59 protein-coding genes (2 of these 59 only partly in view) are annotated in these 56,853 nt (G+C 50.9%); 20 read left to right on the forward strand and 39 right to left on the reverse strand.

Annotated elements, in window-relative coordinates:
* From F3J40_RS15605 to pagP, 4 genes are all read right to left on the reverse strand, one after another.
* Positions 1–226: the start of a deaminated glutathione amidase gene (locus F3J40_RS15605; RefSeq protein WP_167016012.1), read on the reverse strand. The gene continues 566 nt to the left of window position 1, outside the view; only the first 226 of its 792 coding nucleotides appear in the window; the start codon lies at positions 224–226; the stop codon falls past the left edge of the window.
* Positions 223–672 carry a GNAT family N-acetyltransferase gene (locus tag F3J40_RS15610; RefSeq protein ID WP_167016014.1) on the reverse strand — a complete coding sequence of 150 codons (450 nt, stop codon included), beginning with the start codon at positions 670–672 and terminating at the stop codon, positions 223–225. Before F3J40_RS15610 ends, F3J40_RS15605 begins: the two co-directional genes overlap by 4 nt.
* Before the next feature lie 181 nt (positions 673–853).
* Positions 854–1,063: a transcription antiterminator/RNA stability regulator CspE gene (gene cspE, locus F3J40_RS15615; protein ID WP_006118399.1), complete on the reverse strand. Its 210-nt coding sequence runs from the start codon at positions 1,061–1,063 to the stop codon at positions 854–856.
* A gap of 150 nt (positions 1,064–1,213) precedes the next feature.
* Positions 1,214–1,705 carry a lipid IV(A) palmitoyltransferase PagP gene (gene pagP, locus F3J40_RS15620; protein ID WP_370659866.1) on the reverse strand — a complete coding sequence of 164 codons (492 nt, stop codon included), beginning with the start codon at positions 1,703–1,705 and terminating at the stop codon, positions 1,214–1,216.
* Between the two features lie 359 nt (positions 1,706–2,064).
* Between pagP and F3J40_RS15625 the strand changes: the two genes are divergently transcribed.
* Positions 2,065–2,256 (forward strand): ECs_2282 family putative zinc-binding protein, encoded by a 192-nt coding sequence (locus F3J40_RS15625; RefSeq protein ID WP_205297381.1) that lies wholly within the window; start codon positions 2,065–2,067, stop codon positions 2,254–2,256.
* A 93-nt stretch (positions 2,257–2,349) separates the two neighbouring features.
* Here the strand turns inward: F3J40_RS15625 and F3J40_RS25350 are convergent, their stop codons facing one another.
* A complete protein-coding gene (locus tag F3J40_RS25350; protein WP_444505524.1) occupies positions 2,350–2,448 on the reverse strand; it encodes a small membrane protein YohP in 99 nt (32 codons plus the stop codon).
* Positions 2,449–2,670: 222 nt separating this feature from the next.
* Here F3J40_RS25350 and F3J40_RS15630 point away from each other — a divergent pair, with 222 nt between their 5' ends.
* Together F3J40_RS15630 and F3J40_RS15635 are read left to right on the forward strand one after the other, a co-directional pair.
* Positions 2,671–2,916 (forward strand): hypothetical protein, encoded by a 246-nt coding sequence (locus tag F3J40_RS15630; protein ID WP_167016018.1) that lies wholly within the window; start codon positions 2,671–2,673, stop codon positions 2,914–2,916.
* 187 nt (positions 2,917–3,103) lie between these two features.
* Entirely contained in the window at positions 3,104–4,246 is a 1,143-nt protein-coding gene (locus F3J40_RS15635) for an iron-containing alcohol dehydrogenase (RefSeq protein ID WP_167016020.1), read from the forward strand.
* Positions 4,247–4,286: 40 nt separating this feature from the next.
* Here the strand turns inward: F3J40_RS15635 and F3J40_RS15640 are convergent, their stop codons facing one another.
* From F3J40_RS15640 to F3J40_RS15740, 21 genes are all read right to left on the reverse strand, one after another.
* On the reverse strand, positions 4,287–4,757 hold the full coding sequence (locus F3J40_RS15640; protein WP_167016022.1) for an RcnB family protein: 471 nt from the start codon (positions 4,755–4,757) through the stop codon (positions 4,287–4,289).
* A gap of 348 nt (positions 4,758–5,105) precedes the next feature.
* Positions 5,106–6,572: an undecaprenyl-phosphate galactose phosphotransferase WbaP gene (wbaP, locus tag F3J40_RS15645; RefSeq protein WP_167016025.1), complete on the reverse strand. Its 1,467-nt coding sequence runs from the start codon at positions 6,570–6,572 to the stop codon at positions 5,106–5,108.
* A gap of 312 nt (positions 6,573–6,884) precedes the next feature.
* Positions 6,885–8,282: an undecaprenyl-phosphate glucose phosphotransferase gene (wcaJ, locus tag F3J40_RS15650; protein WP_167016027.1), complete on the reverse strand. Its 1,398-nt coding sequence runs from the start codon at positions 8,280–8,282 to the stop codon at positions 6,885–6,887.
* 98 nt (positions 8,283–8,380) lie between these two features.
* Positions 8,381–9,097, reverse strand: coding sequence for an EAL domain-containing protein (locus tag F3J40_RS15655; RefSeq protein ID WP_167016029.1), 717 nt, complete (start codon positions 9,095–9,097; stop codon positions 8,381–8,383).
* Positions 9,098–9,147: 50 nt separating this feature from the next.
* A complete protein-coding gene (locus F3J40_RS15660; RefSeq protein ID WP_017346841.1) occupies positions 9,148–9,582 on the reverse strand; it encodes an arsenate reductase/protein-tyrosine-phosphatase family protein in 435 nt (144 codons plus the stop codon).
* Between the two features lie 28 nt (positions 9,583–9,610).
* Positions 9,611–10,960 carry an oligosaccharide flippase family protein gene (locus F3J40_RS15665; RefSeq protein WP_167016031.1) on the reverse strand — a complete coding sequence of 450 codons (1,350 nt, stop codon included), beginning with the start codon at positions 10,958–10,960 and terminating at the stop codon, positions 9,611–9,613.
* A 77-nt stretch (positions 10,961–11,037) separates the two neighbouring features.
* Positions 11,038–13,236, reverse strand: a complete 2,199-nt coding sequence (locus tag F3J40_RS15670; RefSeq protein ID WP_167016038.1) for a polysaccharide biosynthesis tyrosine autokinase — start codon at positions 13,234–13,236, stop codon at positions 11,038–11,040.
* A 250-nt stretch (positions 13,237–13,486) separates the two neighbouring features.
* Positions 13,487–15,226 (reverse strand): hypothetical protein, encoded by a 1,740-nt coding sequence (locus tag F3J40_RS15675; protein WP_167016040.1) that lies wholly within the window; start codon positions 15,224–15,226, stop codon positions 13,487–13,489.
* 75 nt (positions 15,227–15,301) lie between these two features.
* On the reverse strand, positions 15,302–15,946 hold the full coding sequence (locus F3J40_RS15680) for a response regulator transcription factor (protein ID WP_026042486.1): 645 nt from the start codon (positions 15,944–15,946) through the stop codon (positions 15,302–15,304).
* Positions 15,947–16,091: 145 nt separating this feature from the next.
* Positions 16,092–17,195 (reverse strand): DegT/DnrJ/EryC1/StrS family aminotransferase, encoded by a 1,104-nt coding sequence (locus F3J40_RS15685; RefSeq protein ID WP_167016042.1) that lies wholly within the window; start codon positions 17,193–17,195, stop codon positions 16,092–16,094.
* On the reverse strand, positions 17,196–17,753 hold the full coding sequence (locus tag F3J40_RS15690) for a GNAT family N-acetyltransferase (RefSeq protein WP_167016044.1): 558 nt from the start codon (positions 17,751–17,753) through the stop codon (positions 17,196–17,198).
* Positions 17,743–18,198, reverse strand: coding sequence for a sugar 3,4-ketoisomerase (locus tag F3J40_RS15695; protein WP_083482075.1), 456 nt, complete (start codon positions 18,196–18,198; stop codon positions 17,743–17,745). The genes F3J40_RS15690 and F3J40_RS15695 overlap by 11 nt, the downstream gene beginning before the upstream one ends.
* A gap of 184 nt (positions 18,199–18,382) precedes the next feature.
* A complete protein-coding gene (locus tag F3J40_RS15700) occupies positions 18,383–19,783 on the reverse strand; it encodes a group 1 glycosyl transferase (protein ID WP_167016047.1) in 1,401 nt (466 codons plus the stop codon).
* Positions 19,783–21,024, reverse strand: a complete 1,242-nt coding sequence (locus tag F3J40_RS15705) for an O-antigen ligase family protein (protein ID WP_167016049.1) — start codon at positions 21,022–21,024, stop codon at positions 19,783–19,785. Before F3J40_RS15705 ends, F3J40_RS15700 begins: the two co-directional genes overlap by 1 nt.
* Positions 21,025–21,090: 66 nt before the next feature.
* A complete protein-coding gene (locus tag F3J40_RS15710) occupies positions 21,091–22,035 on the reverse strand; it encodes a glycosyltransferase family 2 protein (protein ID WP_167016051.1) in 945 nt (314 codons plus the stop codon).
* A gap of 66 nt (positions 22,036–22,101) precedes the next feature.
* Positions 22,102–22,956 (reverse strand): dTDP-4-dehydrorhamnose reductase, encoded by an 855-nt coding sequence (rfbD, locus tag F3J40_RS15715; RefSeq protein ID WP_167016053.1) that lies wholly within the window; start codon positions 22,954–22,956, stop codon positions 22,102–22,104.
* Positions 22,953–23,489, reverse strand: a complete 537-nt coding sequence (rfbC, locus tag F3J40_RS15720) for a dTDP-4-dehydrorhamnose 3,5-epimerase (RefSeq protein WP_167016055.1) — start codon at positions 23,487–23,489, stop codon at positions 22,953–22,955. Before rfbC ends, rfbD begins: the two co-directional genes overlap by 4 nt.
* A gap of 1 nt (position 23,490) precedes the next feature.
* Positions 23,491–24,366, reverse strand: a complete 876-nt coding sequence (rfbA, locus tag F3J40_RS15725; RefSeq protein ID WP_167016057.1) for a glucose-1-phosphate thymidylyltransferase RfbA — start codon at positions 24,364–24,366, stop codon at positions 23,491–23,493.
* An 18-nt stretch (positions 24,367–24,384) separates the two neighbouring features.
* Complete coding sequence (gene rfbB / locus F3J40_RS15730; protein ID WP_167016059.1) at positions 24,385–25,449, reverse strand: dTDP-glucose 4,6-dehydratase; 1,065 nt, start codon at positions 25,447–25,449, stop codon at positions 24,385–24,387.
* Between the two features lie 36 nt (positions 25,450–25,485).
* A complete protein-coding gene (locus F3J40_RS15735) occupies positions 25,486–26,397 on the reverse strand; it encodes a glycosyltransferase family 2 protein (protein WP_167016061.1) in 912 nt (303 codons plus the stop codon).
* Positions 26,398–26,507: 110 nt separating this feature from the next.
* Complete coding sequence (locus F3J40_RS15740) at positions 26,508–27,641, reverse strand: polysaccharide export protein (RefSeq protein WP_167016063.1); 1,134 nt, start codon at positions 27,639–27,641, stop codon at positions 26,508–26,510.
* Between the two features lie 1,798 nt (positions 27,642–29,439).
* Between F3J40_RS15740 and F3J40_RS15745 the strand changes: the two genes are divergently transcribed.
* Complete coding sequence (locus F3J40_RS15745; protein ID WP_167016065.1) at positions 29,440–31,713, forward strand: TonB-dependent siderophore receptor; 2,274 nt, start codon at positions 29,440–29,442, stop codon at positions 31,711–31,713.
* A 178-nt stretch (positions 31,714–31,891) separates the two neighbouring features.
* Here F3J40_RS15745 and kdpE read toward each other — a convergent pair whose 3' ends face one another.
* Complete coding sequence (kdpE, locus tag F3J40_RS15750; RefSeq protein ID WP_167016067.1) at positions 31,892–32,560, reverse strand: two-component system response regulator KdpE; 669 nt, start codon at positions 32,558–32,560, stop codon at positions 31,892–31,894.
* 89 nt (positions 32,561–32,649) lie between these two features.
* Positions 32,650–34,155 carry an MFS transporter gene (locus F3J40_RS15755; protein WP_167016186.1) on the reverse strand — a complete coding sequence of 502 codons (1,506 nt, stop codon included), beginning with the start codon at positions 34,153–34,155 and terminating at the stop codon, positions 32,650–32,652.
* A 106-nt stretch (positions 34,156–34,261) separates the two neighbouring features.
* Between F3J40_RS15755 and F3J40_RS15760 the strand changes: the two genes are divergently transcribed.
* Complete coding sequence (locus F3J40_RS15760) at positions 34,262–35,146, forward strand: LysR family transcriptional regulator (RefSeq protein WP_167016069.1); 885 nt, start codon at positions 34,262–34,264, stop codon at positions 35,144–35,146.
* Here the strand turns inward: F3J40_RS15760 and F3J40_RS15765 are convergent.
* Together F3J40_RS15765 and F3J40_RS15770 are read right to left on the reverse strand one after the other, a co-directional pair.
* Positions 35,143–35,442, reverse strand: a complete 300-nt coding sequence (locus F3J40_RS15765) for a putative quinol monooxygenase (RefSeq protein ID WP_017346819.1) — start codon at positions 35,440–35,442, stop codon at positions 35,143–35,145. The two genes, F3J40_RS15760 and F3J40_RS15765, sit on opposite strands and share 4 nt — an antisense overlap.
* Positions 35,443–35,519: 77 nt before the next feature.
* Positions 35,520–36,179 carry an epoxyqueuosine reductase QueH gene (locus F3J40_RS15770; protein ID WP_017346818.1) on the reverse strand — a complete coding sequence of 220 codons (660 nt, stop codon included), beginning with the start codon at positions 36,177–36,179 and terminating at the stop codon, positions 35,520–35,522.
* A gap of 166 nt (positions 36,180–36,345) precedes the next feature.
* Between F3J40_RS15770 and F3J40_RS15775 the strand changes: the two genes are divergently transcribed.
* The 6 genes from F3J40_RS15775 to F3J40_RS15800 all read left to right on the forward strand — a co-directional run bounded on the left by F3J40_RS15775 (position 36,346) and on the right by F3J40_RS15800 (position 42,157).
* Positions 36,346–37,935 carry an ABC transporter substrate-binding protein gene (locus F3J40_RS15775; protein WP_167016071.1) on the forward strand — a complete coding sequence of 530 codons (1,590 nt, stop codon included), beginning with the start codon at positions 36,346–36,348 and terminating at the stop codon, positions 37,933–37,935.
* Between the two features lies 1 nt (position 37,936).
* On the forward strand, positions 37,937–38,878 hold the full coding sequence (locus tag F3J40_RS15780; RefSeq protein WP_167016073.1) for an ABC transporter permease: 942 nt from the start codon (positions 37,937–37,939) through the stop codon (positions 38,876–38,878).
* Entirely contained in the window at positions 38,868–39,722 is an 855-nt protein-coding gene (locus tag F3J40_RS15785; protein WP_167016075.1) for an ABC transporter permease, read from the forward strand. The genes F3J40_RS15780 and F3J40_RS15785 overlap by 11 nt, the downstream gene beginning before the upstream one ends.
* Before the next feature lie 4 nt (positions 39,723–39,726).
* The gene (locus F3J40_RS15790; protein WP_167016077.1) at positions 39,727–41,349 is read left to right on the forward strand and encodes an ATP-binding cassette domain-containing protein; all 1,623 of its coding nucleotides are present in this window, start codon (positions 39,727–39,729) and stop codon (positions 41,347–41,349) included.
* A gap of 173 nt (positions 41,350–41,522) precedes the next feature.
* Entirely contained in the window at positions 41,523–41,948 is a 426-nt protein-coding gene (locus F3J40_RS15795; protein WP_167016079.1) for a hypothetical protein, read from the forward strand.
* 56 nt (positions 41,949–42,004) lie between these two features.
* Positions 42,005–42,157: a hypothetical protein gene (locus F3J40_RS15800; protein ID WP_167016081.1), complete on the forward strand. Its 153-nt coding sequence runs from the start codon at positions 42,005–42,007 to the stop codon at positions 42,155–42,157.
* A 154-nt stretch (positions 42,158–42,311) separates the two neighbouring features.
* Here F3J40_RS15800 and ymcF read toward each other — a convergent pair whose 3' ends face one another.
* Positions 42,312–42,449, reverse strand: a complete 138-nt coding sequence (ymcF, locus tag F3J40_RS24920; RefSeq protein ID WP_237760999.1) for a cold shock small protein YmcF — start codon at positions 42,447–42,449, stop codon at positions 42,312–42,314.
* Positions 42,450–42,459: 10 nt separating this feature from the next.
* Complete coding sequence (gene cspE, locus F3J40_RS15805) at positions 42,460–42,672, reverse strand: transcription antiterminator/RNA stability regulator CspE (RefSeq protein ID WP_167016083.1); 213 nt, start codon at positions 42,670–42,672, stop codon at positions 42,460–42,462.
* 431 nt (positions 42,673–43,103) lie between these two features.
* On the opposite strand from cspE (F3J40_RS15805), the gene F3J40_RS15810 reads away from it, so the two are divergent.
* The 3 genes from F3J40_RS15810 to F3J40_RS15820 all read left to right on the forward strand — a co-directional run bounded on the left by F3J40_RS15810 (position 43,104) and on the right by F3J40_RS15820 (position 45,347).
* A complete protein-coding gene (locus F3J40_RS15810) occupies positions 43,104–43,796 on the forward strand; it encodes an SDR family NAD(P)-dependent oxidoreductase (RefSeq protein ID WP_167016085.1) in 693 nt (230 codons plus the stop codon).
* Between the two features lie 40 nt (positions 43,797–43,836).
* On the forward strand, positions 43,837–44,565 hold the full coding sequence (locus tag F3J40_RS15815) for an alpha/beta fold hydrolase (protein WP_240155483.1): 729 nt from the start codon (positions 43,837–43,839) through the stop codon (positions 44,563–44,565).
* A gap of 101 nt (positions 44,566–44,666) precedes the next feature.
* Positions 44,667–45,347, forward strand: coding sequence for an HAD family hydrolase (locus F3J40_RS15820; RefSeq protein ID WP_167016089.1), 681 nt, complete (start codon positions 44,667–44,669; stop codon positions 45,345–45,347).
* Positions 45,348–45,366: 19 nt separating this feature from the next.
* Here the strand turns inward: F3J40_RS15820 and F3J40_RS15825 are convergent, their stop codons facing one another.
* The 7 genes from F3J40_RS15825 to F3J40_RS15855 form a co-directional block, all read right to left on the reverse strand.
* Positions 45,367–46,611, reverse strand: coding sequence for a vWA domain-containing protein (locus F3J40_RS15825; RefSeq protein ID WP_167016090.1), 1,245 nt, complete (start codon positions 46,609–46,611; stop codon positions 45,367–45,369).
* Positions 46,612–46,727: 116 nt separating this feature from the next.
* Positions 46,728–47,303 carry a TerD family protein gene (locus F3J40_RS15830; protein ID WP_167016092.1) on the reverse strand — a complete coding sequence of 192 codons (576 nt, stop codon included), beginning with the start codon at positions 47,301–47,303 and terminating at the stop codon, positions 46,728–46,730.
* Positions 47,304–47,367: 64 nt separating this feature from the next.
* Complete coding sequence (locus tag F3J40_RS15835; RefSeq protein WP_167016094.1) at positions 47,368–47,946, reverse strand: TerD family protein; 579 nt, start codon at positions 47,944–47,946, stop codon at positions 47,368–47,370.
* A 50-nt stretch (positions 47,947–47,996) separates the two neighbouring features.
* A complete protein-coding gene (locus tag F3J40_RS15840; protein ID WP_167016104.1) occupies positions 47,997–49,034 on the reverse strand; it encodes a TerC/Alx family metal homeostasis membrane protein in 1,038 nt (345 codons plus the stop codon).
* Between the two features lie 20 nt (positions 49,035–49,054).
* Positions 49,055–49,510 carry a tellurite resistance TerB family protein gene (locus F3J40_RS15845; RefSeq protein ID WP_017346803.1) on the reverse strand — a complete coding sequence of 152 codons (456 nt, stop codon included), beginning with the start codon at positions 49,508–49,510 and terminating at the stop codon, positions 49,055–49,057.
* Between the two features lie 19 nt (positions 49,511–49,529).
* Complete coding sequence (locus tag F3J40_RS15850) at positions 49,530–50,675, reverse strand: TerD family protein (protein ID WP_167016106.1); 1,146 nt, start codon at positions 50,673–50,675, stop codon at positions 49,530–49,532.
* Positions 50,675–51,259, reverse strand: a complete 585-nt coding sequence (locus F3J40_RS15855; protein WP_167016108.1) for a TerD family protein — start codon at positions 51,257–51,259, stop codon at positions 50,675–50,677. Before F3J40_RS15855 ends, F3J40_RS15850 begins: the two co-directional genes overlap by 1 nt.
* A gap of 321 nt (positions 51,260–51,580) precedes the next feature.
* Between F3J40_RS15855 and F3J40_RS15860 the strand changes: the two genes are divergently transcribed.
* The 6 genes from F3J40_RS15860 to F3J40_RS15885 form a co-directional block, all read left to right on the forward strand.
* Entirely contained in the window at positions 51,581–52,636 is a 1,056-nt protein-coding gene (locus F3J40_RS15860; RefSeq protein WP_167016110.1) for an ATP-grasp domain-containing protein, read from the forward strand.
* An 8-nt stretch (positions 52,637–52,644) separates the two neighbouring features.
* Positions 52,645–53,772 carry a phosphoribosyltransferase domain-containing protein gene (locus tag F3J40_RS15865; RefSeq protein ID WP_167016112.1) on the forward strand — a complete coding sequence of 376 codons (1,128 nt, stop codon included), beginning with the start codon at positions 52,645–52,647 and terminating at the stop codon, positions 53,770–53,772.
* Positions 53,765–54,547 (forward strand): HAD family hydrolase, encoded by a 783-nt coding sequence (locus F3J40_RS15870; RefSeq protein WP_167016114.1) that lies wholly within the window; start codon positions 53,765–53,767, stop codon positions 54,545–54,547. The genes F3J40_RS15865 and F3J40_RS15870 overlap by 8 nt, the downstream gene beginning before the upstream one ends.
* Entirely contained in the window at positions 54,540–55,619 is a 1,080-nt protein-coding gene (locus tag F3J40_RS15875; protein WP_167016116.1) for a cysteine protease StiP family protein, read from the forward strand. The genes F3J40_RS15870 and F3J40_RS15875 overlap by 8 nt, the downstream gene beginning before the upstream one ends.
* Positions 55,619–56,572 carry an HpcH/HpaI aldolase/citrate lyase family protein gene (locus F3J40_RS15880; RefSeq protein ID WP_167016118.1) on the forward strand — a complete coding sequence of 318 codons (954 nt, stop codon included), beginning with the start codon at positions 55,619–55,621 and terminating at the stop codon, positions 56,570–56,572. The genes F3J40_RS15875 and F3J40_RS15880 overlap by 1 nt, the downstream gene beginning before the upstream one ends.
* An 88-nt stretch (positions 56,573–56,660) precedes the next feature.
* Positions 56,661–56,853, forward strand: partial view of a hypothetical protein gene (locus tag F3J40_RS15885; protein ID WP_026042483.1) — the 5' end (the start) only. Its footprint extends 269 nt past the window's final position; 193 of the gene's 462 nt are visible here — the first part of the coding sequence; it begins with the start codon at positions 56,661–56,663; its stop codon lies off the right edge, out of view.

The following is a 56,853-nucleotide window of genomic DNA, read 5'->3' on the forward strand; positions in this document are numbered from 1 at the left end:
TCGTTCCCTGGCTGGCTCGAAGCAACTGCGTCACAAACGGGCCATCAAGTGGCTGAGCGCAGTGTAGCCCCCAACCGGGGTCACTGTTGTCCCGTGCCAGTACCGCTTCAGGCAGTACCAGCAAATGCGCATGCTGCTCTGCTGCGCGCTGCATCAAATCCACACAGGTTTGCACGTTGTTCTGCCAGTCACGGTCAACGGCAAACTGCCCTAAAGCCACTTTCATGACAGGCGTCCTTTCATCGGGAGGGTCAGATCTTTAACATGGTAGCAGGGTGATTCTGTATACCCTTCACGTTGATAAAACTGGTTCGCTTTGAGGCGTGAGCTATGGCAGTGCACTTCCATGCGGTCACAGCCGCGCTGGGTAGCCAGTTTTTCGGCATAATTCAGCAACTGCTGGCCGCTTCCTTTACTGCGCTCCCCTTCCGCCACACAAAAATAGCTGATACGGGCAAAATCACCGACCAGTGCCAACTGTGGAATAAAATGAAGTGAGAGAAACCCCATCACCTGGGTGCCATGTTCAGCAACCAGCAAAATTTCATTGGGATCGCGAATCAACTCAGCCAGACGTTTGTCAATAAACGCCTCTGTTCCCCCATAGCCCAACTCTGCGAGCAGCGCGGCTAATGCGAAGCTGTCTTTCGCCTGTGCCTGACGTATATTCATGCTTACTCCTCAGTGGCGCTGTGCATCCTCTTTTATATAGCGTTGGCATGAAAAAATCTGCAAGAGCAGCAGGTTATTAATGTGTTACAGGTGGTTTTGTGATCGCCGCAGCAATCAGGCTGGATTTCAGGCAAAAAAAAAACCCGCCATCAGGCGGGTTTTTAAAATTCAGTCTGTTAAATTACAGGCTGATAACGTTAGCAGCTGATGGGCCTTTAGCGCCGTCAGTGATTTCGAACTCTACACGCTGACCTTCAGCCAGAGTTTTGAAACCGTTGCTCTGGATAGCTGAGAAGTGTACGAACACATCTTTGCTTCCATCTTCAGGAGTAATGAAACCGAATCCTTTAGATTCATTAAACCACTTAACGTTACCTTTGATCTTAGACATCTATATTACCTTTACATGAAAAATGGACACTAAACTGTGTCGCCGTCTAGTACAGCAATTGCCGTGACATTTGTCCAGTCCGATTTGATGGAAAAGTGATAAATATCGATTTTTTTTCACATGCTGACAATTTTCAACGCTGAAACCGGCTCAGAAATGCCATCTTGCCCAGGCAAATAATACATTCCCACTGTTATAACCCCCTGGAATATAAGTCATTTGTGCGCTAAGAGGGCCATAGCTGATAGAGGCTAGCGGTAAAACCAAGGGTAGCGGGATATAATTGTAATTATCCCGCGCGGTAATCCCCGCCGTAAAGCCCGCTCCCACACTCAATGGTGTGTTATCAAGCAGTGACCAACGTGCCTCCCAGCCGTAACCCACGATGGGCTCCCAGCGACTAAATGAGTCACGAAAGATCATCCCGTACCAGCCTTCCCAGTTCCCTTTGGGGTTAATCCGTGAGACGCCTACCCCTGCACCACCCGGCCGTTCGTTGTAGCTCACAATGTGGGCACGATCCCACGTCAGGCGGTTGTGCCAGATCGTAACCGGAATGTAGATATCAGGTCGCCATTGGCTGGTAATCTCTGCGGGAAAGTCTGGATTTTCCGTACTTGCCCACAGCGGCAAACTACTCATAAGCAAACAAGTTGCAAAACACAGTGCCTTCACTGGAGCACTCCCCATGAAAAATCAGGGGGTTGAGTCTAAATAACAGGCGAAAAAAAACGCCAGGACCGTGCTGTAATTGATCAAAAGTCAGGGCTACTCCCCCCAGGTACAGCACAATCCAGCCAGTTCTTGATTCCGGTCAATTTTTGAAACTTAACCGGAATTTATACTTCCAGCCATGAATTATCAGCACCGTCAATTATCCAGTCACACCCCTGTGGCGATGAAAAAATTGCGCCACAAATGATTAGATATATTTAACTATTGTGGGCGATTTGCTAAAGTCTGAGGTGGTATCTATCGCGGGAGGCGAAACAGCTGTGGTCATGAAAATCCGATGCCGTGAATGCGGCAGTAAGAAATTTACGTTTACTTCACTTGAGGGAAAAGGGATTCACGATCACGGCGCTAAATGCGCGCGCTGTGGTAAAGCCCTGAATGCTCAGGATCTGTTACCGCAGACCGATCGTCATCCGCTGAAGGAAAGCTTGTGGCAGCAGTGGGATCTGGAACGATGAGAGGCGTTACAGTGACAACAAACCCCATAAAACGACAAAGATGACTTATGGGGCTGAAACCTGTAGCAGATACCCTTTGCATATTTGCCAGGATCAGAAAATAAGCTTAAACACGCCCGTGATGGTCAAAAGTCCCACGATAAAAATGATCGCAATGATCCAGAGAATAATTTTCATAACACGCTCCTGCATCAATAAAAAGAGTCACTAATCATCAGTATAGGACAGATGAACAACTCTGCTTTTCCCGACAGTGGGTTTACGTAGCCGAATTTTATTCTGCGAGGAAGGTCGCAAGAAATGGATTTACTCGGCGATAGCGTTACGTTTTGCCGTTCAGAGCTGTCTAAACTTTAAGCGCCGAAAGTTGAGCGTCACTTGAAGCTAATTCATTGTGCCTAATAAGGAGGTCATATGAGTACAATCAATACCAGTATGGGCCGCTATTGCCTGAAGGCGAAGAATAAAGGTGATCGGATTAAAGGTTCAATCGCGATCAACGACGAAGGCGGTACCCAACTGACCATGCAGGATTTTGAAGAACACTACCTTGATGACGTTATCAACAACGTGATCTTCCCTGTCACTGGGGGCAATCGCCATATCACGCTGGAACTGCGCGAACAGATGGTTAAAGCCGGTTTCGAACAGCCCCATTGATCATTTTCCTGTTGGGCCACGCGATGTGGCCCTTTTCCTGCCTGTAATCATCACTTGCCGTCACCGCGGTTTCCCCTCAGGATGCGAGACATCTTTCGCCGTTAAGCCGCGCGTTCTGCCTGTTTTCATCGTAACGTCTGCGACAACGCTTAGCGCTATCTCTCCACCCAACCCGAGGAACAGGATCGTGAATAACCCGGTCAGTGAGCTGTATAACAATCAACGCACCCTGTTTGGCCGTGGCAGTTTGCAAAAACTGCTACCGCTGTTGGCGGCTGAACCACAGCCTACCCTGTTATTTTGCGGCCATTCCTTTCTACGCAGCGCACACTACGCAGAGATGAAAGAGACGCTCAGCACCCACATTCTGGCGTATGAGATTGTCAGCCACGAGGCCTCCCCTGCCGATATTGACGGCTGGGTGGCACGCTGGCGCGGTCAGGTTAAGCGAGTGGTGGCGATTGGCGGTGGCAGCGTTATTGATGCTGCAAAGGCGTTCAGTGCGATGATGCAACACCCACTGCCAGTGGCGCGCTATCTGGAAAAAGTGGGGGATACTGCCGTTGAGGCGCTTACGCTGCCATTGATTGCGGTCCCCACGACGGCAGGCACCGGAAGCGAAGTTACACAGAATGCCGTCGTCACCGATCAGCAAGAGATTCAGGTCAAAGCGTCACTACGGCACCCGCTGTTCGTTCCCAGCGTAGCCATTCTTGACCCCGATCTTCTCCGAGGCACACCCGATACGGTGCTAGCCAGTTGTGCTATTGATGCCTTCACCCATCTTTTCGAAGCTTACCTGTCGAAGAAAGGTAACTTTTTCACTCGCCAGCTTGCCATCAGCGGCATGCAGCAGTTTATCCGGGCATGGCCCGCACTCAATCGCATGGATGACGCGGGTGACGCCGCAAGAGAGGCAATGATGATGGCTTCATGGTTGGGCGGTGTCAGCCTCAGCAGCGCAGGATTAGGCGTTATTCATGGTATTGCCGGTGAGCTGGGCGCGATTAAGCCTTTTCACCACGGAGAGGTCTGCGGCCGCTTACTGTTCCCCTTCCTGCAACAACTCGCTCAGAGTGAACACCCGGAGCAGCAGCAACTGATGCAGGAACTCTACTCGCAGCTTTTTGGTCGTTCGGCGCTGAATCCTGCACTGGCACTGCACGACTGGCTCCAGCAGCAGGCGATCGTGGCTTTCTGGCAAGGGGGTCCACATTTGAGTGAAGAGGAGAAAGAGTGGGTACTACAGCGCGCCAACAGTAAAAATTCACTGCGCGAATATGGCTATGAAGAGATGAAACAGATGTTAGTCACCGGATGGCCTGACTGAAAGGAATCACAGCGGGTGGGTTTACCACCCGCTAGCAGCATTAGTTAAAAGCACCGTTGAGGATCAGGGAGGTGATCACACCGGTTGCCGCCGCAATCAAGACGTAGTTACCGTCGATGTAGCTCCACTGCTCTCCACGCGGTGGTTCTGGCAAATGATGCTCACGCCAGTCTACGCGGTAACGCGGGCCACGGAAGTCAGGTGGAACTTCATGACCGCGACGGAAGTCGTGACCGCGCCAGGCGAAATGATCGCGATCCGGGCCGCCACGGTTAGCTTGTGGACCAGGGCCGCCACGATGGAACTCTTGCTGTCCACCACCATGACCACGATCGCCGCCGCCTGGGCCACGCCCGCCTTGATCACCATGACCGCGATCCTGATGCTGCTCGCCGCCGCCATGTTGCCATTGTTGGTCGCCGCCTCCAGGGCCATCTGCCCAGGAAACTGCTGAAAAGAGTGTGCTGCATGCAATAAGTGAAGCCAACAGGCTTGAAGTCATTTTTTTCATGGTGTGTACCTCTCAATAGATCGACATTACCGCGTCGACGTCATCACTATTGATTATATATGGCCTGAATAGCACTTCCAAAACTCCTAAAATGTGTGGAATTACGCACAATTACGCTATTCGATCGGATTCCTGACAAATGAAAATAATATGAAATACTTTGGCCCTAAAAAAGAAAAACCCGACCAGAGGTCGGGTGACAAAATCGCCATACCAGTTATACGGTAAACCCTGACAAAACAGAGGGTAACTGAAGCACGCAACGCCACATCACTAGCATTGCGCAGCAACAATATCATTTTCACCACCGGTTTACCGTTAAAAGATAGCTGAGCAGACCTGTTGAGATCAGTAAGCGCCGTTGCGGCGAGTCACTACGCCAATCGTCTTAAACAGAATGGCGATATCAGTCCACAGTGCCCAGTTTTTCACGTACCAGGAGTCGAAATAGACGCGAGTATCGTAGTCGATATCATTACGGCCACTCACCTGCCATAAACCGGTCATCCCTGGCTTAGCCATTAAGTAGTAGTCCACATCACCGGCGTAACGTTCCAGTTCCGCTTCAACCACGGGGCGTGGTCCCACCAGGCTCATTTCACCACAAATCACATTCCATAGCTGAGGCAACTCATCAAGGCTGGTTTTGCGTAAGAAGCCGCCAATGGCGGTGATGCGTGGATCATTTTTGAGTTTAAAATCACGATCCCACTCGGCACGGGCTTCCGGGTTCATGGCCAGTAACCGCGCCAGGACTTCTTGCGAGTTCGTCACCATTGAGCGTAACTTCAGGCACTTAAATTTCTTGCCATTCAAACCTATACGCTCATGACCGTAAATGGCAGTGCCGCCGTCACGCTTAACCATGTAACAGAGCAGGGCAAACACCGGGGCCAGCAGTACCAACAGCATAGAAGCCACCACAATATCGAAAGTGCGCTTCATGAAACGAGAAGAGATCTTGGCCAGGTTATTCTGCACCCGCAAAATCATCACTTCATGGCTGAAAATAAACGACATATCAGTACCGTACAGTGGAACACCACGCAGCGTAGGGATCACCGAAACCGAACGGCATTTCATTTTGGCCAGGGATTTCAAGCAGTTATCACGTGCGGCGTGCTGTTCAAATTCCAGTGCCACTACAAACTGGGTATTATCCCGGTCTATTGTATTCCAGTTAATGTCTTTCCAACACACCACCGGAATGTTGCCCACACTCTCTTCGATAAGCGTATCATCAACCGAAATAAACGCCCGCACTTCATAACCGAGCACCTCTTCGCTTTGCAGTGCGGCCCAGGCTTCCCTGGCATTTTTTCCCGAGCCGATGATATAGGTATCTTTTTTCCAGTGACCACTCTTATTAATAAGATGTTTCACACCAGCCCGCATTAATGGCAGCAGCAGTAATGCATAGGTCCATGTGAATATCCAGACCGTACGGGAGAAGTTCCATTTCGAAAATGCGATCAGCGCGAGATCTAACAGCGAGAACACCACCAGTGTTTTCACCACTTCTTTCAGCTCAAACCAGAACGGCTTGCGATAGGTATAGTGGCGCATTCTGATCCAGAACCAGGCGGTACAAATCACTGAAAGAATAAACTGAGCGGAATAGCGATAACCAATTTGATAGGGAGGAATAAAACTATCAATATTACCCCAAAACATTTTGATAGTTGTGGCAGACAAGAATAGTGCCAGGTTAAGAGCAATCAGATCTGAGAAACCCAGTGCAACCTTTACTAAAAGATACTTTCGCAACCCGCGCCAGGAGCGGCTTACAGTATTTATCACCATAGAGCTAGCCATAAACCTGTTCTCATATTTAAGTGAGGAGAAAGTACTCTCCAGAATCATTATGCTTCATCCTTAAAGCAATGAAGCCTTTATGTGGTTTTTAGGCGATTTTAAATTTCATCAAACCCAGGTCATTAAAATGAATAGTGCTACCAAAGTATCCAAATTTTAAGATATGACAAATATATACAATTTGATAAAACAACACGGCCTTAGATAGTTAACGCAGAGCACCCTAAAAAGAATGCATTGCGTTATGCAGGATTAGTTATGGGTTAATTATCTTTTACCACTCAGTGGGGGATCCCCCACTGTAGCAGGCTATCAATAAGCTGATTTATGAACAAAGCCTTTAAAGATAGTCAAAAATATAATGTGCAGATCAACCCATACACTCCAGATACGAATATATTCCAGGTCGAATTCAATGCGCTTCTGCATTTTTTCCAGTGTATCGGTCTCACCGCGCCAGCCATTAATCTGGGCCAGGCCAGTGATACCCGGTTTCACTTTATGGCGCAACATATAGCCTTCAATCAGGAAGCGATATTGCTCATTATGCGAAACGGCATGAGGACGTGGCCCCACCACTGACATCTGACCAAACAGGACATTAAAGAACTGCGGCAACTCATCCAGAGATGTGCGGCGTAAAAATTTTCCAATTCGCGTCACCCGGGTATCATTTTTGGTCGCCTGAGTAACAACATCTGCGTTTTCCATCACGGTCATCGAACGGAACTTCCATACCGTGATCGGCTTACCATCCATACCATAACGCGTTTGACGGAAGATCACTGGCCCCGGAGAGGTGATCTTAATGGCACAGGCAATGACTAACAGCACCGGAGAAATCAGGGTCAATACGCACAAGGAAACAATAATATCTTCCAGTCGCTTAAATATGCCATTAATGCCGTTAAAAGGTGTATCAACTAAAGGAACAACCGGAACGCCATTAATTTCTTCGGTACGTGATTGAAGGATATTAAAGGTAAAGATATCGGGAACAAGCAAAACTGAGCAGGTTGTATCGGTTAACTGCTTAACGAGCTCACTTATGATTGCTTCATCCTTCATGTTCATCGCTATATAGATTCTGTCTAACTTCCCTTCTCTGGCATCATTCACCAGCTCTTCCAGTGACCCGGCATAGTTGATTCCATTTGCTTCAGTGGGCACGTTGTCATCATAAATACCCTTAACGACAAAGCCGAGCCAGGGTGACTGTTGGAAGCTATGCAACAATGAAATTCCCGCAGGCATATTCCCCGCGACACACACGTTGCGTGTGTTATAACCGTAGCGGCGTAAAATACCCGATGCGACGCGAATACCCATGCGTGATACGATAAACAAGCCAGCAGCCGCAAGATACCAGTGAATAATCACCTGGAAAGAGAGATGCAGCAGCGGGAAAGCAAACGTCACCCCCCACGTAATCGCCAGGCTAATGGTCCAGTTTCTCAGCAACGAGAACAGCTCGTCGGTAATTTTCATCCCTCGCCAGGATCGGTAGAGATCCGCTATCCCGCCTACAGTCTGAAAAATCAGCAGGCTGAGCATAAAGATCACCATCACGGCGTTACTGAAGTTGGTATCATTCAATACACAGCCGAGATAAAATCCAACGATCATGATCAGGATATCAGATATCCTTTGTACTATGGCAATAACGGGAATGTTATGCTTTAGGTTTGCTGAATATTGTAATATGGTCATTGAAAGTTCACCTCAATGATTCTGAATAATTATTACCCAGAATAAAAACCGATGGATGAGCAAAGCCCATGATATTCCCTTGATGAACAAAAAATAGATTAATGGCAGGATTTAGCATTGGTAACATAAGATTTAATGTCTTCAACGGCGATAGAATTAAAATGATATCCCTGCATGCCATAAACAGAAACTGATGACAGTGATTTCATATCCTCATCATTTTCGACACCTTCAATAATGAGGTTCTCGCAAAGTTTTTTTATATTCTTTATTATGACCGGAAACATCAGCTTATTTTTTTGCTGCCAGAAAAAGTTTTTATCTATTTTAGCTGCATCAAAAATACCTGTATGCAGCGCATCAAGATTTGCAAAACCATTGCCAAGATCGTCGAGAAAGAATGAAACGCCCTTCTCTTTTAAGTCACGCATATGAGAGAGCGTGGTTAAATTTTGAGTAAGATCGATTTCTTCAGAAACTTCCAGTCTGATAACTTTAGACATGGTAAACATCCAGTTCAGCTGAAGATCTGAATGGAGAATTTTAATCATTTCATCATCAACATTAATGCTAACGAAAAGATTATTTTCTTCCAGAACATCAATAATGCTCGAGACTGTCTTTAATTGCTCATAAAGCAATTGTCTCTTGCCTTCCGAGGAAAGATTTCTCACCATCATTATCGTGTTATAAGGTTTGGCTTCTTGATTATAAAATCGGGATAAAAGCTCAAACCCAATCACTTTTAGCTGCTGAGACACTATAGGCTCAAGAATAAACTTCCTTCCCATATTGTCGGCAAGAAAACTTCCCATGTCCCACCCCAACATTTGAATAAGCAAGCAGTAATAATGCGAATTTTAAATTAACGATTAATCTGTGCTACCCATTTCTGACAAGCGAGATTAATGAGATCGTAACTACGCGCAAAAGCATCATCACCCCGGCGGAAGGGGTCCATGACTTCCCGTTGATCCAGCCAATAGCCAAGCAACATACTCTTACCGCTCACTTCGGGAGCCATACGACTGATGTGCTGTAAATGCTGCTTTTCCATGGCCAGAATCAGTTCATAGCGCAGCCCCAGATGCGGTGTGAACTGTCTGGCACGGTGACCTTCAAGGGAAAGGCCATGCTGACTGGCAATCGCAATGGCTCCTTCATCGGCGGGCTTATTCACCAGCGCCATAATCCCAGCGGAGTCAATTTTTTTATCCGGAAATTCACGACGCAAAATACGCTCTGCCAGCGGTGAACGGCAGATATTTGCGGTACAAATAACAAGTATTGAATTAAACATAGCATCCATCACTAAAAAATTAAGCAAATCAACTGGCTAAGGAAAGTGTCTCACTACGTGACAGTTCACGCCGGTACAGAGAGAGGCGAATGGTATGCAGTACCACCAGGCTCAATGCCATGCGAATATTCCATGCCACTGCCGCCCCGAAAATACCGTAGTGATGGGTCATCCAGGGCAGGTAAATCACATACAACACCAAATCGACAATCTGACAAGCGACGTTAATCCAGGGTTTCCCACAGGCCTGAATCCAGATAAATGCCGGCTGTACCAGACCATGAACCAAATAACCAAACAGGAACAGGGAGAAAATCACCCACGCATGATCGGCAAAGTTTGGGTTGATCCAGATGGAGAGGAACCAGTGGGAAATAAATGCCCCGATAATCGTCGGACCGATAAGCACGAGGAAAATACCCAGCATCGCTTTATTAAAATGACTGTTAGCCGCCCGCACATCACGGTGAATTTTCGAGACCAATACCGGGAACAACACGCCACATACGCTAACTGTGACAATCGCCACGCGAGAAACTACTTCATAAGGCGTGGTGTAATAGGCAAAGACCCCCGCACCGACAATGGTTGCCACAAAGAAACGGTCAATATAGAGCATGATCGGTGCCATGATGTTGCTGATGGAGATCCAACCACCGTACTTCACCAGCTCTCCGGCAATCGACTTCGTCACCGGCACCGAGAATAATGATACGCGAGTGATTTTATTCACCTCGGAGCGCATCATGATAAAGAACACCACGGCCATCACCGTGCGCAGTAAGCACAGGGACAGGGTAATCAAGAACAGGCTCGAGCTATAGAACGAGATTCCCATCGGAATCAGATACATCAAAATAGAAAATGGTGCTTTACCAATACTGATTTTCTTGAAAGCGCCAAAGGCTTCCATGACCCCAACAAAGGTCGTCTGGGCGATAACAAAGGGCAGGCACAAACCAATAACGGCCATACTTCCCGCCACTTCATTACGAATCTCTTGATTTGAAACATTAAAGAAGTGCCAGGAGATCCAGTCACGACTAAAGTAAAACAACGCGGAGATGACTAAAATTGCTGCCGTAATAATGACCCAACCGGTTTTTATTACCGTCAGCATTTCAATATATTGGCCATCTTCCTTGTATTTAGTCACAAAATGGGTAATTGAGCGCGTTACGCCAAAATCAAACAGCGTTAACGAGCCGATTAAGACAATGATCAGGGTCAGGACACCAAAACGTTCCAGGCCGATGTGTTTCATCACCACTGGAATCATCACCATCGCAACGACTACGGGCAAAAAGAAGCCGAGAAAGTTCCATGAAATGTTGCGAAAAAAGCCGTTGCTAAATAACCGATCGATATATTTTCTCATTGTCCTACCTGAAGTCAGTGCATTCCGACGCCGCGTAATGCTGGCGTCGGAACGATTAAGGGAAAAAACACCCCTGCTTAGTCCTGATTCAATTCCATTTTGTACTCGTAGGTATTGAGAGCATCATAATTATAGTTATAGCTGTAGTAACTGGCAGCACGACGTACGATTGCGTTGAGGATACAGCCTTTCACGTTCACACCGGTTTGCTCCAGACGCTGAATACTCAGCGCCACTTCCTTCACGGTGTTCAGTTCGAAGCGTGCAACCACCAGTGAAGAACCGGCAATCTGGCCAATAATACAAGCATCAGTAACGGAGAGGACTGGCGGGGTATCGACAATCACCAGATCGTAGTTTTCACTCGCCCAGGCCAGCATATTGTTGAAGGTTTTCCCGGTCAGCATCTCCGCAGGGTTAGGAATTGCCTGACCACGTGTAATGACATGCAGGCTTGGGATCTGGGTCACCTGAATCACTTCCTGAATGGTTTTCTTACCACCCAGCACGTTGGAAAGACCCACTCGTGAGCTAAAGCCAAAGGTTTCATGCAGTGAACCACGACGCATATCACCGTCAATCAGCAGGATGCGCTGGCCAGTCAAACCAATGACCGAAGCAAGGTTAGCACTGATAAAGCTCTTACCGACCATCGGTACAGCACCGGTAATCATCAGGATGTTGTTTTTCGCTTCCAGCATCGCAAAGTGCAAGCTGGTACGTAAACTACGCAGTGATTCTACCGTCAGGCTGTCTGGGCTGGTCAACGCCAGCACTTCACGTCGCCGCGACAACTTCTCTTTCTTGTCTGCGATACGGAAGCGGGAGAGCACAGGCAAGCGTGGGGCTTCCATCGCCAGAGGTACGTTGGCGTAAACGGTAATGCCCTGCTCTTCCAGCTCACGTGAACCGGCAATACCACGACGAATCAGGGTTTTCATGACGATGTAAGCAATGGCTGCTGCAGCGCCGAAAATACCTGCTAACGTCACCACCAGGCCCAGTTTAGGGAAGGTTGGTGCCACTTCAGAAGTCGCGTAGTCAATTACACGAACATCACCCACGGTACTGGCTTTATCAACACCCAGCTCCTGCTGTTTACGCAGCAACTGCATGAAGATTTCCTGCTCAGAGTCAACGTTACGCGTCAGACCAACAATCTGTTGCTGAGTCTGTGGCAGCTCGCTAATACGCTTCAGCAGGTTCTGTTTTTCCGTCTCCAGTACTTTACGTTTTTCCAGCAACGCACGGTAAGTCGGGTGCTCTGGGGTATACAGTTTAGAGATTTCGGCTTCTTTGAAGGTCAGCTCGTTCAGCGAGTTATCGAGGTTAACCATGGTTTCCAACACGGAGTGAATTTCCATGTTGAGGTCAACCGAGTCACTCTTCTGACGATACTGGTTCAGCTTATCTTCTGACGTGTCCAACTGGTTACGGATCATCGGCAGCTGCTGCTTGAGGAATTCAAGGCTATTGGCAGCTTCCTGAGATTTGCGCTCAACGTTCTGTAACACGTAGTTGCTGGCAATGCTGTCGAGGATATCGCGGTCTTTAGCCGGATCTTCACCTTTCAGCTTCATCTCCAGCATCCCGGTGTCCATACCTGCATCAGATACGTCCAGGCGGTTAACCAGGCGGTCATAAGCATCACGAATCGGCAGTTTACGTACGGTATATTCCGTACCCGGTGCCGCATGCATGGAATACACGGTGATGGTGGTGCCGTTCATGGTGACCGGTTTACCCACCACGCCACTGACCAACTCTTTGCCGTCGTAGCTCAAGGTGAAGCTGTTAGCACTGACCGCTTTGAATTGCAGCCAGGTGCCTAACAGCTTGTCCGGTACCTGGAGGTTAGTAATATCAATCGTGTTGGCTGGCTTGTTCGTGAGGCGCGCCCAACCCTTACCAAACACCGGGAAGAAAGATTCCTGATGTTCGATATCAAGGTTAAGTTCGTTAATCGTTTTAAATAACACCAGTTTTGACTGGAGCAGCTTCATCTCACCATCAGATTTTGGTTGTACTGTTGGAATATATTCCGACAGATTGTTCAGCAGAGACTGCCCCGCATTTTTCTCCACCGCAACCATAGCATCGGAGCTATAGATAGGCGTCGCAAAAAGGGTATAGACAGTACCTACCATCATCATTATCACCACACTGATAATGACAATCCATCGATCGTCAAGAATCGCACCATACAGTTTCCCCAGATCGAGGTTATTGGCGTTATTCTCCGCGCTAGCTAAAATTGCATCGTGTTTATCTGACATTCTTAATCCCGCATCAACTGATGATGTTATTTAACTCGATTATTAATTAATTAAATGTTGAAGATAATTAATTAAAAACCAACAGAACCCTTCCCTAAAATCAGGATATATAGCCGAAATTAATCACGCTGCGGCAGGAGGGTTATAGTCCTGCAACAACCTGAAAAGAGACGGACAGAAAAATAAACGCTGGTAGGTCTGGTTTAACTGGCAGGCCTGGCAACGAGGACCAGGCCTGCCGATCTAGGCGTTAAACGCGTAGAATATTGGCAACGAACTGAATGGAATCAGCGGCTTCCTGCCGTACCTGGAAATTACTGCCACTCACTCTCCATACAAACACCCCATCGTTAGAGATGACGGCATGGGCTTGCAAGGCATCCGAGGTATTATCGCTGACGCTGATCAGGTACTCACCGCACACACCGGGATAGTTAGTCTTTATGTACACTTTATAAAGATTTTGCTCACCCAGATAACGATCGGTTGCGGTGGGTTGTAGTGTAAATAAGGTTGTATAAGTACTTGTCGAACGTGTCACGGTTTGTGCCACGCCGGTTCCTTCATACAAGCGGTTCTGCATATATAACTTGCTTTGGAAATTAACAAAGCTGGACGTTATATTGGCAAACGGTGTATCGCTGACCGCCCGGTTATATAAAGAGAGTGCCGTTCCTGAGTTTGCTACGCCTAAGCCACGCAGGTTATCGGTAATCCCCTGGAAGCTATTCTGCATCAGGATCATGGAAGTAAATTGCAGTGAACCAATGATGCCGCTGCAATACCCCATGGTTGCCTGTAGTTTGGCAAACGGTTCACCTTCAAAATCGTGTAGCACGTCAAAGTAGTTGGTGGCTGAAGCATTGTCACCGCCTGTTTGCACGGCGGTGATGGTACGTTGCCGGATGGTGGTGGTCGGGCTGGTCAACTTATCGTTGACGCTGTAACTGCTCTTACCGCCATTCCCCGCCGAGACATCCTTGGTCTCCATCACAGCCAGCCAGTACTGCCCTTGCGCCTGCCAGGCGACTAACACTTCCGCCTGCGTGGTGCCGTTGGTGATTTTCATGCCACGCGTGATGCCATCCAGTGCATCAATCTGTAGCAGCGACAGATAGCGCCCGTTGTAATCATGGTCGCCACGTATCTGGGTATATTGCGATCCGCCACGCGCCAGAATGCCGCCGTAACGGTTGTTCGCAATAAACTTCACGTTGATTTTCCAGCCTTCACTGATGGGGCTGGAACCTTTGGTGCCACGCGAGAGGTAAATGCCCAGCCAGTTGGCGGTCCAGAAATCGCCGCTCACCTGTACCGATGCATTTGGCCACTGTTGATTACCATTCGAGATGACACGCACACAGTTACGGGCATCACCGATGTGAATCGATGAGAGCGCAAAACCGTATTGTGTCGCCTGAATCCCATCTGCAACACCCGCACCGTCCAGCATGTTAATGGTTAAATTCAACCCGGTGATGTTCGCCACGGTGTCACCAATTAACAACATCGGTGTGGCATCCCAGAGCGTGGTGTTTTTTGGCCAGGTACTGCTGGCAACAAGTCGACCTATAGAGATATTCAGGCCGTTATTGCTGAGCCCCTCCACCACGATGGTACTGCTGATGGTGTAACTGTTAGCGCCGTAAACGTTACGAATGCCGTTGACTCTGGCATAGTCGATGGCGTTTTTGATCGCTACAGCCCAGTTGCCGTTGGCTGAGTTGGTATCGGCAAAATCTTCGATTGTTACGAAGCGATTAAGCTTGGCTCCCACCGTCCCACTACTGTACGTGGTGCCGAGACTGTAAGTCGCCGCGGCGGTGGAAGTATCGGCTGCCAGTTGAAAGTGCGGCTCGCCATCGCGATACACGGCATTTTGCAAAGCCGGCTGAACCGGTTGCGCTGCCTGTACCTGACCTCGAACCAGCCACCCCAACGTTGCAGAGGGCACAATCCAACGGAACAGTTTTCTACGAGATAACGTCATAGTAAAGCTTCCTTATGGTTTGAAATGAAAGCATTACCCTGGGCCAACCGCAGATGTCGGTTCACGATGTGGACATCAAAACCCTACCGTTCGGTAAGGTGCATGGCGGTTGTAATTGGTGAACGACGTTAAAATCTTCGCCAGTTGCAGCGAGTTACGTGCCCCCACCTTGCGCGCGATATTGGATTTGTGGAACAGCACTGTCTTGTAATGAAGGTTCAGCGTCTCACAAATCTGGTTCGGCGTCTGGTTGTCTATCAACAAGTAAAGCACACGAAGCTCAGTACTGGTAAGGTGATTTTTCCAGTTAAGCTCTTTAGACTTGCTCATAAAGGGGCTGAGGTAAGGTTTTTTGCTTTCGCGTTTGCACAAAGCAAACAGCAATTCAGAAAGCGACTCACGTTTGGATATCAGATTCACGTTTTTGAATTTACTGATCTCATTGACGATGAAATAGCAGTCAATGTCGGTAAACACGATAAGCTTCAGCTCTTCTAACAGCGGGCGATGCTGCTTGATAAAATCCAGGCCATTGATCGGGTAACTATTACCGTCAAACAGGTCCATGATCACCACATCCACGGCTTCCGTTTCCAGCACTGCTTTAAGTTCGGACAAGTTACTAATATGCGTCACATCGGTAAAGCGGTTATTTTCCAGCAATTCGGTGATCGCCAGGCTAACAATCGGATTCGTGTCCATTACAACAACTTTCTGCATGCTGCGTACCCTCGAATAATTCCATTTAGCAATGTTGGATGTAATATTTTTGAACGGCTTACACCGGATTCCACACATTGAATGATTCGGTAAAAAATTGAAAATTTAAAAAAAACATCACCCCGGGTGCTGAAAACGTAACGCATTATGCCGAGAAGCTGTTGCAAACCTCTATCACAGTTTCAACGTCTTCGTCAGTCATTGAAGGGTCAATCGGGATACTCAAAACTTCACGGTGGAGTTGTTCATTGAGCGCGAAACTCAGATGATTCATCTTCTCATAGGCCTGTTGCTTATACGGCGGTTTAGGGTAATGGATAATACTTTCCACACCGTGGTTCGCAAGGTGTGCCTGAAGCGCTTCGCGCTGGCTACAACGTACCACAAACAGATGCCAGGTGTGCTGCTCACGCACTTCCCACTGCGGCAACTTAATAGCCGGATTGGTTATTCCAGCAAGATAACGTGCAGCGACTTCACGACGACATTCCACTTCGGACCAGAAGTGATTGAGTTTTACACTTAAGATAGCGGCCTGCATTTCACCCAGGCGGCTATTCACACCCTGATAAAGATTATTGTAACGTTCAAACGAACCGTAATTGCGCAGTGCGCGCAATGCTTTATCCAGCTCGTCATCATTGGTTACGGCTGCCCCGGCATCCGCTAATGCACCCAGATTTTTACTTGGGTAGAAGCTGAAGCCGGTGGCATCGCCCCAGCTGCCGGCCGGTTTACCTTGCAAAGTTGCACCGTGCGACTGGGAAGCGTCTTCTAATACCAGCAAATTCGCTTCAGCGGCAATCGCCATAATCTCTGGCATCTCACACAGGCGACCATAGAGGTGCACTGGCATGATGACACGGGTTTTTTCCGTGATCGCGGTGCGTATTTTGGCCGGATCAAGGTTGAAATTATTCGCGTCCGGTTCAACAAAAACCGGCACCAGGTTGTTCTCAGTAATAGCCAGCACGCAGGCAATATAGGCATTGGCCTGAATGATGACCTCATCACCGTCTTTGATCTTGCCCTGAAGTTTCCAGGCGCGCAGGATCAATGTCAGGGCATCCAGCCCATTACCTAATCCGATACAGTGCTTAGCCTGGCTAAAACTGGCAAAGGCCTGTTCAAAGCGTTGCAGCTCAGGTCCGAGGATGAAGTATCCCGAATCGATGACCCGGGCACATGCCGCTTTTAACTCGTCAGCATATTTAGCATTAATTTTTTTCAGGCTTAAGAACTGGATCATTCAAATTTCCCCATCCACAAGTTCAGGCGAAACATAATGTTGGTTTGGTTGATAGAAGCTTTCAGCAAACTTTTCCACATCAATTTCATAGAAGAAGTTCGTTTCATCTTCGCCATAATAACGATGAGAAATCTTCCTGATAAAACGCAACGCTGAGACATGCTCTTTTCGGGCATCCACAATAAGGTACTTAAAGTGATGCTCGCGCATGAAATCCCACGTCAGCAATATACTTTCCACTGCTGAAGTCAGCGTTTTATTATCATTCAAAATCCAACTACCACAACGGATCGACATCCTCTCCGGATCAACATCATAGGCACGCATCGTACCTACCATTTCCTGATTGTCCAGGCGCTCAATAATGAAGTAGAACTCTTCACCATTTTGTTCGCGCTGTTTATACTTTTGCAGCCAAGCTTTTTGTAACTCAGGATTATCATCAACGGCCGAGAGAAATTTATTTTTCTCCGGCGCAACACGTAAAGAGTGAATAAATGCATAATCACTCACTTCGACCATGCGAAGTTTAATTGTTTTACCCGTTTTACTCTTCATTTGACCTCACGCCCTCTAGGAAAGCGTCATAATCACGAATATAGTCTTTCTCATTGTAATGCTCACTTGACAGCACTACGAGAGAACAATCGGGGCTGAACTCATACATCTCTAACCACACCATGCTTTTCACCAGCAAGCCTTTGGAAGGGTGATCCAACCAGTACTCATTGGTAAACTTGCCATCGTATAAGCGCACCAGCACTTTTCCTGCCATGCAGATTAAAAACTGCTGGTCGGAGCGATGGGCATGGAAGCCGCGATTTTCACCATCCGTATTATGAAAAATATAAAAAATACGCTTAATATCAAACGGAACTTGCTTCATCGCTTCGAGACTCACCAGACTGCCGCGATTGTCAATCACAGGGACCAGATCGATGAATGAATGTCGTTGCTGCAGTGAAGCAAGATCCACATTTACAGGAGGAGTTGATAGTTTCATGTTTGTCTCAGTTCTTGAGATTATGATTTAGTATTCTCTGTCTTTAAAAGACAGGTTGTATAAAAACACCCAAAAAATGAGTAGTCAAAAACTGCCAAAAGAATGCATTTACTTGATTGATGTGTATAGCCATAGGGGTGTTTTCCATTATCCTCAACGGATATATTTACCTGAATTATCCCTGTTAATCCTTTATCCACACCTTAATTAAATGTGCTTTATTTAAAATAGAGAGTCGCATAAATACTTTCAATGCGATCTTCTTATTATATGAAAACAGTGTTTTCATTGCCGTCATATTCAACGGTGTAAAAATAACATTTCTGACACGCAGAAATGTCGTATCTCCTTGCCAGGCTACCCGCTCTTCCATATTAAACGGGTCAGCTTTATTGGAAAACAAACAAGCAAGGTAGCGTTCTTTCACAGCCTGGTAGCCATTGACGGCGATAATTTCCTCAATGATACCCGCATCCTGATAATCGTGTATGGTGTCCAGAACCTCAGCCACCGAAGCCCGCTTCAGCTTATCTGCCGGTGAATAACCCTGCACTTTTGCTATCAGCCCGATGCCGCGTCGACCAGCCAGGATCTGCTCAGCAAAGGCGGTACCACCAGGAAACGGATGACTATCAATGAAGAAATCCGTTTGTTGCATAAAGGCCATGTACTGCTCATAGGGAATATATCTACGCAACTGCAGTCGTTGGCCAAAACGCAGTTTCAGCCCCCACCACCAGAAATTATTGCGCGGGTTAGCCCCTATCAGGGTAAATGTCGCCTTCGGCCACTGCTGCAAAATCTGCCGAATCAGAGGACGAATATCTTCACCGCGAAAAGGCCGGAATTTAATTGCCGAACCTGAAGCGACAAAGCGCAGTGCTTCAGTGAGCGGCGTTCGTTCTGGTGCGGTATCCACGGCACTGTCATTGACCGGGATACCCAGAAATGAGGTTTGCCCGGCAATCTGTTTTTGCTTATCCAACCGCGCGCCGAAGCTGCTTAGCTGGAAGTAGAAGTCTGCAATCGCGCTACCGAACGTGAAAGCGTGGTCGGCATGATTCACAAACCAGACCTGCAACGGCAATGTCGCTTTCACCAGCCCCACCGCCACCACGGTTGCAATATCATCAGCGTGAATGTGCAAGACTACGCGCTGATAACCCGCAACCCGCTCGCTGATGTGTAGAAGCTGCGAAACAGGATCGGTGGTGTTCAACTGATAGACCTGCTGAAAAACGGCGGCACAGCGTGCAGCGGCTTGCTCATCAATCGAACGCGTAACCAGCAGGTCGGCTTTTTCTGGCTGCATCTGCGCCAGTTTTTCCATCAAACGCGTGTGTCCACCAATAATGAACGCTTCCGAGATAATGTGCAGGCAAGCGCCAGGGTCAGCGGCCGGTTGTGGCGGCATGAGCTGTGCACAGGCTTTCTCTATCAGCGTTTTTTCCAGCGGCGCATCATCATAGATGTCGCTGTCAGCAGCCTGGCATAACGCACCGTAGGCTCGAGCCAGCGTCAGCATATGCCGTAGATCTGGCTGTGCCAGCACCTGCTGCCTGAGCTCCTGCAACAGTGCCTTCATTAAGCCTCACTCCTTGCGGTGCGAATAATTAACGGCTTACGTACTGGTGCTACATCCCCGGCAAAGTTGGCGGTGAGTGCGTGGTGCCGCGCGGCAAAGAACAGGATGACCCCGCCAGATGCGCCCCACAACAGCGGGTTAAAGAACCCACCCGCCACCCATATCGAGAAGAATAACAGCGTCAGCATCACGTTTTTAAAGCGCGATTCCGGCTTGTTATAACAGAGGCCAAAAATCACCATCAGTATCGCCCCCATCCAGATGAGAACCCCGGAGTAACCCAAGGCAACAATCATAGAAAGCGACTGGTTTTCATACAGATACTTCGTCTCCTGGGCGCGAATCAAACTCGGCATATAGTAACCAATGCCATGCCCCAGGACCGGAGCGGTCTCCACTTCATTCCATAGCGCATGGGTCTGTACGATGCGGAATGAGTCTGAGGAGGTATTTTGCTGACCGATACGTGTCTCGATAACTTTGTCTATCGTGTCCCCTGCGGGGGTGAACATGTAAAGGCTATATCCCAGGAGCGCGCCACCTAACAGCCAACTTATTTTGGTTTGCAGGTTGGCATTGAGCAGCAAACTCAGGCCAATCAACAACACGCCGATACCCCAGAAGAAACGGGAGAAGGTCAGCAACAAAGAGATTAAAAGCAGAATAAAATAAAGCGTATTACGAATACGCCCTTGTCGCTTTAACAACATCTCGGCGAACAGGACATACATCAATAAAGGCGTCGCGGAGTCGATGGGGATCTGCAAGCGCGTCAGAAAGCTGTTATCCACCCCCATGGTCATCAACTGAATGTCCCAGATTTTTGAGATCATTTTTACGATGAGCAACGGGTTCATCCCGGTGACAATACCCGCAATAATCACCCCGATCTTTGCCAGTGCGATAAAAACAGCACCGTTGCGGATGGCCCGGTAGGCCAGAGCATCCGCACCTAGCTTCGTGGGTATTGAAGACAAGAAACAAAAAACGGTGAAGGCCAGCAACATATCACGGCTCTGACCCACCACTTCTTTGGTGCCATTACCGTTGTTGAGTGAAAAAATAGCGTAAGCAATAACCAGCAAGAACGGGATACTGGCCAACTTAGCAAAGCGCCCTAATGCCTTACCATCAGAGGCTAAATGCAAGGCAATAAACGGCACACACAGAATACTGCGCGCCATGATGAAATAGATGGCAAGCCTGGCAACCAGTTTCTTCGGTTCATTGATGGTGATCATAGCGCTACCTTACGATGTTATCTCGTCACTCATTGTTATTAACAGGCTCAACATTCAGGCGAAATTTCACCGTTTCAGGACGTATAGCCAGAAGAAAAACAGATTACGCAGCAAGCCGTTTTTACGAATACCCGAGGAGAAGAACAGTTTTGCTCTGGCACCCACCCCACCATTGAAAGAATCAACGTAGGCGTGCATCAGGCGACGATCTTCGGGTTTCATGACGGAAGAGAAGTCATTTAAAAACAGCGCAGCCTGATCGCGGGTTTTCTCAATCGACTGACGGGCAGTAGCCAGTTTGGCGCGCCATGCTTTGCTCTTTAATAACTCACCAAGCGAAAATGCCTTAGCGCCAACCTGGTTATTGCCGTGCTGACGGTAGAGAATCAAGGCATTGTCGATAAACGCGATTTTTCCGGTTGCAACAGCCAGCAGTGCGATATACCAGTCATGCATAATGGAGTGTTCAACCTGACTCGCCTTGGTTTTTTCCATCAGTGCACGGTTACAGGCCATCACACAGCCCGTCACAGAATTGCTGACCATTAATGCTGCCAGGTCAGGGTTTTTATTAATGTGCTGATAAACGAACATTGAAGGATGGATGGGGGATAAATGCCCGTCCGCAACACACAAATCAGAATGCAGCAACAGCGGTTCTTCATCGTTGTGCTGCGCGAAAGTTTGCATGAAGATAGCCATCTTCCCTGGCAGCCACAAATCGTCCTGGTCGCAGAAAAACGTATAGTCCGCATCGCTATGCAGAATCAGGTAGTGAAAGTTCTGCCTGACGCCGCCTTTTTTACTGTTATCTAGCAACTGAATGCGGCTATCGTGCGCGCTAAGCCCGGTAACAATCGCCGTTGTACTGTCGCTGGAACTGTCATCCGAAATCAGAATACGACAGTCATACTCAGGCAAGCTGTCAAAATTCATCAATACCGACTGAATCTGCTGCCGGATATACTTTTCACCATTATAGGCCGCTAAAATAACATCAATTTTTTTCATGACATCCTGTTTTAATTAATGTGAGGATAGCCCCGACAGCGTGTTGTGAAAGCCGCACCGGAAAATTTAGCTTTCAGCGACGACGGCACTCAGTGCTTTCTGCCAGTCAGAGAGCTTAACGCCATAATGCTGCACTTTGCTGCAATCGAGCACCGAGTAAGCGGGACGCTGTGCTGGTGTGGGGAACGCTTCAGTATTGATAGCCGTAAGCTGCGGTGCCTTGGCTAACCGTCCCTGCTGCGTTGCCTGGATAAAAATCTGCTCGGCAAAATCGTACCAGGTCGCCTGCTGGTCACCACAGTAGTGGTAAATGCCACCCGCCGCGGACTGCTGCAACAGCACAATAATGGCCTGGGCGATATCACCGGCATAAGTCGGGCAGCCCAACTGGTCGCTAACAATGCTGAGTGCATCACGCTGTTCGCCCAGACGCAGCATAGTTTTTACGAAGTTGCTGCCATACTCGCTAAAGACCCAGGCAGTGCGAAGAATTACCGCATCCGGCAGTAACTCCTGTACACGCTTCTCACCTTCCAGCTTGGTGCGTCCATACACACAAACCGGCGAGGTGTTGTCGGTTTCCTGATACGGCCGTTGAGCCGTACCATCAAACACGTAGTCCGTTGAAACATGCACCAGGCGAGCGCCAATCAACCGTGCAGCACGCGCCAGGTTTTCTGGCCCGGCGCTATTAACACGGGCGCTGTTTTCCGGTTCACTTTCTGCTTTATCTACGGCGGTATAGGCCGCCGCATTGATAATGGCATCCGGCTGGAAAGCCAGCACTGCACGCTCTACTGCCGCCGCATCACCAATATCCAGATCGCTGGACGTGGTGACACTGATCTGCCAGTCAGCCGGGAAACGGTCTTGCAGGCAGCGCCCCAACTGACCATTTCCACCCGTGAGGAGTATTTTCATAGCGCCAGCTCCTCAAGGGATTTACCCCGTTTGTCTTTTTCAGACAGACGAGGTGTCTCAACCGGCCATTCAATCCCCACGCGTGGATCGTTCCAGATCAGACAGGCTTCATGCTCTGGCGTGTAGTAGTTGGTGCACTTGTACTCAAAGTCCGCCACATCTGACAGCACCACGAATCCATGTGCCAGACCCGGCGGTACCCAGAACTGGGTTTTGTTCTCTTCGGTTAACAGTACACCGTACCACTGACCAAAAGAGGGTGAGTCTGGACGAATATCCACGGCAACGTCGTAAACGGCACCGCGTACCACACGCACTAACTTGCCCTGCGGGTTAATCGTCTGGAAGTGCATACCACGCAGAACGTCTTTCGTGGAGCGGGAGTGGTTATCCTGGACAAATTCCAGGTCAATATCCAACATCTCCTTGTAGCGGTTTTTCTCAAAGGTTTCGAGGAAGAAACCACGGCTATCACCAAATACCTGGGGCTGGATGACTTTGACACCGAGGAGTGGCGTCTCAATGATGTCCATATTAAAGACCTTCGAATTCAATCAGTTGAGTGAGATATTGACCATAGCTGGTCTTTTTCAATCCCTGTGCCAGCTGAATCACCTCTTCTGCAGAGATCCAGCCTTTACGGAAGGCAATCTCTTCAAGACAGGCAACTTTGAATCCCTGACGCTGCTCAATGGTATGGATGAATTGAGAAGCCTCTAACAAACTGTTGTGCGTGCCGGTGTCCAGCCAGGCGAATCCACGACCCAGAATTTCTACATTCAGCTTGCCGCGACCGAGGTACATCTCATTCAGCGTGGTGATTTCCAGCTCACCGCGTGGAGAAGGTTTCACCTCTTTGGCCATGTCGACCACGTCTTTGTCGTAGAAATAGAGCCCGGTAACTGCCCAGTTCGATTTTGGCTCAACCGGCTTCTCTTCCAGAGAGATCGCGCGGAAGTCTTTGTCGAAGGCCACCACACCAAAACGCTCTGGGTCCATTACCTGGTAACCAAACACCGTTGCGCCATCCTGACGTTCCGCGACGTTTTCCAGCTTACGGCCAAAACTTTCACCGTAGAAAATGTTATCGCCCAGCACCAGTGCACAACGGTCGCCGTTGATGAACTCTTCACCGATCAGGAAGGCCTGTGCCAGTCCATCCGGGCTTGGCTGTACTGCATAGCTCAATGCAATACCAAACTGGCTACCATCACCTAGCAGACGCTGAAAACCTGGCAGGTCTTCTGGTGTTGAAATAATCAGGATGTCTTTAATACCCGCCAGCATTAACACTGAGATCGGATAATAGACCATAGGTTTGTCATAAATCGGCAGCAACTGTTTAGAAACGCCTCGCGAAATTGGATATAACCGCGTACCTGAGCCACCAGCAAGAACAATACCTTTCATAAGATTAACCCTTCGTAATTAGTGAGAAAGACCAGGACGAGAATGATGAGCTGTCTTATTCTGAACGTTCTTAATCCAGTCGTTGTTGGTTAGATACCACTCCACTGTTTTACGGATTCCACTTTCAAATGTTTCTGCTGGCTTCCAGCCAAGCTCACGATCTATTTTTCCTGCGTCGATCGCGTAACGATAATCATGTCCAGGGCGATCAGTTACAGAAGTAATTAAGTCACTGTAATTCACCACACCTTGTGGTTTTTCCGGTGCCAGTTCTTCTAACAGCGCACAGATTGTTTTAACAACATCAATATTTTTACGTTCGTTATGACCGCCAATATTGTAAGTTTCCCCAACCACACCGGTGGTGACGACCAGATATAAAGCGCGAGCATGATCTTCTACAAACAGCCAGTCACGAATCTGTTGGCCATTGCCATAAACCGGCAGTGGTTTACCGGCTAACGCGTTGAGGATCATCAGCGGAATTAATTTTTCCGGGAAATGATACGGGCCATAGTTATTCGAGCAATTGGTTACCAGGACTGGTAAACCATACGTACGCTGCCAGGCGCGCACCAGATGATCGCTGGCGGCTTTGGAAGCACTGTATGGGCTGCTTGGTGCATACGGCGTGGTTTCAGTGAACAGGTCATCCACCCCGTGCAGATCGCCATACACTTCATCGGTCGAGATGTGGTGGAAGCGGAAGGCTTCGCGGCGCTCGGCATCCAGTGCCTGCCAGTAACGGCGAGCCGCTTCCAGGAGGGTAAAGGTGCCGTTAATGTTGGTCTGAATAAATGCACCAGGGCCATCAATAGAGCGATCGACGTGACTTTCTGCCGCCAGGTGCATTACCGCATCGGGTTGGAAATGGTCAAAAAGTTCCGCCATTTTTTTTGCATCACAAATATCCGCCTGGGCAAAATGGTAGCGTGGATTTTCATTCACACTGGCCAAAGAATCAGGGTTGCCTGCATAAGTCAGGCTGTCGACGACCAGAACAGTGTCGTTGGTATTTTCAATAATGTGACGTACTACAGCCGAACCAATAAATCCGGCTCCACCCGTTACGATAATTTTCATTTTTCCCTCTGAAGGTAATAATGCAGCAGAAATCCGTTACTGTTCCCAGTAGCGCTTGTGCATACTCAGCGACTTGGTGACGTTAGCCGGAAGTGCGCGATAGTTTTGCCCTAATTTGTATCCGAGAATCTTGAAGAAGTTATGTAGAAATGCAGAAGGTAAATAAAGGACGCCATTTTTAACTAAATAGTTAATTTCTGAGAATATAAAATTCTTTCCTTCTCCACCGGCACCGCCGAATTTTTCTCTTATCCAGCTTTCCTTGCCATGAAACACACCGATGTCAAAGTAACGTTTAAACTCTTCCATGCAACTGTAATTATGTGAATGCCTCACCTGCGAGTCAGCAACATAAGCCAGTTTGTAACCCGACATCACCGCTTTCGCGACAAAGAACATATCTTCGCTCAGTATCGTATCGCTAGGAAAACCGCCTAGCTCGCGAAATACCGATAGGCGATACGCAGCAAATGAGTTTGAAGAAAAGACCGTTTTCAAACCCGCCGTCGGAATATCTTCGAGTGAATACGTTCTGCTCTGCTGGCGATAATTAAACGCTCGGGCGTGACTGGCGATGGGGTTGGCATCCAGATGCGGTAGCTGGCGTCCGTAGGCGCAAGCGATTTTGGCATCGGCAAAGCACGCCACTATCCTTTCCAGACTTCCCGGTTCCAGCAGCGCATCCTGCGTCAGGAAGACCACCACTTCACAATCTTCAGGGGCCAGACTGGCTGCCAGATTGCGGGTGCCACCGTGATTGAACTCACGGGATGAAATGTGCTTTACCGCAAAACCGGCCTCTTCTGCCCATTTCACCGTGTCATCTTTGCTGCCGGAATCAACGACCAGCACTGAAAAGTCGGCTGGAAGGTTTGACGAAATTCTTTCCACAGCCTGTTTCCACACGTCACCACCGTTATAGGTCGGGATCGTCAGAAAATATTTCATGATTGTTTCCTGTCAGCCTGGAAGCCCGATGACTTCGGATGGCATCGGGCTGTACACGAAAGGTTTTTTTGCTCTGAACACGCCACCGCTTAAAGTGGCGTTTGTCAGCATTAATCCCAATGACGTGTGTAGTAGAGCGTTTCGGTACTGGTGTTGATGCCGGTAACGGTTGGCAGGATCTGGTTGATCACACGGTTCCAACGTACCAACGGTGCGGCAGTCACATAGACGATGTCATACGGACGCAGTTTGAAGTCGGCTGCCATGACCATGGCTGAAGCGTCTTTCGCATTCAGTTGGTAGATATCGGCAATTTTGCCACCGCGTGAACCGGTCGGACGGATAACAAATACGCCTGTGGCATCAGAGAGTTCCTGATTCAGACCACCACCATTACCCAACGCTTCCGCCAGCGTCATTCCGCTGCGATCCATCACCATGGTGCCTGGTTTCAGGACTTCACCCATGACAAACACTTTGAGATTGTCATTGCGCGGAACGTAGAGGATATCGCCAGGGGTCAGCAGACGGTTCTGCATCAAGTCGCCGCGCTGCATCAGATCGTACAGTGAAATCAGCGTATCTTTACCGGCATGGGTCAACACCACGTTACGCCAGTCGGCGTCGGCAGCCAGGCCACCCGCTGCGTTAACGGCATCCAGCACGGTCAATGGAATATTGGTGACAGGCTGCTGGCCAGAAGTGGTCACTGCACCGCTGACGTACACTTTCTGTGAACGGAAGGCGGCAATACTGACGTCAACCTGTGGGCTTTCAATGTAGGTAGCAAGGCGACGTGTTACTTCATCACGTACTTGCATCACGGTTTTCCCGACGACAGACACTTTACCGATGTACGGATAGAAGATGGTGCCGTCTGAGTTCACCCAGTTACCTGTATCACTGGCGCTACGGTACTGACCTGCTGGTGTGGTGAGTTCTGGGTGATCCCATACGGTGATCATCAGCACATCACCAATACCGATATGGTATTCGTAGTTTCTTAGCTGTTCAGCGAGTTGAGGGTTTTCACGCGATAGCACTGGCGGCGTGCGTAACTTGTTTAATACCCCAGGCGTGATAGGAATAATGTTGACCGCCTTGTCGAGATCAAAATCCTTATCAGCCGGTTTCTCAACGTTCTTACCCCAGCTACTCAGGTTCTGACCAGGGATAACAGTACAGCCGCTTAAAACACCTACTGCCAGGGCTAGAGCAGATAATTTCACCAGATTTTTATTCATAGTTCCTGGATCATCCCGGATAAATAAAAGTTCATGTTAAACACCACTGTTCCCGCTGAAATAACTGGAGAAAGACTGAGGAGTTACCCTACGCACATTAAAATGATGCTTTTATTGCACAGCAGATATTTTTTGCCGTTACCGGTAAAAAGACACGCTACCGCCCTTGGTTTTCCAGCTACCAATGCACTAAAAACATCTTCATAATTTTTAGATATGAAAGTCCCCGCCGATATCTTTGTTATTCAAAGATTCGGTGTAATAAGCCTGTAGTATTTTTATGCGTTCAAGGCGCAAGTATCGACTCAGCTCATTCGGGTTCTATATAAAAAATCCTTTCATATCATTGAGTTAAAGTTACAGCTCGCGCTGTAGATTAAAAACACATTAATAAGCATACGATAAACTTATTGATGTATTTTCATGCAAAAAACAAAGTGGTGCCGCGCGCATATTCAGCACGAAGATATTTATATTTAAAATTTCTCAAAGCAAATCAGCACGGCACCTACAGAAAAACACTGCTGGTTATGCTGATTGATTTAGTTAAATTTTAATCTTTGTTTGTCTGGCTCCATGAGACGTTTCATCTTTCCTGAAATTTAGTGATAAAGGTAACTTCCGACGCAATCTATGGCATCAGTGCAATCTTTAATTTGAAACTGAGGTGCTACTACTCAAAATACAAAGCGACAGTTTGCGGCAGAGTAACCTGCTTGCAGCTGCCAGCGATACATTGAGTTGCTGTAAACCCAGAAAGCCGATACGGGCCTTTGGGGTCACCATCAAACGAGCAAACTTTTATGTTCATGATGGTCCTCAATTGTTGTGACGTTCACCCTTCAGACAAAACCAGCGTTTTAAGATTTAATCCTATTGCGCAAGTAACTCAGCTTGATGTTGGGCTAGTGCGAGTAGGTATACTACTAATCTGGGCAACTTCGCAAGAGAACATAAGCTTTATAACAGTTTTTTTTCGCATTTGATTAAGATTGGGGCAAAGAAACAACGTATTGTCCTAATAATCCAGGAATAATCTTGGTTAAATAAAATGATATAACAGACATATTCCTAAACCCTTTCTTGAGCAGAAAATTACCTGATTTAATTGCCTTGCGGAACAAGTTACAAGCGCAATAGTCAGGACTCTATATATCCTTATCAGCACTTAATCCCTTAATAATTTCATCAAAACTCCAGATAATTCCTGGGCACTAATCCGAATGCAACCTGTGACTAAACTCAACTTTTTACCTCTGATCTAGTCCTAAGTTGATGATTTATACCCCGAAGGGTCAATTTGATCATTTTTTAGACCAAAGGTCAGTTTTGCTAACATTGCTGCCGTGATGGTTTGGGACTTTATGGAATCATTTACGCTCTGCAAGCCTAAAAAATGACCACAGAAAAGTACATAAAACCACCAGCGAAACGCGGTGTTATAAGTGCTTTTTTACCGCCTCACTTGTTTCCAGATATAAATATCTTTGATGGCTTTAAAGATATCAGTGGCAAAATGAGGCTCCTGTCACGCTTATATAAAGCACTCAGTATTCATCAGTACCGCTTATATTTAGAGAGTGATAGTAGGCTACATCTGGCCGTCCTGCCGCCAAGGTTAAGACTATTTTTCATTTAGAAACAATTAAATACAGTTTTATGTCACCTCCCGCGCAGTGTTTACGCTGCCTGTAGCAAAATTACAAAATCCAGATGCTAATGAAATTGATAACCATTATCGCCCCGATAAAATTTTGAGCGTGTCTTTTTTCTCTTCACCAAGGATATGTGACCTCTCATGAACAGACCGGTTTTTAAGCTCTCGCTACTGAGCACTTTGGTTGCGAGCTGCATTTTTATGCCAGCAGCTCAAGCAGTTAGCACATCTACCCCCAGCACGACTGAACAGAATGACGCACTAAAAGTCAGCAACACGCAGTCGGCACAGGACAATACTCTGGTGGTAACAGCCCGTGAGCAGACCCTGCAGGCCCCTGGCGTGTCGGTGATTGATAGCGAAGCCATTAAGAAGCACCCGATTGCCCGAGACGTCTCCGAAATCATTCGAACCATGCCGGGTGTCAACCTCACCGGTAACTCCACCAGCGGCCAGCGTGGTAACAACCGCCAGATCGATATTCGCGGTATGGGCCCGGAAAATACGCTGATTTTGATTGATGGTATGCCAGTGAGCAGCCGTAACTCGGTGCGCTATGGCTGGCGAGGAGAGCGCGATACGCTGGGAGACAGCAACTGGGTCCCTGCCGAGATGATTGATCGCATTGAAGTGATTCGAGGCCCCGCTGCGGCGCTGTATGGCAACGGAGCTATGGGTGGCGTGGTGAATATCATCACGAAGAAAGCCGAGAATACCTGGCATGGCGGACTGAATACCTACTTCAACGCGCCGGAGCATAAGCAAGAAGGTGCCACCAAGCGTTACAACGCCAACCTGAGCGGCGCGATAGCAGATAACCTGACGCTGCAGCTGGATGGCAACTGGAGCAAAACTCAGGCTGATGCGCAAAATATTAACGCAGGTCACGAGGCGGCACGTACCGGTACTTATGCCGGTACGGTTCCTGCCGGTCGCGAAGGGGTAATTGATAAAGATGTGCATGCCGCGCTGCGTTGGGATTTTGCTCCGATGCAGTCACTGGAGCTAGACGCCGGCTTTAGCCGTCAGGGCAATCTGTATGCTGGCGACACGCAGAATACCAACTCCAACGCGCTGGTCGTGGCCAACTACGGTAAGGAAACCAATGTTACCTATCGTCAGACGTTGGCCCTGAAGTACACCGGAGCCTGGGATAATGGGGTGAGCACCAATAACTATATCCAGTTTGAGAAAACGCGTAACAAGCGCATCAATGAGGGATTAGCGGGCGGCACGGAGGGGATTTTCAGTACTACCAATCCCGGTTTCTCCACCATTTATCTGAATGACACCAACCTGCACTCCGATGTAAATATTCCGCTCGACTTGTGGGTCAATCAGACACTCACCTTCGGCGCTGAGATGAATCATCAGACCATGAAGGACCCGATTTCGAATACTCAGGCACTGAGCGGTGGCAGTGTAACAGGCATCAGCAGCTCTCGTAGTGAGTACAGCGCCGCCGATATCTATGGTTTCTATGCGGAAGACAACATAGACCTGACGGAGTCCACTAAGCTGACACCAGGGCTACGGTTTAACTATCAGACCATCAGTGGCAGTAACTGGAGCCCGGCGCTGAATATGTCGCAGGATCTGGGCAGTGATTTTACCCTGAAGTTGGGTATCGCCCGTGCCTGGAAAGCCCCTAACCTCTATCAGACCAACCCGAACTACCTGTTATATAGCAACGGCCAGGGCTGCTATAACAGCTCCAGCAGCTGCTACCTGCAAGGGAACAAGGATCTCAAAGCAGAAACCAGCATCAATAAAGAGATTGGTATTGAGTACAATCATGATGACGTGCAGGCTGGCCTGACCTGGTATCGCAACGATTACCGCAATAAGATCGAAGCCGGTTATACCTCCACCTACAACAACGGCACGTCCAATGTGTATAAGTGGGAGAATGTGCCAAAAGCCGTGGTTGAAGGCCTGGAAGGAACGCTGAACTTCCCAATCTCCGACAACATTTCAATGAAGAATAACTTCACCTACATCATTGAAAATAAAAATAAAACCACGGGCGATTATCTCTCCATCATTCCTAAGTTCACCATTAACTCTACGCTGGATTGGCAGGCCACTAACGATCTCTCTGTACAGGGCACCATGACCTGGTACGGTCGTCAGAAACCGAAGAAATATAACTATAAGGGTGAAGCCGTTAGCGGCAGTGAAACCTGGACCGTGGCACCTTATGCGTTGTTCGGTGCCAGCGCCACCTACACCATTAATAAGTATGTCGATTTGACGGCGGGGATCGATAACCTGCTGGATAAACGCCATTTCCGCGAGGGGAATGCGCAGACCACAGGCAACACCACCACCGGTGCCTACCTGTATGGGGCTGGTGCAAATACCTATAACGAGTCTGGCCGTACTTACTACATGGAATTGGGCATGCATTTCTGATGTGAGTAGACCTGCCGGGGAACCGGCAGATCTCAACCGATGGATGCCAGCCATGCTATCGCTGTGGGGCTGGCCCTTTCTGACACGCCTTTCCCAGCCCCCGTTTCACGGTTCTCCGTTACCCTGAGCGCGCTTCCCTTTGGAGAGTGGACGTATGCGCCAATGAAAGTAAATTGTCCTAACGCATAAACCGGTAACCCACGCCATTTTCCGTAATGAAGTGCACCGGAAGAGCTGGGATCTGTTCCAGCTTTTGCCGCAGATTACCCATGTAGATACGCAGGTACTGGCTGTTGTCAGCGTGAGGTCCCCACACTTGTTTCAGAATTTGTGTCTGGGTGAGTACCTTACCGGGATGCGCCACCAGCAGCGCAAGCAGGCGAAATTCTGTGGGGGTAAGGTGGATATGCTCTCCTGCCCGTAATACGGTACGTGCGCTGAGGTTGACGGTGACATCGCCAAAGGTGATAGCCTGTTCTTTCTCACCTTCATGGCGTCGCAGTGCCACTCTAACTCTGGCTTGCAGTTCGCCTACGCCAAACGGTTTACTGAGGAAATCGTCAGCGCCCGCGTCCAGCGCGGCAATTTTATCTTCTTCATCGGTGCGCGCCGAGAGCACAATCACGGGCTTGTTGCTCCACTGGCGGAATTCACGAATAAATTGCATACCGTCGCCATCTGGCAGACCCAAGTCGAGGATCACGAGATCCGGTCTACGGCTCGCCGCGCTACTCAGGCCATGTGCCAGCGTATCCGCTTCCCACACTTTTACCTCTTCATTTTCCAACGCCTGACGTAAAAAGCGGCTGATCTGTTTTTCGTCATCAATGATTAAAATCGTCTGCACTGCGGGTATCCAGTTACGGGAAGCGATTCCCGCAGCATAGCAGCCTGCCAGATCGCCTGCATCTTCTGCGGTGGATCATCGGGTTAAGGTCAGGGAACCTGCTGAACCTGCTCCACAGCAGTGGCGTTTTTATTCACTAATAGCTGCCACACCACAGCGGCGGTAAACAGGGTGATCGCCGCCAGCAGCCATAACAACCCTTGCCAGGCTTGCTGGTAGCTGCTCAGTATCAACGAGAGATCAACCTCAGGCAGAGCCAAACGTGCCTGCGCTAAATTACTGCTGCCGAGCCAGTTAGCCGCGGCGCTGAGCGCCTGTGGATCACTCCCTGGCAAGGCATGACTTAACGTCAGATGATTCAGCGCCACCAAAAGTGCCACCACCAGCGCCAGCGCAATCCCCTCCCCGGCCACGCGCACGGTGTTGAATAAGCCTGCGGCCATCCCCGCTTGAGACAAAGGCACCGCAGACACGGCCAGTCCATCCATTAATCCCCACGGCAGCGCCGCTCCGCAGCCAATCACGAACATGGCGAATAACACCAACGGCCCGGCGACGGCAAAGCTCAACCCCAGCAACCCCAGCGCCGCCAGCAGCAACCCCACGACAGCAATCCCTCCCGCACTGAACCAACGCGTCAACAGTGCGGCTAACATCGGCACCACCAGCATCGGCGAAGTCAGTGCCAGCAGCCACAGCGCGCTATCAATCTCATCCATTCCCTGCATGCCCATAAAATGCAGCGGCATCACAATCAACAACACCACATAGCAGTAACAGGTCGCCACCGGCAGCACCAACACCCCGGCGAAGCGCGGCTGACGCAACAACTGAAGCTGAAATACTGGCGCAGGGTGGCGCTGACAGTGACGCACAAAAACCACGGCCAACAGCAAACTCAAGGCAAAAAGCATCGCCACTGGCCAGGCAAAAATCCCCTGCTCTGGCAACAGCAACAGCGCGACAGAAAACAACATCAGCGCGGCAGTGAACAACGTAATACCGCGCCAGTCGGCGCGTTCTGTCACAACCGGGCTGGCAACAACCAGAAAACGCAGGGCCCACAACAGGCTCAATCCTGCCATTAATGCCAGTACCACATACACCCAGCGCCAGCTCCCGTGCTGGGTCAGCACACCAATCAGCAACGGGCCAAACGCTAATCCAAGACCAAACAACGTGCCCAACAGGCTAAATGCACGGGTTCGTGCTGCCCCTTCATAGAGTTGAGCCAGCGCAGTGGCCGCCGCTGCTAACGTCAGAGCGGCAGCCAAACCTTGCAGGGTACGCAGACCACCCACGACCCAGGTGCTCTGGGCAACGCCAATCAATCCGCAACTACCCACAAACAGCAATAGCCCGCTGAAAAACAGGCGTCGACTGCCCAGTTTATCCGCCACAACCCCGGCTCCCAGCAGGCATCCCCCAAAGGACAACATAAACCCGTTGGTCAGCCACATCAGCGCCAGCGGGCTACCGCCTAGCGCATGGCCAATCGCGGGTGTGGTCATCACACCGCCGGTAAAACTCAGCGGCAACATCAGTGCAGCGAAAAACAGGGGCACAGTTGCCAGCAAGCGCGCAGAGCGAGTCATCATGGTTTTCTCTCATCGTGGAAAGTCATACCGACATGCTATTGCGGAGTTTATTAGAGATAAATAAACTCAAACTCCACTCTTTGCGGATATAAAGTTAATAATCATGGATAGCCTGACCACGCTCACTGCATTTGTTCGCACGGCTGAAAGCCTGAGTTTTACCCAGGCAGCCCATCAGCTCGGTATCTCCGCTTCCGCAGTGGGTAAAAATGTTGCGCGGCTGGAGCAGCAACTGGGCGTCAGGCTGTTTCACCGCAGCACCCGAAGTGTCAGCCTGACTGACGAAGGGGCGCGCTTACTGGATCGTTGTCACCTCATCTTCGAACAACTGCGTGAAGCCGAGGCAGAACTCACGGCCGCCGTAGCGGAACCCAGCGGCAGACTGCGCGTCTCCTTACCCGTGATCGGCTATCGTCTGGTACTGCCCATGCTCGCCGGCTTCCAACGTCGCTATCCGCTGGTGGAACTGGATCTGGATTTCAGTGACCGTATGGTCAATGTGATTGATGAAGGGTTTGATGTGGTGATTCGCAGCGGCGAAATCACTGACTCGCGGCTCACTGCGCGCACGCTGGGCACTTTTCGTTTTATGGTCTGTGCCAGCCCCGAATACCTGCAACGTCAAGGTCAACCGGCACTCCCCACTGAGCTGGCGGCGCATCAGCTCATCCTGTTTCGCTTCCCCACTACGGGTCGCATTCAACCGTGGGAACTAGAAGGGATGCGGATCACAGGGGAAAATACGGCGCAGATCGGCGTCACGCTCAACAATATTGAAGCGCTGGTCCAGTCCACTCGGGCGGGAATGGGCATTAGCTATCTGCCCTCATTTGTGGTGGAAGAAGAGATAAAACGGGGCGAATTACAGGAGATCCTTGTGGATCACTGCCAGCACAGCAGTCAGTTTGCGGCGCTCTGGCCCACCAACCGCTGGCTGACGCCCCGGGTACGCTGCTTTATTGACTATCTGGCAGCCAACTGGCGTTAAGCAACGCCACCCGCCAGTTTTTGCAGGGCAACCACTTCTGAATGCTCAATATACGGCGGCAATTCGGCAAACAGTTTGCTGATGTGTGGCGATTCAATGTGCTTTTGCAGCAATTCACGACTCTGCCACTCTTCAGTCCAGATAAAACGACGTGGATTCTCAATGTCGCGGTTCAGCTGGTAACTGATGCAGCCCTCTTCTTTCAAGGTGGCTTCAATCACACCTCGGAACAGTTGCTCTACGGTCTCTTCATGTCCTGCTTTTACAGTGAACAGCGCCACTACGGGAAGGGTCATCGTTTTCTCCATGTTAACGGTTTCATGCCTGAAAATTCGACTTGTAGCATACGACAGCCGCATTGCGGCGTTTAGCATTAATTGCTGTCATCATCACCGTAGTACTGGACACCGATCTTGATCAGCGGACGCCCCTGAGATTTGCGATGCAAATTGCTGTCGCGCAGCGAATAAACACAGCCGCAATACTCTTGCTGATAGAAACGCTCGCGCTTGCTGATCTCAATCATGCGTGATGAACCGCCACCCTTGCGCCAGTTATAGTCCCAATAAGCCATACCTTCATAGGGCGCGACTGCACGCTGACCGCAATCATTAATCTGTTGCATATTTTTCCAGCGAGAAATGCCCAGCGAGCTGCTGATAACGCTAAAACCGTGTTCCCAGGCATACAGAGCCGTACGCTCAAACCGCATATCAAAACACATGGTGCAACGCTCGCCGCGCTCCGGGCTCCACTCCATGCCTTTCGCACGCGCAAACCAGTTGTCCGTGTCGTAGTCGGCGTCAATGAACGGCACACCATGCTGTTCTGCAAAGCGAATATTCTCCTCTTTGCGGATCAGGTATTCACGCTGAGGATGGATATTCGGGTTATAGAAAAAAATGGTGTATTCGATGCCTGAAGCCTGAATGGCTTCCATTACCTCGCCGGAGCAAGGGGCACAGCAGGAGTGTAACAGCAGCTTATCAGCACTGTTTGGCAGGGATAGCCTGGCGCGGTTTACAGCAGTCATTGGTTCACTTTCTTTATGGATTTACTGCAGTTTAGCGGCTACGGCACCGATAAGTCCAGGCAGGCGTTATTCCTCTCACGCAATATGAAAGCATTTTAAATTGCTTCTGCCCGGCGGATGGCTCTCGTAGGGTGCCTGTAACAACAGCCTATTAAGGAAGCAAGGAATGACAACTACCATCACCAGAGGGATCGCCTTTCTGATCGCCAGCATGGCGCTGGCACTTTCGGCTCAGGCCGCAGAGCAGCCCGTGACCGGCGGTACATTAAACGTGGCATTAGGCAGTGATACGCCAATCATCGACCCATCGATAACCGGCTACTCCGTCACCGCGCTGGTGACGCGCAGCGTGGTCGATTCGCTGGTGGGACAGGCAGAAGACAATCGCTTCACTCCCTGGCTGGCAGAGTCCTGGACCGTCACTCCAGACCATACCGAGTATCGCTTCCAACTGCGTAAAGATGTGACGTTCAGTGACGGCACTCGCCTGGATGCGGCAGCGGTGAAATATAACTTCGAACGTATTCTTGACCCGAAAACCACCTCTAGCTATGCGAAATCGTTGCTTGGCCCGATCAGCGCCATCACCACACCCGATGATTATACGGTGGTGATCCAGTACAAAACGCCGTTTGCTCCCTTACTCCAGGGGCTGAGCCTGCCCTATCTGGGTATTCAGTCTCCGACCTATTTAAAAAAGACCGCCAATACCAGCAACAGCGTGGTGGGTTCCGGGCCATTTATTCTCAAATCCTTTATTAAAGGAAGCGGCAGCCAGTTGACCCGCCGCGCGGATTACCACTGGGGGCCGGGTTATGCCCATCACACGGGGCCTGCATACCTTGATGCGATTAATTTCCGCTACCTGCCGGAATCCTCAGTCCGCCTTGGCGCGTTAACCAGCGGCCAGGTTCAACTAATTGATGCCATTCCGCCGGCCAGTGCACGCAGTGTGCAATCCAACCCGCAGTTGCAAATTCTGACCCGCGAGAACCCAGGCGTGAACCGGGTGCTCTATCTCAACACCGCGAAAGCCCCGTTTAGCGATCTGCGCGTACGTCAGGCCTTCCAGTCAGCCATTGATGCCACAACCGCAGTAAAAGTCGCCTTCTTCGGCACCCTGAAAGCGGCCGATAACGTGCTGGGTCCGCAGACGCTCTACTATGATCCCAGCATTGCGAAAACCTGGGGCTTCAATCTGGAGAAAGCCAATCAACTGCTGGATGCCGACGGCTGGAAGCGCAACGCCAACGGTATACGTGAGAAACAGGGGCAGACGCTGAAAGTGGTGTTTGCCTACTCACCGGACGATGCGCAAAGCGCCGATATCACCCTGTTCCAGGCGATCCAGTTCCAGGTGAAGAAAGCGGGCTTCGACCTGCAACTCGATCCACTTGATGCTGGCGTGCTAGCCGATCGCACCACCAAAAATAACTACGATATCGTCTCTAACTTCTATGTTCGCGCGGAACCTGACATCCTGCGTACGGTTTTCAGCTCCGCCTACATCCCACCTAAAGGGGCCAACTACAGCCGCGTCACCACCCTGGATGACAAACTCAACCAGGCCATTGGTGCTCCAGATGCCGAGCGTAAAGTGCTGTATCAACAGTTGCAGCATCAAATCATCGACCAGGCCTATGCGGTGCCGATTTACATCCCGGCGTGGCAATCCGGTGCGGCAAAACGACTGCACGGTATCGGTTGGGCGACCAATGCCAAACCGACGTTCTATGATGCCTGGCTGAGCCACTAACATGGTAAAACGCCTGTTACAACGCCTACTGACAGTGATTGCGGTGCTCTGGGGTGCCGCAAGCCTGACCTTTATGGCGGTAAAGCTGATTCCTGGCGATCCCATTACGATTCTCAGCGGCGGCGACAATGTGGTTGATGATGCCTTCCGCGCAACACTCATCGCGCGCTACGGGCTTGATCAACCGTTGTGGCTGCAATATCTGCACTATTGTGGGCAGGCACTGCTGGGTCATTTTGGTGACAGCTATCAAAATCGTGCACCGGTTATTGAGGTGATCGGCAGTGCGCTTGGCCAGACGCTCCAGCTTGCTCTGCTTGCCGTACTGCTGGCATTGACGTTAGCCACACTGAATGCGCTCACCACTGCCGGTCGCTGGCAACCGCTGCGCACCCTGTTTGCTACCCTGGAGTTGTGCCTACTCAGTACACCGGTTTACTGGGCCGGCATTGTGCTGTTGGCGCTGTTCAGTTTTCATCTGCACTGGTTCCCGGTCACGGGTAATGATGGCTGGCGATCGCTGGTGCTGCCAGTCATTACGCTAAGCCTGCCGTTGTTTGCGCTGTTAAGCCAGGTACTGCGTGATGGGCTGGAAGCAGCACTGGCGCAACCTTTTGCCCTTACCGTTCGCACCCGAGGCGTTGGTGAGAGCCTGTTGCGTCTGCGCCATGGCTTGCGTCATGCCGCGCTGGCTGCCAGTACGCTGACCGGAACGCTGCTGGCTGGCGTGTTAAGCGGTTCAATTCTGACTGAGACCGTGTTTGGCCGCGCAGGGATTGGCAAAATTACCCTCCAGGCGATTGTGAATCGCGACATGCCGTTGATTCTTGGTCTGGTGATGTTCTCTGCGCTCGCGTTTGTTCTGATCAATCTGCTGGTGGATGGGTTATATCTGTTGATTGATCCCCGTCTGCGACACCGGAGATCGCACTATGAATCATGATCCCCTGCTGTATGAGCATTCTCCTGCCTTAGGCCGTCGGCGTAAGTTTTCTCTGACGGGTAGCCTGCCGCTGGCATTTGTTGCGCTGTTGCTGTTGGTGGTCCTTGTGCCGCACTGGTTTACCCACTATCTGCCGGATGACATGGATATGGATGCCATCCTGCAACCGCCTTCACTTCATCACCTGTTCGGGACAGATGCCCTGGGGCGCGATCTCTACAGCCGGGTGGTTTACGGTTCTGCGTTGTCACTCAGCATTGGCTTGGGTGCCACCGTGCTGGCTACCGCGGGCGGAATTGTTTTGGGGCTGCTGACCAGTCTTGGGCCACGCTGGCTGCGCCAGCCGCTGGTGCATTTACTGGATATTCTGCTGGCTTTTCCTGAGCTCCTTTTGGCGTTACTGATTGTGGCTGTTTTGGGGCGCGGCCCCAGCAATACGTTGTTAGCGGTGGGGTTGTCCGGTATCGCCAGCTATGCCCGTTTGCTGCGTGCGCAAGTGCTACAGGTCAAACTCTCGGGCTATGTCCAGCAGGCCGTCGTGTTAGGCGAACGGCGTACCACCATTGTGCTGCGACACATTCTGCCCAACGCACTGCGACCGCTACTGGTGGTGGCGACGCTGGGCGTTGGGCAGGCGCTGTTAAACGCGTCCTCTCTCAGTTTTCTCGGGCTTGGCGTGGTGCCTCCCGTGGCGGAATGGGGCGCTTTACTGGCGGATGGGCGAGATTTTCTCGATACCGCGCCGTGGATAAGCCTACTTCCGGCGAGCGTCGTGGCCCTCTCGGTGATTGCCCTGACGCTGGCCGGACGTCGCATTCAGTCCCGACTGACACAAGGATCGTAAATCGATGGCCCAACTTACGCGACTGCTCGACATTGAGCAGCTTGAAGTTACTTTTCCTGATCACCCTGCGGTACAGGGGCTCTCTTTGCGGCTACACAGCGGTGAAATTGTCGCCCTGGTGGGTGAATCTGGCTCCGGGAAATCCGTGAGTGCACGCGCACTGGTGGGCCTGGCCGGTGACAACGCCCGCGTGCAAGCCAGCAAAGCCCGGTTGTATAACGCTAAAGGTGAAACGCGTGATTTACGCAAACTCAGCGCGAAAGCCTGGCAGCAGGTACGCGGTGGCGAGATTGGTTTTGTTTTGCAGGATGCACTCACCTCACTCGATCCGCTAAAAACCATCGGTGCTGAGGTTGCCGAAGCGCTGTGTAGACATCAAAAAATCCCGCGTCGGGAAGTCGCCGCTCGGGTACAACAGTTACTGGAAGATGTCGGGATCCCCGATGCCAGACAGCGTATGGATCAGTATGCTCATGAGCTTTCTGGCGGGCTGCGTCAACGCGCCCTGATCGCCTCTGCACTTGCCGGAGGACCAACATTACTGATAGCAGACGAGCCAACAACCGCACTGGATGTCACCGTACAGCAGCGTATTTTATCCCTGTTCCGCCAGTTGGCCGATCGGGGACACGGGGTGTTACTCATTACCCATGATCTTGCGGTGGTGGCAAAAATTGCCGATCGGGTGCTGGTGATGCGCCACGGGCGGGTGGTGGAACAAGGCGAAACCGCTGCACTGCTTGCTGCACCGCAGCATCCATACACGCGCCAGCTTTTGGCTGCGATCCCCGGCGTCCACACCCGCAATCAGTGGCTGGCAGACCCAGGCACAAGTCAGCTGAATATTACGCCACCGGTAGATCGCCAGAAACGGCTGCTTTCGGTACAGCAACTACACCTGGCGTTTCGTCGCCCGGACGGATCGCGCCATCAGGTACTGGACGACATCTCACTCCAGTTGCGCCATGGTGAAACACTGGGCCTGGTGGGAGAATCGGGATCGGGAAAAACCTCCCTTGGCAAAGTGATCCTCGGACTAATCAAAGCGCAGCAGGGTGAAGTCTGGCTGGAAAATCAGCGCTGGAGCCAGATGAATGAAGCGGATCGCCGCCCATTACGCCAGCGCATCCAGACCATCAGCCAGGATCCTTTGGGTGCTTTTAATCCGCTTTATACCGTGATGCAAATCGTGCAGCAGCCGCTGCGTTTGCAAGCGAATGCGTCTGCAGAAAAAATCACTGCGCGTACCGAAGCGCTGATGCAGCAGGTGGGCCTGCCGTTGGCGCTGCTCTCACGACGTCCCGCTGCCTTATCGGGTGGACAGCGACAGCGAGTGGCGATTGCGCAAGCACTGGCTTCTGATCCTGAAATCCTGATTTGTGATGAGCCGGTCTCTGCGTTGGATGTGCTGACCCAGGCACAGATTCTGGATCTGTTGCGCAGGCTACAGATCCAGCTCGGCCTGAGCATGTTGTTCATTTCACATGATCCTGGCGTGGTGTTACACATGAGTCATCGTGTTGCGGTTCTGAGTGCCGGAAAAATTGTGGAGGTTGTTGATACAACACACCCCAGGCCCACGGCTGAAAATAATTACAGCCGCCAGTTATTATTCTCCGGCGGGTAATGTCGATGACAATAATATAAATAAGAAAAAACCAGCCTTTTAATGAAAATAAAGTTTTTTATATGAAAGTTCCCGAAACATCGGTGTGGCGATAGTGGGACATTGCTTTAACCAAAAGGAGAAATTATTCTTGCCTTAACTAACTGATCGCAACCCAAAAGTGCAGGTGATGCATGTTTTTTTCCCGACTATTAAAACGCAATGCTAATCAGCCTTCCTTCTGGCAAGATGCTACGCAACAAAACGATCTGAAATTCAGCAGCTTCGCCTCCCTGTGCGAAGCCGTGGATGAGCGGGTAAAAGATAAATCGCAGGCGGAACAATGTGCCGGTCAAATTTACGCCTTTGCAATAAAAGCGTACAAAGCTGAACAGGCGGGAAGCCAACTGCCGGAAATCACGCTCTCTCATCTCCCTTCAGCCACGCAAAACTTTATTCGTACGCTGCGTGATGTCCCTGAAAGCCAAAATGATATTGCATTCAACGATCTGTTTACCTGGATTCTGGCCGACGTCAGCGATGCTGAAGTTAAATTTGGCATCCAGTTGGCGGTAGTGAATTATCTGGTTGAACGCTGGCAACTGGAACCCGTTACCTGAATCTCCCCTGCTCTGCTATCCTGTGAATTGAATTCAGTTCACAGGATGTGTCACCCATGAATATTTTCACCATGATCGCTATCCCCACCTGTTTCATTGGCCTGTTGTGTCTCTTGCTGGCGATCCGCCTTAAAAAATGGGGTTTTTACTACATTGGCTACTGGCTGGGTGTCCTTTCGTTTCTGAGTGCAAGAGCAGGGATGATGTAAAAAACTGTGCTAAACATTAGAAATAAAAAAGCCCCACCTGAAAGGCGGGGCTTTTAGCCGTGGATTCCGCTTATCGAAACAAGCGGAGATCTAAACATGGAAACGGTATATTCAAAACAACAACAACGCATTTACTGGCCACGAAGCCTGGCGTTTATGCTGCGCTGAAAGCAACCATGTTGGCTTTACAAAAAATACATTTTGCGCCGTGGGGATTATTCTTACTCACATCGTAAACCGATGTTCTGTATTGAGACCCACGGCAACAAGGGCACTGGAACCGAAAGTTAATAAAATTAACCTTAGATTACAACGATGTTAGCTGCTGCTGGGCCTTTCTGGCCTGCTTCAACAGTGAACTCAACACGCTGACCTTCTTCCAGTACTTTGAAACCGTTGCTCTGGATTGCAGAGAAGTGTGCGAACACATCTTTGCTGCCATCTGCAGGAGTGATGAAACCGAAACCTTTGTCCGCGTTAAACCACTTAACAGTACCTTGAATTTTGTTAGACATAATATTTACCTATTCAATGAGCCTTTCGGCGATAAAAAGGGCTGAGCTGCAGATACGAATCAGAGCTTAGGATAAGACTCAAAGAGAAAGGCTGTTTTGCGGCACTAACTGAGATGAGAAATACAACTGAAACCTAATCGAAACTGTCTGCTATTCAGACCGACGTGCTATTAACGCATTGTTTGTCGAGCCTTGCAAGAAGTTTCTAAACTAAAGTTTCTCCAACCCCCAAATCGCAGTTATCGTATTGAATTAAATCATAATTCAATTACACGCCTTTGGCGGTAAAAACGGCTGTTTACCCCCTTTAACTGGGGTTACCAGTAACTGCCCAGAACCACTCCAGACAGCAACACGCACAGACTGCGCACTCTGCTAGCCTGAATCAGGTAGTATTTCTTCTCCCTTCGGAACTCACAGAGAATCACACCATGCAAACATCGTCCCGAGTATTACTGATTGGTGCTTCACGCGGGCTGGGCTTTGCCCTGGCTGAAACGCTGCTGCAGCGCGGCTATCAGGTGGTTGCCACGGGGCGGGCGCACTCCACGGCACAACTGGAACAGTTGGCGACCCGCTACCCCACTCAACTCAGCGTTGAGTGTGTTGATATCAATCAGCCAGATGAAGTTACCGCACTGCATTCACGCCTGAGCACACAACAGTTCGATATGCTGTTCGTGAATGCGGGTGTGAAAAATGACGATGCCGAAACCATTGCGGATGTCGCCACTGATGAATTTGTGCGCGTGATGGTGACCAATGCGCTGAGTCCGATGCGCGTGATTGAGACATTCAAAGCCAATGTCACTGCCGCCGGAACCATTGCCGTCATGTCCTCAGGGCTTGGCAGCGTTACAAACAATACCGCAGGCACGTTTGAGGTTTACCGTGGCAGTAAAGCCGCGCTGAACACCTTTATGCGCAGCTTTGCTGCTCGTGAGCAGAACAGCCGTACGCTATTGATCATGGCTCCGGGCTGGGTGCGCACGGATATGGGCGGCCCGCAGGCTAGCCTGACGATTGAAGAGAGCATACCTAACCTGCTCAATACCATGGAAGAGTATGCCGGACACGGCGGGTTGCACTACCTCGACTATTTAGGTCGAGTGATCCCCTGGTAAACGCCTACCCTCAGCCGCCTTGTGCCCAATGGAGGTCATTTTGACACAGGAATTGACGTCAGTAGCCCGCTCAGCAGCACTGCCCGTGGTATTGATTCCAGGCTTTATGCTTGATGAAACGCTGTGGGAGGGGTTTATCGCGGCCGCCGAGGGCAGAAGGCGCTTTATTTGCGCCAGCCTGGCAGAAGGCAACAGCATCCGGCAGTTGGCCGAACACATTGTTGCCACACTGCCCGCGCGTTTTGTGCTGGTGGGTTTTTCACTGGGTGGCTACGTAGCTCGGGCGATTGTAGAACACTACCCCGAGCGAGTAGCGGCGCTGGTGCTGATCGCCACTTCGCTACGTGAAGATACGCCAGAACAGGTGCAGCAGAAGCAGTCAGCCGCAAAAGCCATGCAACAGGGAGCGAAGTTCGGTGGACTCACCAGCAGTGCGATTGCGCGTTCACTCCATCCCGAACGCGCACAGGATCGCGTTTTAATCAACAAGATCAAAATGATGGGTGACAGACTGGGCAACGCCGTGTTTCTACGTCAGTCCGCGCTGATCCGCCAGAATATTTCCTGTCAGCCAATTAGGTGCCCGACGCTGATTGTCGCGGCGCGCCAGGATCGGTTGCGCTCACTGGCAGAGTCCGAAGAGCTAGCGCACTTTATTGCGGGTTCAGCGCTACATCAGATTGATCGCTGCGGCCATATGGTGCCGCTGGAGCAACCTGAACAACTTGCGGCAACCGTGCTGGGCTGGCTGAGCCGGTTAGTGGATTAGCCTGAATTCATCTTCACCGCCCTGCGCGCTTCGTCATCCTGCCTGCTTTTTGCTATCATCCAGGCAGAAATTACAGCCTTTCCGAGGGCGAAGGAGAAAAAATGACGATGGATTCATTTCCACAGCACGCCGACAAGGTTCTGTCGGTGTTTGATTTCGATGGCACGCTGACCATCCATGACAGTTTTATCCCCTTCCTGCGCTTTAGCTTTGGCAGACGCGTTTTTTCCCGCAAAATCGCCAGACTGGTGCTGCCAACGCTGCGCTGCATGCGTAAAAAGCTGACGCGTGACGAGTTGAAAGAGGTGCTGATCAAAACCTTTTTAACCGATATCGATGAGCAGTGGGTGCGCGAAAAAGCACTGGCATTCTGCGCCGCGAACTGGACGCGTCTGATGCGCCCTGCCGGGCTGCTGGCCGTCGCCGCTGAAGTGAACTCCGCGATGGAAGTCACCATTTGTTCCGCCTCACCTGAAATGGTGTTACAGCCGTTTGCCGATCGCCTCGGCATCAAGCTTATCGGCACGCAGTTAGAAGTGGTCAACGGTAAACTGACAGGCCGTATTACTGGCCACAACTGCCGCTGCGGCCAGAAGGTTAAACGGCTTGAAGCGGTGTATGGACCACTGAGCGGCTATCATCTCCGCGCCTGGGGCGATACACGCGGTGACTTCGAACTGCTGGCCGCCGCTCAGGACCCGCACTGGCGTCATTTCCACACCGGCTGGAAAAAACGCCGCATGCCGATTGAAAAACTGCGCATGATCCAGCTCGATCCCTGATGCACTCAGGCAAAACCGATCACAAAATGCGGTCGGTTTTCGCCTCATCCAGCCAGGTTCGAAACTCCTCTAGCAGTAGGTCATAGAGCTTCTCTTCTGCCAGGGTGGCGAAGTTATCAATCGCGAAGAAATGGGTGTTATCAATACGACGATCGGTAAAGTTATCCAGATCCTCCAGAATGCCGTAGTTGCTGCCGCCCAGACCGACAAATTTCCAGAAGATGGGATAATTAGCCGAACGACGGATAGCCTCTTTGATGGCGCGCGTTTTGCTGATACCCCCATCGGTAATAAACACCACATACACGGGAAGATCGCTATGCCGGAAGGTATCAATAACCTCTTCCATCACTGGCGGCTCATTGTTGGTGCCACCCAGTCCGGGTAACAACTCCCACGATGATCGTTTGCCCTGCTTTTGAATGCTGTCGATATAGCCGTCGAGATTGTTCAGCGTGACATCGGGATATTTTGCATGCCGTTCGCCGAATCCCCACACGTCCATCGAGCCATCATCATCAAACTGCACCGCCAGTACGGCGATACGATCCAACACCGCCTGCACATTGCCACGCTTGAACTGGCCGGTCATGGACCCGGATGCATCCAGCACAAAGGCCACTCGCGCTTTCACCGACTGTAAGCGATGTTTATCCAGACTGACCGAGGCTTTTTTCGCCAGGCTGACCAACCGTGGGGCCTGCTGCTGTAGTTTTTTCTCCAGACTTACCGTCACAGGGGCTGCGGGCGGCGTATTCTCCGTCTGCGCCACATCGACACCATAATGCAGGGCTAGGGGCTCCAGCCCACCATTGAAACCCTGCCCCAACGCACGGAACTTCCAACCGCCGTTGTGGCGATAAATCTCACCGAGAATCAATGCCTTCTCACTGCGGCCCGGGAGTTCAGGAGAAAACTGTGCGATATTCTCCGCCGTCAGTGTCAGGCTGGAGAGCGCAGAAATAGCGGCACTGCTGTCCAGCGCCAGCGTTACCGCAATTTTACTGACGCGTGGCGCAATCCGGCTTAGATCGATGTGAATCTGGCAGCCGGAAGCGTGTTGCTGCATCACCACGCTACGGTCTGGCGTGGCAAGTTGGTTAAAAAAGATAAAATCTTCATCGGCACTGACTTTGCCTTCGGCATTGAGCAGAAACACGCTGGTATCCACATCGCCGCTCAACGCCGGTGAAGCCGTGTAGCGCAGCTGCAACGTCAGTTGCTGGGTGTTCAGCACCATGTTCTGGCCTGGCTGTAACGTCATTCGAGCAACCTCCTGTTAGCGTTCGGTTCCAGTTCCCGGCCTGGATTCGCCGGTTAAAGCCACTTTCGTCATAAAAAACCCCGGACATGCCGGGGTTCATCGATTTTGCAGCGGACTTAAACGTTCACGCCGTGCTGTGCTGCCAGCGCTGACAGGCCACCGGCGAAGCCCTGACCTACCGCTTTGAATTTCCACTCTGCGCCATTGCGATAGAGCTCGCCGAAGACCATCGCCGTTTCGGTTGAGGCATCTTCTGACAGATCAAAGCGCGCGATTTCCGTGCCATTGTCATTATTGAAGATACGGATATAGCTATTGCTGACCATGCCAAAGTTCTGCTTACGGGTTTCCGCATCATAAATCGTCACGGCAAATACCAGCTTCTTCGCTTCAGCAGGCACTTTAGACAGGGTGATTTTCACCTGCTCATCGTCGCCATCGCCTTCACCCGTGCGGTTATCGCCCTGGTGCTCAACAGAACCGCAAGTGCTTTGCTTGTTGTTGAAGAAGATAAAGCTGCTGTCGCTCAGTACTTTACCGTTTTCACCCACGATAAAGACCGAGGCATCCAGGTCAAAGCCCTGACCGTCTGTTACGCGTGCATCCCAACCCAGACCGGCCATCGCGACATTCATGGTCGGTGCTTCTTTGGTCAGGGATACGTTACCGCCTTTTACCAGAGATACTGCCATTGGTTTTCTCCTGATGATGCTGTGAAAGACGGGCAGCAAACGCTGCCCGTAAGTGACGAAATGATTAAGAAGCGTTGATACCGTACTGGGCGCAAACCGATGCCAGGCCACCGGCATAACCCTGACCTACTGCACGGAATTTCCACTCGGTGCCGTTACGGTACAGCTCACCAAACAGCATGGCAGTTTCTGTTGAAGCATCTTCGGTCAGATCGTAACGTGCCACTTCGCTCTGGTTGTCATCGTTCACCAGACGGATGAAAGCACCCGATACCTGACCAAAGCTCTGACGGCGGGTCTGTGCGTCATGAATGGTGACCACAAACACAATCTTATCGACGTCCGCTGGAATCAGATCCAGTTTGATTTTCAGCGATTCATCATCGCCATCACCTGCACCGGTACGGTTGTCACCGGTGTGTGAAACAGAACCGTCAGTCGAGACCAGGTTGTTGTAGAAAATGAAATCGGTGTCACCGCGCACTTTACTGCTGGCAGACAGCAGGAATGCAGAAGCGTCCAGGTCAAAGTCCTGACCATCGGTGGAACGTGCATCCCAGCCAAGGCCAACGAGGACGTTTTTCATGGTTGGTGCCGCTTTGCTCAGCGAAACGTTACCGCCTTTTGATAGAGAAACGCTCATTGAATTACCCTCTTGGTTAATATTCGTTCAGTTAGGTCGTAGGAAGAAAATTAGTTCTCTTCTTTTTCCTCTGGTTTCCCAGGGAACAGTACGCTGACAATAATCCCCACTGCCAGCACGCCAAGCACGACATACAGGCTGGTACTGGCTGACAGGCTATAGCCGTGATGCCAGATATGATCGGTTGCGTTCAGCCCCAGCTTCACCGCGATGAAGAACAGCAGCACGATAACCGCCTTTTCCAGGTGGACCAGGTACTGTTTCAGCGCTTCAAGCACGAAGTACAGGGTACGCAGGCCGAGGATGGCAAACATCATGGCGCTGTAAACGATCAGCGGTTCACGGCTCACAGCAATAATCGCGGGCACCGAGTCAAAGGCAAACATCACGTCTGACAGCTCAACCACCGCCACACACAGCATCAGCGGCGTGGCATACAGCGCTGCTTTTGCGCCACGGCCAATCACCACATCTTTGTTTTCCGGTTTCTTTAACTCTTCATCCACTTCGCTCTGCTTCAGCAGGAACGCGTTACCGCGCAGCTTGGGCCAGATAGGGAAGAAGCGTTTTACCAGGCGATAGGCGAGGTGCTGCGAGTAATCTTCAATTTCATCGCTGTCATCACCGCTTTTCAGCATCATCACTGCTGTCCATGCCACGATCAGCGCAAACACAATCTCAACGTACGGGCCAAGGCTCAGTAAGCCAGTACCGATAGCCACGAAGATGCCACGGAACACAATGGCACCAATCACGCCCCAGTAGAGTACGCGGTGGCGGTAGCGGTCTGGCACGGCGAACCAGGAGAAAATCGCCATCATCACAAACAGGTTATCAACCGACAGCACTTTCTCCAGCGCATAACCGGTAATAAACAGGCTGGCCACTTCAGCGCCGTGATGAATGTAGAGGAAGCCAGCGAAGCCCATCGCCACGGCCACCCAAAACAGTGACCACAGTGCCGCACTCTTCAGCGAAATGGGCTTATCGCCACGGTGCATAAACAGGTCGATTAAAATCGCACCAACGGAGAGCGCGATAAAAACAATCACGGTTTCAACGGGAAAACCGATGTGTGTGGATTCCATTATTAATCCTTCAGATTAAGTTACAGGCCAAATTCCGCAGGGTCGAAACCCAGCGCGATGGCAATTTCACGTACTGCTTTCTGCTCGTCCGCATCGAAATCACCGTCGCTTTTACCAACAGCAATACCCACACGCACGGCCAGCTGCGCCGCTTCAGGTTGATCTTTGAGCGCCATGATGTACTTCATGGTTTCGCCCTTGCCAATCTCCAGATCGAAATCGAAGCTGGTGACCAGTTTGTTGAAGAATTCGATCACTTCCGTGGTCTCGAACACTTTCAACTCTTCAGAGGCGCGCAGGAAGCCGATCATTTTCTGCTTCTCGTCCGCGCTGACTCCGTCACTGGCAACCGCAATACGTGCACAAACCGCCACGGTGCCCTGCATGAATTTCTTATTTTTATAGCGACTGACTTGTTTAGTCAGTTCGTCGCGTCCTGAATTGAACGCCCCTTTTACCTTGTCAAAAAAGCTCATGGTCTTTCCTCTGTCTGAATTATTTGGAACCGGCACGCCAGCGAAAGCCCCAGCCGAAGGCTTTGTCCATATCGTCGTGTCCATTAAAGAACTGGTTGATGCGCTCAACGCGGATACTGCCGTTGTCATTAACCAGACGGGCAATGGCACACATGTTGCGGCGGTTCTGGCCTTCGGTCATTCGCGTCTCAATCGGCGGTTGATCCGGAACGTGCAGCGTGACGATGCCATCGGTCTTATCCCAGCTGGCAACGCCTTCATAAATGTAGGCAAAAATCAGCACTTCACTGATGTGCTTCCACTCGCGACCGTTTACATGCAGCCACTCACCATCGCTAACTTCACCGGTACGATCATCCCCCTGGAGCTGAACGTAGGGCTCATCACGCAGGGATCCGAAGTTACCGCCCAGCGCCTGGATCACACATTTGTAGCCATCTTCCAGCCGCACAAACGCGCCCAAATCGAGATCGACGCCTTTGTTACCGCCGAACATTGAGCGCAAGCCCGTTGCGCCACCATTGCCACGGTGCCAGTTGAGATTGATGCGGATCTCACCAAAGTTGTCGCGCTTAGTCAGGCTGATCGCGGGTTTCTCTTTGGTCAGAGAGACTTTGCTCAGGCTGATTTTCGCAGGTGCTGGGGCCGGAGTCGGAGCCGGAGCCGGTTCATCCGATACATTCACACCAAAATGCTCTGCCAGTGGCTTGAGGCCACCGTTAAAGCCCTGGGCGATAAAACGGAATTTCCATTCGTTGTTGCGGCGATAAAGCTCGCCAAGAATCAGTGCTGCCTCCTGGCGCCCAGCCAGTTCAACGTTGCCACTCATCAGTACTTCGCTGTTCTGCTCGACTTGAATCGCAAGGCGTTGCAGAGCGGCTACCGTGCGACCACCGTCACAGGTCACGGTAAAGGCGACTTTCTGCACTTCAGGGCGTAAGCGGCTGAGATCCACGCTGAACAGCGAGTGATGGCCCTCAGTTTTCAGGCTGATGGTACGGTCATCGTTTTCCGGCTGGCCGTAAAACACCATGTCCGCATCACCGTTGACTTTACCGCTGGCAAACAGGCGAAACGCCGAGGCATCTACCTCAGCACCCGATACCACGCGTACCGTCAGCAGGCTGCCCGGCACTGCGGCGTTACTTCCAGGAGACATCGTCATTAGCGCACCACCACAGCAACAATATCCGCCATCATGTCGTCAATGACGCGACCTTTAGAGGCCTGACCGTGGGCAGTGAAATCCCACAGGCCACCGTTGCGGTGCAGCGAAGCGATAACAATACCGGTATGGCTGCCCTGCTCTGCCAGTTGATAACGCGCCAGCTCTTTGCCGCTTTGGTCGACCACGCGGCAGAAGGCATTTTCGACCTCATTGAAGGTCTGGCCACGGAAGCTATTCACGGTAAAAGCGAGATACTCCACTTCCGCAGGCAGACGCATGAGATCAACGTTAATCACTTCGTCATCGCCATCACCTTCGCCTGTCATATTATCGCCGCTATGCTGCACAGAGCCGCAGGAAGAGGCGAGTTTACGGAACCAGATGGTGTCGAGTTGGTGGCCGGATTTATCCAGCAGAATACAGCTGGCATCCAGATCGATGGCGTCATTACCACCGCCAAGCAGCTTGCTGAATAACCCTTTTTTCTTTATTGGGTCCCAGCCTAAGCCGAAATGAAGTTTATTTAATGAGGATGTTTGTTTGCTGAGTGAGACAGTCTGATTTTTGCTTAATGAAACCATGTCATATTTCCTTCAACCAGGTATTGAAAAGGTTCTGTTTTAAACACCCTATTCCTTAGAGGAAAAATCATAACATGATGCCAATATCGAACAAGCGCATTTTTCCCTGAAATGTTTGGTAGCACTTTAAATTATTGAAATCAAAAGGATAAAAATTTTCTACCCAGGAAAAAAACCGATTTCACGATGACAAATCTTTACATGAAAATTCATAATCTTACGTCAATGACAAAATCATATTATGATTGACAGTAGATTGCGTGACAAATACACTTCACTGGACATAACATCCTTCATTCCCGGCCGTGGAAATAACCTGAAATGAGACACAATATCTGGTTTATGGAAGGACTCTCTTCACAAAGAGATATTATTCATCACATTAAAAACGATCTGAATGTACAACAGCGCAATATTACTGTTTATGCTTCTCATCGCTATCAGCGTAATGAAATTCTTTCGCTGGCGGATGCAGCATTTATTGAGCCTGAGAATGACAATCAACGGCTAGAATTTATTCTCTCCACGCAAGAGAAATACGCAATTCAGGCGATTCACACTGGACGTCATGCACAGTGGTTTGAATCCCATCGTAAGGCGATTGAAGCCTGCGGCGTGCGTTTAACCACCGGTGCCAGCAACCGTGATCAGCTGGCACTGGCTGATGATAAAGCGGCCTTTGCGGAAGCGATGCAGCACCTCAGCTTGCCGGTGGTGCCTTCCATTCGCGTTGATTCTGCCGCCGCACTGCGTGAGCAGATCGCCAGCCAGCCTTTCGCGGGTGCGCCGCTGTGCATCAAACCGGTTAACGGCATTTATGGCATGGGATTCTGGCAGTTTGATGACAGCCTTTCACCGATGGCGGCATTTACCCATCCCGATCATCGTCGAGTCAATACCGCGCTCTATTTGCAGGCGCTGGAAGCGACTGACACCTTCTCACCACTGGTGCTCATGCCCTACCTGCCTGGCCCCGAGTATTCGGTGGATATTCTGGCAGAAAAAGGCCAGGTACTGGCCGCCATTGCCCGCCGCAAAGAGGGTGCGTTACAGCATCTGGAAAAGGACGGAGCGGCTTACGAACTGGCTGTCGCTTGTGCCAGCGCCATGGGTGCAGATGGATTAGTTAATGTACAAACACGCCATGATGCGCAAGGCCAGCCGCGGCTACTGGAAATCAATATGCGTCCCTCGGGTGGCATTGGTTACACCGCGCTCAGCGGGGTAAACCTGCCAGCACTGTTTGCCCTGCACCAGTTGGACCTGATTGATCGGTCGCAGATTCTTGCAGCAACTCAGCGTTTTCATGCGACTTCGGTGCGCGCACTGACGCAAGCCGTCTCTTACAGCTCTGCGCTGACCAATCGTCTTATTTAAGGAATTCTATGGAGACTCTCTGGAGCCGAACCCTGTCCTGCGGCACGCTCAGCGTCATCCCAACCGGGGCTGACACCCTCTTTGATGAGCTGTTTGAAGTGGCCGAACGCCGCAATCCGAAGCGGGCTTTTCTGTTCGTTAGCAAGGTTCTCGGTCGGCATATTCCGGTTGCTCCAGCCAAAATGCGCCAGGTTTACCGCCAGTTGTCACAACGTCTTCCCGCCCTCGATCATGGACCGGTGTTGTTTATCGGCATGGCCGAAACTGCCGTCGGACTGGGCGCTGGCGTGTTTGATGAAGCACGGCATCAAGCGCAACAGCCGGTTTATCTCACTTCAACCCGTCATCCACAGGCGGCAGAATTGCTGTGCGAATTCAAAGAAAACCACAGCCATGCCACCGATCATCTGATCTACCTGCCGGAAAATGCCGAGTTACGCCAGCGGGTACTGAATGCCCGCACGCTGGTATTAATTGATGATGAAGCCACCACCGGCAATACCTTTATCAACCTGTTGCAGGCATTACGTCAGGAAGGTGGGCTGAACCAGATTGAACGCGTGATCACCGTGACGCTAACGGACTGGAGCGGAGATGCGCTTACGGATCGCTCACCGCTGCCGGTGCATGCCGTTTCACTGGCACAAGGCAGTTGGCAATGGCTGGCCGACCCTGCAGCACCGCTGCCAGAAATGCCCGCCGCCTCACTGCATACTTCGTCTGATGTGCCGCTGATCGGCAAGCAGAGCTGGGGACGTCTCGGCATGAAAGCGCCTGCGGCCGATCTGGGCTGCCATATTCAGCCCCAGCCGGGAGAGAAAATTCTCGTCCTCGGCAGCAGCGAATTTGTCTGGGAACCCTTCCTGCTGGCTGAACGACTGGCAGCACTGGGTGCAGAGGTCAAATACAGCTCCACCACCCGTTCGCCGATAGCGCCTGGCTTCGCTATCGAATCGATCATTGCCTTCAATGACAACTACGGACTCGGTATTGCTAACTTTGTCTATAACGTGGCGCACCAGCGGTTTGATCGCATTTTGCTGTGCATTGAAACCCCGGCATCCAGCGTCGATCCACACTTACTCACCGCGTTGCAGCGGGTTGCGACGCACGTTGAGGTAATTTGCTATGACTAAACCGGTGATCTTCTCCGATCTGGACGACACCCTGTTCCAGACACGTCGCAAAATGGTGGATGAGCTGAATGTCGCGCCCTTCCGCCCCGGCGCGCTGGATCGCAGCCTGCAACCACGCAGCTTTATGACAGAAGAACAGGCGATGCTGGTTGACTGGATGCTGGAGCATGCTGACCTGATCCCGGTCACAGCACGCGGCACGGAAGAGATCGCTAGGGTAAAAATCCCGTTCCGATCCTGGTCGATCGCTACGCACGGTGCAGTGATCCTCAACCCACAAGGGGAAGAGGATGCCGAGTGGCGCACACAGATGCTGGAAAAATTGCAGCCCTACCGCAGCCGTTTACTGGACATGCAGCAAGCGATCACTGAACTGATGACCCAGCGTGATATCAACGGCTGGGCACGCATCAACTATGAATATGACCACACCCCCATTTACCTGGTGATGAAGCACTGCGACAGCACGCGCCTCGATGAGCTGTATGCCATTGCGGATGAGATTGAACAGCGGTTCCCGACCACCGGTTTTTATCTCCACCGCAACAGCAACAACGTGGCGTGGCTACCGCTGGTGGTGGAAAAAGGGTTAGCGGTTAGCTTTTTACTGGAGAAGTTGCGTGCCGAGCGCGGCATCTTCCCGGTGATCGGCCTTGGGGACAGTCTGAGCGATCACCGCTTTATGCAACTCTGTAGCTGGTATGGCCTGCCGCGCCAGAGTCAGTTTGCCGCACAGATCAACCGCACGATTTTTGGAGAACAGACCGATGCCTGATGCACAGCCTTTTTCCGGATCGTACCTGCCGGGTGACGTCGAATTTTTACTGAATCCGGTGCAGATCGCCATGACGCCAGTGGATCAGAAAGAGCAATTGATCCAGTCAGGCACCCGCCACTACTCCGAGATGCTTAGCCAGGAACCCGAGCCCACCCATTGGCATCTGACACTGTTTAATCAGGCTCTGGATCAGGGGGCCGAACGTCTGGCACGGGAAGTGACGATGCTGGCCCTGGCGCTGATAAACCAGTTCCCCACCACGCCAATTGTGTTGACCAGCCTGGTGCGCGCTGGCGTCCCGCTGGGCGTCATGCTGCAACAGGCACTGCGATCCCTCGGTCATACCTCTTACCATTATGGCATCAGTATTATTCGCGATCGTGGTATCGATGGTGCTGCGCTGGATATCATTGAGGCGCGCCATGGCTGCGAAGGCATTGTATTTGTCGATGGCTGGACGGGCAAAGGTGCGATCACCGGTGAGCTGATTCGCTCACTCGCCCAGCGTCCTGGCTATCCCGCTCAGCCGCGTCTGGTTGTCCTGGCCGATCCCTGTGGTCGCGCGTGGCTCTCCGCCAGTGATGACGACTGGCTGATCCCGTTTGGCATTATGGGTGCGCCGGTTTCAGGGTTGATCTCTCGCTCGCTGTGGTCGGAAGCTGGCCTGCACGGCTGCGTGCAGTGCGATCATCTCGCGCAATATGATTGCAGCCAGCAGTTGGTCGACACCGTTGTCCGCTATGCACAACGGCTGGAGGCCAGCAGATTGCCACAGTGCCAACCGAATGCGCTCCCCCAACAACAGTTGATAGCGCGGAGTGAAGCGGTGCTGTCGTTGTTGGCAGACCGGTATCAGGTCGACAGCCTGAACCGCATTAAACCCGGCATCGCCGAAGCGACTCGTGCGGTGCTGCGTCGCGTCCCGGATCATGTATTAGTTCGATCGGTCACCGACCCCGACGTTGCGCTGCTGGTGTACCTCGCCGGCCAGAAAAATATTCCCATCACCGAAGCGGGCAACGAATTGGGTCAGTATCGCGCAGTAACGATCATCAAGAAGGTGCTGTGATGAACGCCCGTCTCTCACCGTGGCGTTTGGGCGCAACACTTTACATGCCTGCCGTGCGCAATGATATCGCCGAGGCGATCTTACGCGACAAAATTACCGGGCTGCGTTCGCTGGTGATTTGCCTTGAAGATGCGGTAAGTGACGCTGAGCTGCCACAGGCGCTACACAATCTCCAGCAGCTATTGCAGCAGTTAAATGCCGCCCAGTGTGCAGAAGGCAATGCCGCGTGGCCGTTAGTGTTTATCCGTCCACGTCATCTGGCGATGGCCGAATGGCTGATCGAGAATCTCGATTTAACCGCGATTGATGGCCTGGTGCTGCCCAAATTTACCCTGTCCACCCTGCCTAATTGGTGGCAAATCATCGCCGAGACCCACCTGCACCTGATGCCAACGCTGGAGACAGAAGAGGTGTTTGACGTGGTTGCGATGCGCGAACTGGCACAGGCGCTACAGCAGCACCCTTGCCGCTCACGTATTCTGGCGCTGCGCATTGGCGGTAATGACCTGATGAACACGCTATCGCTGCGCCGTCCACGCCACCTGACGCTGTATGACACGCCAATGGGCTACACCATTAAAATGCTGGTGGCGGTCTTCGCCTCGCGCGATTTTGTCTTGAGCGCGCCAGTGTGCGAACTGATTGACGATCAGATGATGCTGGAAAATGAGCTGCGACTGGATATTGCCCATGGTTTGGTGGGCAAAACCGCCATTCATCCCAGCCAGATTGCCGCGATACAGAGTCAACTGATGGTTTCTGCTGCCGATCACGCTGATGCCTTACGCATTCTCAACTCCAGCCAGGCGGTATTTAAATCACAGGGGGCGATGTGTGAACCGGCCACCCATCGCCGCTGGGCGGAAGCGATTCTGGCGCGCGCGCAGGAGTACGGCATCGCCGCAGAGAATAGTTCAGGTAACGCAACGCTTTTACGCAATCTATTTACCTGACATTAAGGCAAATATTGATATTGTCGTGAAGTCACTAGCAAGGATTGCGTGGCTGACCCTTAACTCACAACGCAGGCCTTGACCGACAATGCAACTCAGTACCCGACAAACACGCGTGTATATGCTCGCATCGCTACTCAGCAACCGTAAACCCGTCGCTGCCAGCCAGCTGTTAGCCGAGCTGGATTGTTCAGAACCGACGCTGACCCGCGTACTGAAAGAGCTTCGCGAATCCTGGTCCGCCGAGATCAAGTACAGCCGTGGCAACCAGAGCTATGTGC

This window comes from Candidatus Pantoea multigeneris, from assembly GCF_011752615.1.
Taxonomy (GTDB): Bacteria; Pseudomonadota; Gammaproteobacteria; order Enterobacterales; family Enterobacteriaceae; genus Pantoea; species Pantoea multigeneris.

Bases quoted from the DNA above. Each gene is read 5' to 3' on its own strand.
- wcaJ (WP_167016027.1), bottom strand. From the start codon at position 8,282: ATGACCATATTACAATATTCAGCAAACCTAAAGCATAACATTCCCGTT.
- F3J40_RS15610 (WP_167016014.1), bottom strand. From the start codon at position 672: ATGAATATACGTCAGGCACAGGCGAAAGACAGCTTCGCATTAGCCGCG.
- F3J40_RS15875 (WP_167016116.1), top strand. From the start codon at position 54,540: ATGCCTGATGCACAGCCTTTTTCCGGATCGTACCTGCCGGGTGACGTC.
- F3J40_RS15860 (WP_167016110.1), top strand. From the start codon at position 51,581: ATGAGACACAATATCTGGTTTATGGAAGGACTCTCTTCACAAAGAGAT.
- F3J40_RS15690 (WP_167016044.1), bottom strand. From the start codon at position 17,753: ATGAAGAGTAAAACGGGTAAAACAATTAAACTTCGCATGGTCGAAGTG.
- pagP (WP_370659866.1), bottom strand. From the start codon at position 1,705: ATGAGTAGTTTGCCGCTGTGGGCAAGTACGGAAAATCCAGACTTTCCC.
- F3J40_RS15765 (WP_017346819.1), bottom strand. From the start codon at position 35,442: ATGACCCTTCCCGTAGTGGCGCTGTTCACTGTAAAAGCAGGACATGAA.
- F3J40_RS15870 (WP_167016114.1), top strand. From the start codon at position 53,765: ATGACTAAACCGGTGATCTTCTCCGATCTGGACGACACCCTGTTCCAG.
- F3J40_RS15700 (WP_167016047.1), bottom strand. From the start codon at position 19,783: ATGAAGGCACTGTTGCAGGAGCTCAGGCAGCAGGTGCTGGCACAGCCA.
- F3J40_RS15855 (WP_167016108.1), bottom strand. From the start codon at position 51,259: ATGGTTTCATTAAGCAAAAATCAGACTGTCTCACTCAGCAAACAAACA.
- F3J40_RS15665 (WP_167016031.1), bottom strand. From the start codon at position 10,960: ATGAGAAAATATATCGATCGGTTATTTAGCAACGGCTTTTTTCGCAAC.
- F3J40_RS15830 (WP_167016092.1), bottom strand. From the start codon at position 47,303: ATGGCAGTATCTCTGGTAAAAGGCGGTAACGTATCCCTGACCAAAGAA.
- F3J40_RS15780 (WP_167016073.1), top strand. From the start codon at position 37,937: ATGGTAAAACGCCTGTTACAACGCCTACTGACAGTGATTGCGGTGCTC.
- F3J40_RS15850 (WP_167016106.1), bottom strand. From the start codon at position 50,675: ATGACGATGTCTCCTGGAAGTAACGCCGCAGTGCCGGGCAGCCTGCTG.
- F3J40_RS15680 (WP_026042486.1), bottom strand. From the start codon at position 15,946: ATGCAGAAAGTTGTTGTAATGGACACGAATCCGATTGTTAGCCTGGCG.
- rfbA (WP_167016057.1), bottom strand. From the start codon at position 24,366: ATGAAAGGTATTGTTCTTGCTGGTGGCTCAGGTACGCGGTTATATCCA.
- F3J40_RS15760 (WP_167016069.1), top strand. From the start codon at position 34,262: ATGGATAGCCTGACCACGCTCACTGCATTTGTTCGCACGGCTGAAAGC.
- F3J40_RS15865 (WP_167016112.1), top strand. From the start codon at position 52,645: ATGGAGACTCTCTGGAGCCGAACCCTGTCCTGCGGCACGCTCAGCGTC.
- F3J40_RS15840 (WP_167016104.1), bottom strand. From the start codon at position 49,034: ATGGAATCCACACACATCGGTTTTCCCGTTGAAACCGTGATTGTTTTT.
- cspE (WP_006118399.1), bottom strand. From the start codon at position 1,063: ATGTCTAAGATCAAAGGTAACGTTAAGTGGTTTAATGAATCTAAAGGA.
- F3J40_RS15810 (WP_167016085.1), top strand. From the start codon at position 43,104: ATGCAAACATCGTCCCGAGTATTACTGATTGGTGCTTCACGCGGGCTG.
- F3J40_RS15740 (WP_167016063.1), bottom strand. From the start codon at position 27,641: ATGAATAAAAATCTGGTGAAATTATCTGCTCTAGCCCTGGCAGTAGGT.
- F3J40_RS15845 (WP_017346803.1), bottom strand. From the start codon at position 49,510: ATGAGCTTTTTTGACAAGGTAAAAGGGGCGTTCAATTCAGGACGCGAC.
- F3J40_RS15770 (WP_017346818.1), bottom strand. From the start codon at position 36,179: ATGACTGCTGTAAACCGCGCCAGGCTATCCCTGCCAAACAGTGCTGAT.
- F3J40_RS15670 (WP_167016038.1), bottom strand. From the start codon at position 13,236: ATGTCAGATAAACACGATGCAATTTTAGCTAGCGCGGAGAATAACGCC.
- F3J40_RS15675 (WP_167016040.1), bottom strand. From the start codon at position 15,226: ATGACGTTATCTCGTAGAAAACTGTTCCGTTGGATTGTGCCCTCTGCA.
- F3J40_RS15710 (WP_167016051.1), bottom strand. From the start codon at position 22,035: ATGAAAAAAATTGATGTTATTTTAGCGGCCTATAATGGTGAAAAGTAT.
- rfbB (WP_167016059.1), bottom strand. From the start codon at position 25,449: ATGAAAATTATCGTAACGGGTGGAGCCGGATTTATTGGTTCGGCTGTA.
- rfbC (WP_167016055.1), bottom strand. From the start codon at position 23,489: ATGGACATCATTGAGACGCCACTCCTCGGTGTCAAAGTCATCCAGCCC.
- F3J40_RS15755 (WP_167016186.1), bottom strand. From the start codon at position 34,155: ATGACTCGCTCTGCGCGCTTGCTGGCAACTGTGCCCCTGTTTTTCGCT.
- F3J40_RS15705 (WP_167016049.1), bottom strand. From the start codon at position 21,024: ATGATCACCATCAATGAACCGAAGAAACTGGTTGCCAGGCTTGCCATC.
- F3J40_RS25350 (WP_444505524.1), bottom strand. From the start codon at position 2,448: ATGCAGGAGCGTGTTATGAAAATTATTCTCTGGATCATTGCGATCATT.
- F3J40_RS15785 (WP_167016075.1), top strand. From the start codon at position 38,868: ATGAATCATGATCCCCTGCTGTATGAGCATTCTCCTGCCTTAGGCCGT.
- F3J40_RS15880 (WP_167016118.1), top strand. From the start codon at position 55,619: ATGAACGCCCGTCTCTCACCGTGGCGTTTGGGCGCAACACTTTACATG.
- F3J40_RS15660 (WP_017346841.1), bottom strand. From the start codon at position 9,582: ATGTTTAATTCAATACTTGTTATTTGTACCGCAAATATCTGCCGTTCA.
- F3J40_RS15820 (WP_167016089.1), top strand. From the start codon at position 44,667: ATGACGATGGATTCATTTCCACAGCACGCCGACAAGGTTCTGTCGGTG.
- F3J40_RS15800 (WP_167016081.1), top strand. From the start codon at position 42,005: ATGAATATTTTCACCATGATCGCTATCCCCACCTGTTTCATTGGCCTG.
- F3J40_RS15735 (WP_167016061.1), bottom strand. From the start codon at position 26,397: ATGAAATATTTTCTGACGATCCCGACCTATAACGGTGGTGACGTGTGG.
- F3J40_RS15685 (WP_167016042.1), bottom strand. From the start codon at position 17,195: ATGATCCAGTTCTTAAGCCTGAAAAAAATTAATGCTAAATATGCTGAC.
- rfbD (WP_167016053.1), bottom strand. From the start codon at position 22,956: ATGAAAATACTCCTCACGGGTGGAAATGGTCAGTTGGGGCGCTGCCTG.
- F3J40_RS15835 (WP_167016094.1), bottom strand. From the start codon at position 47,946: ATGAGCGTTTCTCTATCAAAAGGCGGTAACGTTTCGCTGAGCAAAGCG.
- F3J40_RS15825 (WP_167016090.1), bottom strand. From the start codon at position 46,611: ATGACGTTACAGCCAGGCCAGAACATGGTGCTGAACACCCAGCAACTG.
- F3J40_RS15775 (WP_167016071.1), top strand. From the start codon at position 36,346: ATGACAACTACCATCACCAGAGGGATCGCCTTTCTGATCGCCAGCATG.
- F3J40_RS15655 (WP_167016029.1), bottom strand. From the start codon at position 9,097: ATGGGAAGTTTTCTTGCCGACAATATGGGAAGGAAGTTTATTCTTGAG.
- F3J40_RS15745 (WP_167016065.1), top strand. From the start codon at position 29,440: ATGAACAGACCGGTTTTTAAGCTCTCGCTACTGAGCACTTTGGTTGCG.
- F3J40_RS15790 (WP_167016077.1), top strand. From the start codon at position 39,727: ATGGCCCAACTTACGCGACTGCTCGACATTGAGCAGCTTGAAGTTACT.
- F3J40_RS15630 (WP_167016018.1), top strand. From the start codon at position 2,671: ATGAGTACAATCAATACCAGTATGGGCCGCTATTGCCTGAAGGCGAAG.
- F3J40_RS15795 (WP_167016079.1), top strand. From the start codon at position 41,523: ATGTTTTTTTCCCGACTATTAAAACGCAATGCTAATCAGCCTTCCTTC.
- cspE (WP_167016083.1), bottom strand. From the start codon at position 42,672: ATGTCTAACAAAATTCAAGGTACTGTTAAGTGGTTTAACGCGGACAAA.
- F3J40_RS15695 (WP_083482075.1), bottom strand. From the start codon at position 18,198: ATGAAACTATCAACTCCTCCTGTAAATGTGGATCTTGCTTCACTGCAG.
- F3J40_RS15640 (WP_167016022.1), bottom strand. From the start codon at position 4,757: ATGAAAAAAATGACTTCAAGCCTGTTGGCTTCACTTATTGCATGCAGC.
- wbaP (WP_167016025.1), bottom strand. From the start codon at position 6,572: ATGGCTAGCTCTATGGTGATAAATACTGTAAGCCGCTCCTGGCGCGGG.
- F3J40_RS15625 (WP_205297381.1), top strand. From the start codon at position 2,065: ATGAAAATCCGATGCCGTGAATGCGGCAGTAAGAAATTTACGTTTACT.